The following is a 41,526-nucleotide window of genomic DNA, read 5'->3' on the forward strand; positions in this document are numbered from 1 at the left end:
GGGCGGGAGAAGGCCCATTGCTGGCAGCGGCTGCGTATCGTCGGCAGCAGCCGGCGCGGCGCCGAGGACACCAACAGGAAGACACAGCCGGCCGGCGGCTCCTCCAGCAGCTTGAGCAACGCATTGGCGGTGAAGATGTTCATCGCCTCCGCCGGATCCAGGATCACCACCCGCCGGGCGCTGTGGTGGCCGGTGACCATCAGCGCGGCCTGCAGGTCGCGTATCTGCTCGATGACGATCTGCGCCGACTTGGCCTTTTCCTTGCCGCCCTCCTTGGCGCCCTCGCCCTCCCCGCCTTCGCCGGCCGGCGTCTCGGCATCGGCGGCGGGAATCACGCGGAAGAAGTCGGGATGGTTGCCGGAGAGCCGCCACTGGCAGGCCGCACAATGACCGCAGGCGTGGCCGTCAGCGGCCGGCGCCTCGCACAACAGGCGGGCGGCCAGCGTCTCCGCCAGCTCGCGCTTGCCCAGCCCGCCGGGGCCGACGAAGAGCAAGGCGTGCGGCAGGCGCTCGCCGAGATCGACGATGCGCTTCCAGGTCGGCTGCAGCCAGGGATGCATCACGCGTAACGCTCCTGCAGCAGCGCCAGCAGTTCCTCGCGGATCACCGCCGGCGGGCGGTCCGCATCGATCACGCGGATGCGGCCATTGGACGCCTCCGCCCGCTCCAGGTAGGCGGCGCGCACCCGCTCGAAGAAGTCGCGGCGCTCGCGCTCGAAGCGGTCCGGCGCCTCGCCGGTGCCGGCGACACGGGCGGCGGCCACCGCCGGCGGCAGGTCGAACAGCAGGGTGAGGTCGGGCTGCAGGCCGGGATGCACCCAGGCTTCCAGCGCCTCGAACTTGGTCTTGTCCAGGCCGCGCCCGCCGACCTGGTAGGCATAGGTGGCGTCGGAGAAACGGTCGCATACCACCCAGCGCCCTGCCGCCAGCGCGGGCAGGATGCGGGCGGCCAGGTGCTCGCGCCGGGCGGCGAACATCAGCATGGCCTCGGTTTCCAGGTCCATCGCCTCATGCAGCACCAACTCGCGCAGGCGCTCGCCCAGCGGCGTGCCACCCGGCTCCCGGCTCTGCTCCACCGCCAGCCCGCGGCCCTGCAGCCATTCCACCGCGGCGGCGATCTGGCTGCTCTTGCCGGCGCCGTCTATGCCTTCGAAAGTGATGAAGCGCCCCTGCGCTACTGCCATGTTGTTCTTCCCGATGTGCCGCCCGGCGTCGATTTCAATTGCCGCGGCCGCCGCGTTGGTAGCGGTTGACCGCCCGGTTGTGGTCGTCAAGGTTGCGCGAGAACTCGCTGCTGCCGTCCCCGCGCGAGACGAAATAGTACAGATCGGTCTGCGGCGGTCTCACCGCCGCCAGCAGGGAGTCCCGCCCCGGCATGGCGATCGGCGTCGGCGGCAGGCCGATCCGGGTGTAGGTGTTCCAGGGGTGATCCGTCTCCAGCTGGCGCTTGCGCAGGCGGCCGTCGAAGTCGCTGCCCAGGCCGTAGATCACGGTCGGGTCGGTCTGCAGCCGCATGCCCACCTTCAGCCGATTGACGAACACCGAAGCAACCAGCCCGCGGTCTTCAGGCCGGCCGGTTTCCTTCTCGATGATGGAGGCCAGGATCAGCGCCTGGTAAGGGCTGGCCAGCGGCAGCGTGGGATCGCGCTCCGCCCATACCTTCTGCAGATGCTCCTGCATGGCGCCGTAGGCGCGCTTGAACAGGGCGATGGCGCTGGACTGCTTGTCGAACAGATAGGTATCCGGGAAGAACAGGCCTTCGGGATGGGCATCCGCCACGCCGATGCGCTGCAGCAGCTCGGCGTCCGTCAAGCCTGCACTGTCCGGCTTCAGGTTGGGATTGGACTCCACCGCGTCGCGCATCTGGCGGAAGGTCCAGCCCTCCACCACCAGCAGTTCGCCCTGGGAAACGTCGCCGGCGGAGAGCTTGAGGATGAGTTCCCACGGCGTGACGCCGGTATGCACTTCGTAGCTGCCGGCCTTGATGGACTGCGCCTTGCCACTGAGCCGCGCCATCCAGTACAGCGCCGCCGGCTCTATCGGCACACCGGCGCGGGCGATGGCATTGGCCGCCTGGCGCATGTTGTAACCGCGCTCCACGGTGAAATCCAGCGGCTCGGTCGGCAGCGGCAGCGCGCGATGGGCGTACCACCAGGCGCCGCCGGCGGCCAGCGCGGCCAGCAGGCAGGCGAGGAGCAAGAGTCGGAACAGGAAACGCTTCATGCAGAACGAAAGGACCAAGGCCGCGGCAGCAGGCGCGCGCGCCGGAGGCGCGGACAGGCTGCCGCCCTGCGGCGGGGCCCTATAATACTTCATCGCTCAGCAGGCCCAACCTACAGCCTTCTCTGCGACCGACTATGCCGATCTACGTATCGCCTGCCGGGTTCTGGCCCTCATCGAACCCGCTTCCGCAACCCTTATCGAGAACCGAAAAATGACCAGCTGGACTGACTACCTCGCCCAACAGGGCGCCTCCGTCGACACCGACGCCCGCCCCACCCTGCGCTTCGGCGCCGCCGCCGACGAAGCCCGCGTCGCGGGTGAACAGACGGTTGCCGTTCCCCTGCTCCACCTTGGGCTGATACGCAGCGTCGGCCCGGAATCCGCGCCCTTCCTGCACAACCTGTTTTCCAACGATGTGAACAAGCTGGCCGCGGGCCAGGCGCAGTGGAACAGCTTCAACACCCCCAAGGGCCGTATGCTCGCCAGCCTGCTGCTGTGGCCTGAAGGCGAAGGCCATGCGCTGGTCGCCAGCGCCGACATCGTGCCGGCGCTGGCGAAGAAGCTGTCGATGTATATCCTGCGCAGCAAGGTGAAGCTGGCCGACGCTAGTGCGGAGACCGCGCTGATCGGCCTCTCCGGCGCCAACGCCGCCACCCTCCTCGGCCGTGCCGGCCTGCCGCTGCCCGAGGGCGGCATGCAGCAGGCGGAAGCGAACGGCGTGCGCGTCGTGCGCCTGCAGGACGATCTCTACCTGCTCGCCGTCGCCACCGATGCCGCCGCGGCCACCTTCGGCGCCCTGCTCGAAGCCGGCGCCGCCAAGGCCGGCACCGCCGCCTGGGAACTGGCGACGATACGCGCCGGCCTGCCGCTGGTCACGGCGGCCACCCAGGAGGAATTCGTCGCCCAGATGCTCAACTACGAGGTCATCGGCGGCGTCAATTTCAAGAAGGGCTGCTACCCCGGCCAGGAAATCGTCGCCCGCACCCAGTACCTGGGCAAGCTGAAGAAGCGGATGTACCGGGTGGCCGGCGATGCTGGCGCCCTGCCCGCGGCCGGCAGCGATCTCTACGCACCGGATTTCGGCGACCAATCCGCCGGCAAGCTGGTGAACGTCGCGCCCTCGCCTGCCGGCGGCTTCGAGGCCCTGGCGGTGCTGCAGAGCAGCAGCGCCGAAGCCGGCGAAATCCACCTCGGCAACCCCAGCGGCCCGCTGCTGAAGCTGCTGGAACTTCCCTACGCCCTGCCCTGAACCAGACAGAGACGCTCATGAACGCCACCCCGGTCCCGCTGCGCTACTACATCTATTACCGCGTTCGGGCGGACATCGATCCGGTCGATGCCCGCGCCACCATACGGGCGATGCAAGCGGTGATCGCCCGCCGCAGCGGCATCGCCGGCAGGCTGCTGGAACGGGTGAACGACGAGCACACCTGGATGGAAGTGTACGAAGGCGACGGCGTCGCCGAAGCCTTCGAGACCGCGCTGAAGGAAGAAGCAGAGGCACACCAGGTGGTGGTCTTGGTGGAAGAAGGCACCGTGCGCCACCTGGAGCGCTTCCGCGAATGTGTCTGATCCTGCTGGCCTGGCAGGCTCACCCCGACTACCCGCTGATCGTCGCCGGCAACCGGGACGAATTCCTTGCCCGCCCAGCCTCGCCGGCGCACTGGTGGACCGATGCGCCGGCGCTGCTCGCCGGCCGCGACCTGGAGGCCGGCGGCACCTGGATGGGCCTCTCCCGCGGCGGCCGCTTCGCCGCGCTGACCAACTACCGCGATCCCAGCCAGCACCGCCCCGGCCTGCCCTCGCGCGGGCAACTGGTGCGCAATGCGCTGGAGAGCGACACCGGCACGCTGGCGACGCTGGAGGCGATCGCCACCGACAGTGCCCGCTACGCCGGTTTCAGCCTGCTGGTATGCGATGGCCGCGAACTCGGCATCCATGAAAGCGTGGGCGGCGCGGTCCGCCTGCTGGCGCCGGGCATCTACGGCCTCTCCAACCATCTGCTGGACACCCCGTGGCCGAAGGTGAAGCGCAGCCGCGAGCGCTTCATCGCCGCCCTGCAGGGCGAGCCGGACGCGGATGCCATCCTTGCCGCGCTGCGCGACCCCACGCCGGCCGCGGACAGCCACCTGCCCGCAACCGGCGTCAGCCTGGAATGGGAGCGCCACCTGTCGCCCGCCTTCATCCGCGCGCCGGGCTACGGCACCCGCTGCACCAGCCTGATCATGTTCCATCGTGAGGGCGAAGTGCGCTTCCGCGAGTGGACCTGGCGCGACGACGGCGGATTGGCTAGCGAGGTGGAACATCGCTACCGCCTGGCCACCACCGCCGACGAGGGCTGAGCCAAGGCGCACGCCCGCAGCACCGGGGCGTCGTCACCGCAACGCGACAACTCCGCCAACGCCGGCTCACCCGCTCAGCCGGCGCCGCATCGTCCGGTGGGGAATCCCCGCATCCATGAAGACCTCGCCTTCGGCGGCAAAGCCGTGAGCAGCATAGAAAGGCTCCGCCTGCACCTGGGCGTTGAGCACCGCCGCCTCGAAACCCTGCCGCCGCGCCTCTGCCACCAGCGCTTCCAGCACCCTGCCGCCCAGACCGCGGCAGCGCCACTTTGCCGCCACCGCCATCCGCCCGATGTGGCCATCCGGCAGCAGGCGGCCGGTGGCGACTACCCGGCCATCCGCCAGGCGCAGTAACGCGTGCCGGCATACCGGGTCGAACTCGTCCCGTTCCAGCTCGAGCGGTACGCCCTGCTCGACGACGAAGACCTGCTCGCGCAGCGGCAGGGCCAGCGCCTCGGCCTCACGCCAGTCCAGCAGGCTCAGTTCCAGCCCATCGCTCATTCGACGCTCATTCCACAATCTCCACCGGAGTCCCCGGCCGCACCAGCGCGAACAGCTCCAGCACGTCGCGGTTGCGCATGCGCACACAGCCGTGGGAATGCGGCTCGCCCATGGGCTGGTCCTCGCCGGTACCGTGGATATAGATATAGCGCCGCATGCTGTCCACCGGGCCCAGGCGATTGCGCCCCGGCTCCTCACCGCACAGCCACAGGATGCGCGACAGGATCCAGTCGCGCTCCGGATGCGCCGCGGCCAGCTCGGGCGACCAGCACTCCCCCGTCGGCCGGCGGCCCCGGAAAACCGCGCCCGCCGGTTGGCCCGCGCCTATCAGCGCCCGGATGCGATGCCGTCCGCGTGGTGTCTGCAGGCTGCCGCTCTGCTCGCCCGCGCCCTTCGCCGAGGTGGACACCAAGTAGCGCCGTATGCAGGCGCCGTCATGGCCGAACAGGGAAAGCCGCTGCTTGCCGAGGTCGATGCGGATCCGCATGTCAAACGCTCACGCTGCGCTTGCGGCGGGCCGCGAAGAAGGCGGACAGCAGGCCGCCGCACTCCTCCGCCAGCACGCCGCCGACCACGCTCGCGTGGTGGTTCAGCCGCGCCTCTCCGTACAGATCGATGACGCTGCCGGCCACGCCAGTCTTGGGATCGCGGGCACCGAAGACGACGCGGGCAATACGCGCATGCATGATGGCGCCGGAGCACATCGCGCAGGGCTCCAGGGTAACGAAGAGCTCGCAGCCGGGCAGCCGGTAGTTGCCCAGGCGGGCGGCGGCATCGCGCAGCGCCATCACTTCGGCATGGGCGGTGGGGTCATGCCGGCCTATGGGCTGGTTGAAGCCGCGGCCGACGATCTCGCCGTTCAGCACCACGACGGCCCCCACCGGCACCTCTCCGCATGTGCCAGCCTCCCTGGCCTGACTCAGCGCCTCGCGCATGAAATCCTCGTCGTCCATCGTCCCGCCGCCGGCGCCCCTGCTCAATCGAAGGCCGCAGTTTACCGGAGCGGAGCCGGATTGCTCCGGCTGTGACGCGCTTCACAACCCGGGGCCGGCGCCCGCTTGCCGGCCCGGGCGACCACCGTAAGATGCGCTCAACATGGGGCCCGATATGCCAACAACAGCACCCACCCCCTCAGAGACCGTCAAACTCAGACACCTCGGCCGCTGGCAGAGCGTGGCGCTTTATTTCGCCGCTGCGCTGGCATGGCTGGCGATATGCAGCCGGCTGCCCGAAGCCCATGCCGACGCCTGGCGCACCGCCGGCCTGCTGGCGATAGGCGCGCTGGCGCTCTCCTGTTCCTGGCGCCGCCCCCTGCCAGCACAATCGGTGCCGCCCGCCGCGGCCACCCTCAAGCTGGCGCAGCGGCTGGACGAGGAGGCCGAGCGCTACCGCGTGTTGGTGGAGAGTTCGCCGGTCGGCATCCTGCACTACGACAAACAGCTGAAGATCACTCAGCACAACAGCCGCCTGAGCAAGCTGCTGCAAGTGCCCGGCGACGCTCTGCTCGGCCTGGAGATGGGCCGCTTGCAGGACCAGCGCGTGCTGCCCGCACTGCGGGCCGCGCTGGCGGGAGAGTCCGGCCGCTACGACGGCGCCTACCACGTCACCCAGTCCAGCCGCCGCCTGCGGGTGCGGCTGCGCACCGCGCCGGTCTACGGGCCGGACCGCCGCATCACGGGCGGGGTCGCCATCGTCGAGGACATTACCGCCCAGTACGAAGCCGAAGCCATGCTGCACGACAGCGAGGCCCGCTACGCCCTGGCGATGCGCGGCACCAACGAAGGGCTGTGGGACTGGAGCCCGGCGAGCGACGACCTCTTCCTCTCCAGCCGCCTGGTGGAAATGCTGGGCATGCAGGGCGAGCACCTGCGCACCAATGGCCAGGACTGGCTGGCCCGCCTGCATCCTGAGGACGCCGGCCGTTTCAGCCTCACCCTGATAGAACACCTGAAGGGTCAAACCCCCCACTTCGAATGCGAATACCGCGTGCGTGACGCCGCTGGCGAATGGCGCTGGGTGTTGGCGCGCGGCCTGGCGCAGATAGACGACAACGGCCAGGCCTACCGCATGGTGGGCTCGGTGGGCGACATCACCCCACGCAAGGCCGCCGAGGCTGAGTTGCAGGCGCTCAACCGCGAGCTGGAATCCCGCGTCACCGAACGCACGGCGCAGATGACCACCGCCCTCGCCGAGCTGGAGTCCTTCAGCTACTCGGTTTCCCACGATCTGCGGGCACCGCTGCGCGCCATCGACGGCTACGGCGCCATCCTCTCCTCCGACCATTCTGACGTGTTGGGCGAAGACGCCCGACACCTGCTGCAGCGCATGCGGGCCGCCGCCCAGCGCATGGGCGGCCTGATCGACGATCTGCTCAACCTCGCCCATGTTTCCCGCCAGGCCATAAAGCGTGAGCCGGTGAACATCAGCGAACTGGCGATCGAGGTGATCGCCGAACTGCGCATGACCGATCCCTTGCGTTCGCTGGAAATCAGCATCCAGCCCGGCCTCACCGCCGACGCCGACCCCGGCCTCAGCCGCATCCTGTTGCGCAACCTGCTGGGCAATGCCTGGAAATTCACCGCACGCAATCCGGCGGCGCGAATCGACGTGCACAGCGAGGGAGCTGGCGATGGAGCAGGCGCATTGCGCATCTGCGTGGAGGACAACGGCGCCGGCTTCGACATGCGTTACGCCGACAAGCTCTTCGTGCCTTTCCAGCGCCTGCACCACGAGCGCGATTTCGAAGGCTCCGGCATCGGCCTGGCGACGGTAGCGCGCATCGTTCATCGCCACGGCGGCGAGATAGGCGCCGTCGGCGAGCCCGGCAAAGGCGCCCGCTTCTATTTCAGCCTTGGCCCGGGCTGAGCGCATGAGAGCATGAAGAAAAGCCGCTGGGTCATCCCCCCCAGCGGCCCTCCCTGGCAGCCCTCTCGCCATCCTGCCGGCCCAGGAGCGGGGCGCAGCAGGCCAGGCCCCTGCTTCGCTTCCCCGCTGCCTCGCCTGCTCCGGCCGTCTCGCTACAGCGTCAGCACCACGCGGCCGTCGATGCGCCCTTCCTTCATGCGGGCGAAGATGGTGTTGATGTTCTCCAGCCTGTCGGTGCTGAAGTGGGAGGCCACCTTGCCCTCGCCCGCAAAGGCCAGCGCCTCTTCCAGGTCCTTGCGGGTGCCCACGATGGAGCCGCGCACCGTCTTGGCGTTCAGCACCACGTCGAAGATCGGCAGGCCGAAGTCCCCGGGCGGCAGGCCGACCAGCGACATCGTCCCGCGCTTGTGCAGCATGCCGACCGCCTGGGCGAAGGCGCTGCGCGATACTGCCGTCACCAGCACGCCGTGGGCGCCGCGGATCTGCGCCTGCACGGTTGCCACCGGGTCGCTGGTGGCGGCGTTGATGACTTCGTCCGCCCCCAGGCTGCGGGCCAGCGCCAGCTTGTCGTCGGCCACATCCACCGCGATCACATGGAAGCCCATGGCCTTGGCGTACTGCACCGCCATGTGGCCGAGGCCGCCGATGCCGGAGATCGCAACCCAGTCGCCCGGCTTGCAGTCCAGCACCTTCAGGCCCTTGTAGACGGTGACGCCGGCGCACAGCACTGGCGAAGCCGGTGCAAACGCCAGCCCATCCGGCAGGCGGCCCACGTAGTTGGGATCGGCCAACACGTATTCGGCGTAGCCGCCGTTCACGGTGTAGCCGGTCATCTGCTGTTCGTCGCACAGGGTTTCCCAACCGGTGAGGCAGTGCTCGCAATGCCCGCAGGCGGTGTGCAGCCAGGGCACGCCGACGCGGTCGCCCTCGCGCACATGGCTCACGCCTTCGCCAACGGCGGCAACGTAACCGACGCCCTCATGCCCCGGGATGAAGGGAAGGCTGGGCTTCACCGGCCAGTCGCCGTCGGCGGCATGCAGGTCGGTATGGCAGACGCCGGAGGCAACGACCTTGACCAGCACCTGGCCACTCCCGACTTCGGGTACTGGCACCTCCTCGATCTGCAGCGGTGCGCCGAAGGAATGGACGACGGCGGCTTTCATTTTCGTGGCCATGATGGACTCCTCGAAGATGACGGGAACGCTTGTTTTTGCCGGTTTCAGCATAGACCGCCCACATCGAGGCGCCATGATCACGGTCAAGAACCGGCCAAGGGTGTGGTGCTAAAACGAAACTGCGATCCGCTCAACAGCGTCGCGGCAGCGCTCACGAGGCGCTGCTTCCCAACGCATCGGAGGTAGAAAAATGAACACCACATCCTCCCCCGGCAAGCCGCTGCCGCATGGCCCGCTCGCCGCCGCGACGGCCACGCCGGCCCCCGCCACTCCCACCGTGCCTCCCGCCACGACGACGACCGCAAACCAGCCGCCGCCGCGGTGGAAGCGCCTGCCACCCGGCCTGCTCGCCGGCATCCTGGCGGCGCTGGTGATCCTGCTGCTGCCCCAACCCGAAGGGCTGACGCCTGGCGGCCAGCGCATCCTCGCGGTGCTGGCCTTCGCCGTCATCGTCTGGCTCACCGAAGCCATCGACTACGCGGTGTCGTCGGTGCTCATCGTGGCGATGATCGCCTTCCTGCTCGGCACCGCGCCCTCGGCGGCGAATCCGGAAGTAGCGGTGGGAACCGGCAGCGCGCTCACCACCGCGATGTCCGGCTTCTCCAACTCCGGTCTCACCCTGGTCGGCGCCGGCCTCTTCATCTCGGTGGCGATGACCGCCAGCGGGCTGGACAAGCGCATCGCCCTGCGCACCCTGGCGGTGGTCGGCACCGGCGCCCGCCGCATCCTCATCGGCGCCATCGTCGTCACCATCCTGCTGTCCTTCATCGTGCCCTCGGCCACCGCTCGCACCGCCTGCGTGGTGCCCATCATGGCGGGCATCATCGCCGCCTTCGGGGTGGACAAGCGCTCGGTGTTCGCCGCCTCCATCATGATGATGGTGGCGCAGGCGACCAGCGTATGGAACGTCGGCATCCAGACCTCGGCGGCGCAGAACCTGCTCACCGTCGGCTTCATGCGGCAGATGCTGGGCGACTCGCCGAGCTGGATCGAGTGGCTGGTGGCCGGCGCGCCCTGGGCGATTGTGATGTCGGTAGCGCTCTACTTCCTCGCCCGCTGGCTGTTCCCGCCGGAAACCGAACGCATCGCCGGCGGCCGTGAGGCGATGAAGAAGGCGCTGTCGGAACTCGGCCCCATGAGCGGCAAGGAATGGCGGCTGCTGATCGTCACCCTGTGCCTGCTCGGCTTCTGGAGCACCGAGAAGACGCTGCACAGCTTCGACACCGCCTCCACCACCCTGGTCGGCCTCTCCATCCTGCTGCTGCCGGGCATCGGCGTGATGAGCTGGAAGGATGTGCAGAGCAAGGCCCCGTGGGGCACGCTGGTGGTGTTCGGCGTCGGCATCGGCCTGGGCACCGCGCTGCTGCAGACCAAGGCGGCGGTGTGGCTGGCCGACCTGGCGGTCTCCAACCTGCACCTGGAAACGCTGACGCCGTTCTGGATCTTCGCCGCGCTGTCCGCCTTCCTGATCGTGATCCACCTCGGCTTCGCCAGCGCCACCGCGCTGACCTCGGCGATGATTCCCATCATGATCGCGGTGCTGCAGCGCCTGGGCGGCGACATCAACGTCATGGGCATGACCATGCTGCTGGGCTTCGTCGTCAGCTTCGGCTTCATCCTGCCGGTGAATGCGCCGCAGAACATGTTCTGCTTCGGCACCGAGACCTTCACCAGCAAGCAATTCACCCGCTTCGGCCTGTGGATCACGGCGGTCGGCTACTTGATGCTGCTGCTCTTCGCCGCGACCTGGTGGAACTACCTCGGGCTACTGACGAAGAGCTAGGAGTGAGGGCACTCAGGCCGTGTGCCAGTCTCAGCAGGTTCTGCGGTTCCCCCTCTCCCCTCGCGGCCGGGAAGAGGGGGCGCCCCGCCAAGGGGCGGTTGCGTTCAGCCCCACGCGGGTCCCACCTACTCTCCCGCAGAGGAAAAACGCCGCAGCGCGCCCCATTCGAGCGCATCGAGCCTGACCATGTCCCCAGCGCAATCACGCTCGGAAAAGACTACAGCTTCCACCGCCAGCGTTCCTTCTCAGCCACCCTCAGCGCCCCTGCGCATGCTCCCCGCGCAAGCTCATCACCACGCTTGAGATGCTCGCCACCAGCTTGCCGTCGTCGCGCTGGATGTCGCAGCGGTAGTGGTTGATCGTCCTGCCGCGATGCTCCGCCCAGGCGTGGGCGCGCAGGCGGGTCTGCCAGACCGGGCGCAGGAAGCTCGCCTTCAGGTCGATGCTGGTAAAGCTCTCGCCTTCGTCGGCCAGCGTGGATTGGGCGGTGCCGATGGCGGCATCCGCCAGTTCGCACAACAGCCCGCCATGCACCGTACCCTGCTGGTTGCCGTGGCGCAGCGGGTCAGCGTCCAGTTCCAGCACCGCCATCGCCTCGCCGATATCGACGATGCGAAAGCCCAGCAGGGTGGAGATGGCCGTGGGGTAGCGCATGTGGGTGGTATCGCCGGCGGCCAGCGTGCCTGCCAGCTGGCGCTGCAGGTATTCCAGGATGGGGATCTTGCGGATGGCTGGGTTCATGGTCCTTGCTTTCCTCTGTCGGGAGTCGAGGGCCGCCGTCTCGCCCGCAATTCCCAAGGAAGGGCAGATCGCGGGCACGCAACGACGGCTTCCGAAGCGCAGCCTAGGCACTTAGACTAGGACAATCAAAGAATTGTCCTAGATACACTTCATGCCCGCCCCCTCCCCTGTCTCCGCCGCGGTCGCCGCCCTGGCCGCCGACATCCGCAGCGGCAAGCTGCCACCCGGCAGCCTGCTGCCCACCCATCGCCAGCTTGCCGCCCGCCACGGCGTGGCGCTGGCCTCGGCCAGCAAGGTCTATGCGCAGCTCAAGGCAATGGGGCTGGTGATAGGCGAGACCGGCCGCGGCACCTTCGTGCGCGACCAGCCGCAACAGCGCGACTGGGACAGCGGCGACGAGGCGCGGCTCAGCGCCACCGCCATCGACCTCTCCTTCAACCACCCCCGGCCGCCCGGCCAGGCGGAGCTGCTTCGCACCATGTTGCGCGAACTGGCTGCCAGCGGCGACCTGGCTGCGCTGATGCACCAGCAACCGCCCGGCGGCCGGATGCGGGAGCGGCAGACCGTCGCCGACTTCCTCGCCGGAACCCGGGGCATGGCGGCGACGGCGGATCGTCTCTTCCTGGTCAACGGCGCCCAGCAGGGGCTGGACGTTGCCGTGCGCGCCCTGCTCAAGCGGCATGAGGCGGTGGCGGTGGACGCGCTGAGCTACCCCGGCTTCAGAATGCTGGCGGAGCTGCAGGAGCTGAGGCTGAAGCCGGTTCCCGCGCTCGCCGGCGGCCCCGACCTGGAGGCGCTGGAATCTCTCTGCCGCAAGCACCGCATCCACGCGCTCTACACCATGCCCACCCTGCACAACCCGCTGGGCTGGATACTGGACCTGGAGCAGCGGCAACGCCTGGTGGAGATCGCCCGCCGCCACGACTGCCTGCTCATCGAGGATGCCTCCTACGCCTACCTGGCCGAGGATGCGCCGCCTGCGCTGGCAACGCTGGCGCCCGAGCGCACCGTGCATGTCGCCAGCCTCTCCAAGAGCCTGGCCAGCGGCCTGCGCTTCGGCTACCTGCTGGCGCCGGCACACTGTGCAACCCGGATCAAGGCCGCGATACGCGCCAGCTACTGGAGCCTGCCCAGCCTGATCACCGCGATGGCCAGCCGCTGGATGGCGGACGGCACGGTGGCGCGGCAGGAAGCGGTGTTGCGGCAGCAGGCGCGGGAGCGGCAGGCGATTGCGCGGCGGGTGTTCGCCGGCATGGAGATGGTCGCCAATCCGGCCGCCCTGTTCGTATGGCTGCCCTTGCCGGAGGAACTGCGGATGGACCGTATCGCGACCGCACTGGCCGAACGCGATATCGCGGTCTCCAAAGCGGAGGCCTACGCCACGACCCGGCACGCACCGCATGCGCTGCGGCTGGGGCTGAGCTCGGTGCCGCTGGAGCAACTTGAGGCGGTACTGCTGCGGCTGCGGGAAACCCTGGAACGCTTCCCGCCCTGAGCGCGCCGGCCAGGCGGCGGGCATCGCCTGCCTCCACATGGCAAGGGGCCATGACATTCGGACGAACAGCCCGGCAGACGAACGGAAGCGCTGGCAGCCGCGGAGATGGCCGGCAAAAGATGGACAGCGAAACTCAGGCGGGCAGCAGGCGCTCCGCGTGCGCATAGGCGACCAGCCGGTCGCCGCGGGCAAAGCCCATCAGCGTCACCCCGCTTTCCTCCGCCAGCCGCACCGCCATCGCGGTCGGCGCGGAGACGGCGACCAGCGCCGGGATGCCGGCGCGGGCGGTCTTCTGCACCATCTCGTAGCTGGCCCGGCTGGACACCAGCGCGAAACCCTCGTGCGCGCCTTCGGCGGCCCGGCCGCCGGCGAGGCTGGCCGCCCGCCAGCCCACCAGCTTGTCCAGCGCGTTGTGGCGGCCCACATCTTCACGCACGGCGGCGATGCGGCCAGCCGGCGTCACCCAGGCGGCGGCATGCACCGCGCCAGTGGCTTCGCGCAGCGGCTGGCAGTCGGCCAGCGCGCCCAGGGCGCTGAAGATCGCCGCCGGGTCCAGGCGCGGCCCGCTGGCGACACTGCCCTGCGGCCGCTCGAACTCGCTCAGGCTGTCCACCCCGCACAGGCCGCAGCCGGTACGCCCGACCAGCGAGCGACGGCGCTCCTTCAACGCCAGGAAACGCTGGGCGGCAATCTCCACCCGCACCTCCAGGCCCTGGGGCGCAGCGAACACCTCGCGGTCGAAGACCTCGGCCACCGAGGCGACGATGCCCTCGCTCAGCGCGAAGCCAAGGGCAAAGTCTTCCAGGTCGGCGGGCGAGGCCAGCATCACCGCATGGGAAATCCCGTTGAACACCAGCGCCACCGGCACCTCCTCGACAATCTCGTCCTCGCCCTCGCGCACCTCTGCTCCGGCACGAATGCGGCTCACCGGCAGTGTGCGGGCGGTGGGCCAATCGGCGGGATCGAACTCGACAGGGCCTGAGGCGGAAGGAAACTGGCAGGAAGTGCTCATGCGGATCTGACTGTGGAAAAAGAAAAACGGCAGCAGCGGAAGTGTATCCGCTGCTGCCGCGTACTGCGCGCGACTCGCCCGCAGGCGGGGCGGCAGCCGCCCCGGCCTTGCCGCTCAGCGCCTCATTCGCCGCTGTTCTTGCCGGTCATCTCCCGGTACCAGCGCGGATGGTGCTTCTTCGCCCAGCCGTGGGTGACCACCCCTTCCACCATCGCCCGTATCGTGCCCTTGACCCACAGCGCCGCATACACGTGCACGATGATGCCGGCGATCAGCGCGATGGCACTGGCCGCATGCAGCAGCAGCGCGATGCGGATCACCGGGATGGGGAAGTAGATGGCGAAGTACTGGCGCCAGATGACGAGGCCGGTGACCAGCAGCGTCGCCATGCAGGCGCACATCAGCCAGAACATGCCCTTCTGGCCGCCGTTGTAGCGGCCGATGTCGCCGACCTCGTTGCCCTTCATGACTTCGCCGACCGCCTTCATCCACTTCACGTCTTCCTTGTCGATGAAGTTGTGGTGCCAGTAACGGAAGAACTGGCGGGCGAAGGCAAGGAACATCACCACGCCGATGAAGGGATGCAGCAGGCGCGCCAGCTGCGGCGTGCCGAACACGCCAGTGAGCCAGAAGAAGGCCGGGTAGAAGAAGGCCAGGCCGGAGATCGCCAGCAGCACGAAGCAGCCGGCGACGATCCAGTGGTTGATCCGCTCTGCCGCGGAATAGCGCTGAATCAGTTTTTCCTTCATTTGCTCACCTCGGTTTCCTTCGCGGCGTGCTCGCCGTGGCCTTTCTCCCCTTCGCCTTCCTCTTCCTCGTCGGCCCGGTTGGGGCCGACCGCGGTGTAGTGCAGGAAGCCGAACAGGCCGGCAGCGGCGATGCCTATGGTCGCCAGCGGCTTCAGCATGCCCTTCCACAGGCTAACGGTGGAGCTGATCTGCGGATCCTTGGGCAGGTTGCTGTAGAGCTGAGGGCGGTCGGCGTGGTGCAGCACGTACATCACATGGGTGCCGCCTACGCCCTGCGGGTCATACAGGCCAGCGTTGGCGAAACCGCGGGACTTCAGGTCTTCCACGCGGCCTTCGGCCGCCACCTTCATGTCCTCCTTGGTGCCGAACTGGATGGCGCCGGTCGGGCAGGTCTTCACGCAGGACGGCTCCTGGCCGACGCCGACGCGGTCGGAACACAGGGTGCACTTGTAGGCCTTGTTGTCGTCCTTGTTGATGCGGGGAACGTTGAACGGGCAGCCGGCGATGCAGTAGCCGCAGCCGATGCAGTGCTCGGACTGGAAGTCCACGATGCCGTTGGCGTACTGGATGATGGCACCCGGCGCCGGGCAGGCCTTGAGGCAGCCGGGATCGGCGCAGTGCATGCAGCCGTCCTTGCGGATGAGCCACTGCAGGCGGCCACCTTCGTCCTGGTGCTCGGCGAAGCGCATCACCGTCCAGCTCTTGGCCGTCATGTCGACCGGGTTGTCGTAGACGCCGTGGTTGAAGCCGACTTCGTCGCGGATGTCGTTCCACTCGGAACAGGCCACCTGGCAGGCCTTGCAACCTATGCAGGTGGTGACGTCGATGAGCTTGGCGACTTCCTGCTTGTGGTCCCGTACCTGGGGCGGAGGCGTCAGCGTGGAGGTCGCCGAGCGCCGGATGATGTCTTGGGATTGCATGGACATGGTTTCTTTCCTCAGGCCTTCTCGACGCTGACCAGGAAGGCCTTGTATTCCGGGGTATGCGTGTTGGCGTCACCCACGCGCGGACTCAGCACGTTGGCCAGGAAGCCCTTGCGGGTGGTGCCTTCGAAGCCCCAGTGCACCGGGATGCCGACCTGCTCCACTTCCTGCCCGGCCACCTTCAGCGTCATGACGCGCTTGGTGACCACCGCCTTGCCGCGGATGTAGCCGCGCTTGCTGGCCACCTTGACCATGTCGCCGGCCACGATGCCCTTGCTCGCCGCCAGCTTCTCGCTGATCTCGACGAACTGCTCCGGCTGCACGATGGCGTTCAGGCGGGAGTGCTTGGTCCAGTGGCGGAACATCTCTGTGATCGAATAGGACGTGGCCACGCAGGGGAAGTCCTCGCGGCTGCCGAAGCTGGGCAGGTCGTCCTTGAAGATGCGCACCACAGGGCTCTTGCCGCTGCCCGAATGCAGCGGGTTGGCGGGGATGGGGCTTTCCTCCGGCTCGTAGTGCTCCGGGAAGGGTCCATCAACCAGCGCGCCCATGGAGAACAGGTGGCCGACACCGTCCTGCAGCATGATGAAGGGGCTCACGCCGCTGTTCGGCGGCGAGCCGACCGGGTAGTCCGGCACGTCCGCGCCGGTCCATTTCGCGCCATCCCAGTGCAGGAAGGCGCGCTTCGGATCCCAGGGCTTGCCGGCGGGGTCCAGCGAGGCGCGGTTGTAGAGCAGGCGGCGGTTGGCCGGCCAGGCGAAGGCCCAACCCGGGGTGTTGCCGAAGCCGGTGTCGGTGTTGTCGCGGCGGGCCATCATGTTGCCGGCCTGCGTCCACTGGCCGGTGTAGATCCAGCACAGGCTGGTGGTGGTGCCGTCGTCGCGCAGGTGGGCGAAGCTGGACAGCAGGTCGCCCTTCTTCGCGATCTGGTTGCCCTTGTCGTCGAACAGGTCGGCCAGCGCGTAGCCGTTGGCCTGCTTGGCCACCTCTTCCGGATGCGGGTCCTTCGGATCGTGGTAGTTCCAGTCCAGGCTCATCAGCGGTTCGGGGCAGGTGCCGCCTTCTTTCTCGTACAACTCGCGGATCTTCATCAGCAAGGTGCCGAGGATCTTGCCGTCGTGACGGGCCTCGAACGGCGGCACCTGGCCCGCCCAGTGCCACTGCAGCCAGCGGCCGGAGTTGGCGATGGAGCCATCTTCTTCGGCGAAGCAGGATGAGGGCAGGCGGAACACGGTGGTCTGGATCTCGGCCGGGTTCACATCGTTGAACTCGCCGTGGTTCTCCCAGAAGGACGCGGTTTCGGTCTGCAGCGGGTCGATCACCACCAGGAACTTGAGCTTGGCCAGCCCCTCGCGCACCTTGCCCGAGGAAGCGGCCGCGGCGATCACGTTGAAGCCCTGGATGACGTAGCCATTGGCCTTGCCCTTGTGCATCTGCTCGACGAAGGCCATCACGTCGTAGCTGCGGTCCCACTTCGGCAGCCAGTGGTAGCCGAAGTCGTTGCCTGCGGTGGCCTTGTCGCCGTACATGCCCTTGAGGAAGCTCACCATGAATTTGGGCGTGTTGCGCCAGAAGTTCACCTGGTTGGCCACCAGGGTCTTGGGCGTGCGCTCGTCCAGGTAGGCCTTGAGCGACTGCTGGTTCTCGTGCGGCAGCGTCAGGTAGCCGGGCAGCATAGTGGTGAGCACGCCCAGGTCGGTGAAGCCCTGCACGTTGGAGTGCCCCCGCAGCGCATTGATGCCGCCACCGGGCATGCCGATGTTGCCCAGCAACAGCTGCACGATGGCGGAGGCGCGGATGATCTGCGAGCCGCCGACGTGGTGAGTCCAGCCCAGCGCGTAAAGAATGCTGGTGGTGCGGTCCGGCACACAGGTGGCGGCCAGCTTCTCGCAGATGTGCAGGAAATCTTCCTTGGGCGTGCCGCAGATGCTGCTGACCATCTCCGGCGTGTAGCGGGCGACGTGCTTCTTCAGCAGCTGGAAGACGCTGCGCGGGTGCTGCAGGCTGTCGTCGCGCAGGGCGTAGCCGTCGGCGCCCAGCTCATAGGCCCAGGAGGAGCGGTCGTAGGCGCGCTTGTCGGCGTCGTAGCCGCTGAACAGGCCGTCGTCGAAGCTGTAGTCCTCGCGCACGATCAGCGGCGCGTTGGTGTAGGCCTTGACGTACTCGTGCTGGATCTTGTCGTTGTCCAGCAGGTAGTTGGCGACGCCGAGCAGGAAGGCCGAGTCGGCGCCGGCGCGGATGGGCGAGTAGAAGTCGGCCACCGCGGCGGTGCGGTTGAAGCGCGGGTCCACCACCATCATGTAGGCCTTGTTCTTGGTCTTGGCCTCGACCGCCCACTTGAAGCCCACCGGGTGGGCTTCGGCAGGGTTGCCGCCCATCACCAGGATGACGTCCGCGTTCTTGATGTCCACCCAGTTGTTGGTCATCGCGCCGCGCCCGAAGGACGGCGCCAGGCCAGCCACCGAGGGGCCGTGGCACAGGCGGGCCTGGTTCTCCAGGTGCACCATGCCGAGACCGCGGGCGAACTTGACGTCGAGAATGCCGGTTTCGTTGCTGGCCGCGGAGGAGCCGAGGAAGCCAGTGGTCGCCCAGCGGTTCACCAGCTGGCCCTTCTCGTTCTTCTCGATGAAGTTGGCGTCGCGGTCGTCCTTCATCAGGCGGGCGATGCGGTCGATCGCCTCATCCCAGCTGATGCGCTTCCACTCCTTGCTGCCGGCTTCACGCACTTCGGGGTACTTCAGACGCTGCGGGCTGTTGATGTAGTCGATCAGCCCGGAACCCTTGGGACAGAGCGAACCACGGCTGACCGGATGGTCGGGGTCGCCCTCGATGTGGAAGATCTTCGCCTTGGCGTTCTTGGCACCGTCGCCGAGGCTGTACATCAGCACGCCGCAGCCCACGGAACAGTACGTACAGTTGTTGCGGGTTTCCTTCGCCCGCAACAGCTTGTACTGGCGCACCTCCGCCTGGGCCAGCGCCGGTGCCATGCCGAGCGCGGCAAGGCTGGACGTACCCAGGCCCGCGCTCGATATCTTGAAGAACTGACGTCTTGAAATCTGCATGAAGCCTCCTGGTTTACACACCCGGAAGGCGCACGGCCGCAAGACGTCCACGGCCGTCAGGCCGTTTCAGCTGGGCTCAGAGGCGGCACGCGCCATCCGGAATGAGAAAGCTGACAGCAGTATCCGTGCCAGCTTCGGAAAGCCGATGGAACGGTCGTTTGCGGGGTACTACGGAAGGCATAAGGGACAATTTGTCCCGGCGGGGCGCGACAAATTATCCCCATCGTCAGCAGGGCAATGAGCGCAAGCCCCGGCCAGTGGGTGTTTGCGCCAAGGCGGAGCCCGCGCACGCTTCTTGCACTACCCTCCCCTTTTCGGCAGCGAGAGAACCCCAGCCTCATGAGCCTCAGCCCGCAAACCATCGTCCCCGGCCCGGAACCGCGCAACTTCATCCCGCCGGAGCCGGCCGCCCTGTTCGCCGCCCGTCAGGCGCGCCTCACCGAACTCGCCGCCACCTCGCCGATGGCGGACTGGCTGGGCTTCGTCGGCCTGATCGCCGGCGCCCAGCTACACACCCTGCCCCGCCTCGACGGCTTCACCCATGAGCGCCGCGCTCCGCTGGACATCGCGCTGCTGCCGCAGCTGCCCGCCTGGCAAGGCGCACTGGAAGGGCTGCTGGAAACGCTGGCGTCAGCGGTGGAGGGGCAGGCACTGGCCGCGCTGCGCAAACTCGCTGCCCTGTCCGCGGACGATCGCAGCGCGCTGGCCGGCCGGGTGATCAACGGCGAGCTCGGCGACGGCGACATGGACCAGGCCCCGCTCGCCACCGCGGCGCTGGAGCTGGTGGCCACCGCGATCGCCAGCCGCAGCTCCGCCGACGGCTTCTCCAGCCTCAGCGCGGCCTGCCCCGCCTGTGGCGGAGCCGCCGTCGCCAGCGTGCTGGAAACCCACAAGCTCAACGGCCTGCGCTATCTCTATTGCGGCAGCTGCAACAGCGGCTGGCACCATGTGCGCGCCCAGTGCAGCCACTGCAACCAGTCCGGCCGCGTGGCCTACCAGGCGCTGGAGGAAGGCAGGCTATGGCAGGCGGAGACCTGCGACGACTGCCACAGCTACCTGAAGCTCTTCAACCGCAGCAAGGCCCTGGGCCTGGACCCGGTTGCGGACGACCTGGCCAGCGTGGCGCTGGACCTCGCGCTGGGCGAGGCCGGCTACCAGCGCTTGGGCGCCAATCCCTACCTGCTGCTGGCCGCGCAGACGGCCTGAGGCCAGGCGCCCGCCTCTTGTCGGGGCCGGCGTGCGCCGCGCCCAGGGCGTTCAAGCCCCATCGCGGCGGAAGAAGCGGTTGGCGAAACCCGGCGCGCTCGGCTCGTCGCTGAACGCCGGGTGGCTGCGCAGGTGCACCGCGAAGCAGGTGCCGGAGCCGGGCGTGCTCTCCACCGCGATGTGGCCGCCGTAGCGGGTGACGATGGCGTAGCTGATGGACAGGCCCAGGCCGGTGCCTTCCTGCTTCTTGGTGGTGAAGAAGGGGTCGAAGATGCGGTCCAGCACCTCGGCGGCGATGCCCTGGCCGGTGTCCTCCACCTCGATGCGCACGCCCTCGACACCATCCACCTCGCCATCCTCGGTGCGAAGCTGCAGCGCGCCGCCTTCCGGCATCGCCTGCATGGCATTCACGATCAGGTTGATCAGCACCTGCTGCAACTCGCCGCGGTTGATCTCCACCTTGCGGCTGGCGTTCAGCATCACCTCCACCCGCACATTGCCGCGGCTGAGGTTGTGGCGGGTGAGCACCAGGCAATCGTTCACCAGCGCGCTCACGTCCACCGCGTCGGTATAGCCGGCGAAATCGCCCGGGCGGGCGAACTGCAGCAGCTTGGCGACGATGCCGTGGATGCGGCCGGCCTGCTCGTCGATCATGCGGATCTCTTCCCGCACCGGCTCGGCACCCTGGCCCAGCACCTCGCGCAGCAGCTCCAGGTTGCCCTGTATCACCGCCACCGGGTTGTTGATCTCGTGGGCCACGCCGGCGGTGAGCTCGCCGATGGCGGTCAGCTTCTCGTTCATCACCAGCTGCTGATGGGCGCGCCGCAAGGTGGCGTTGGCCATCTCCAGCTCGGCGGTGCGGGCGGCGACCATGATGTCCAGCTCGTCGGCCCAGCGCTGCAGCTCGGTACGGCGGGCATCCAGCATGTCCAGCAGGTTGTCGAAGGTGCGGGCGAGCTGGCCCAGCTCGTCGTCGCGCACCACCGTACCCACCCGCGCCTTCTCTTCGCCGGCCTCGATGCGCTTCATCACCGCCGCCATGCGCTCTATCGGCTGGAAGATGGAGCGCGCCCAGCGCACCGCCGCCAGGGTACCCAGCGCCGACACCAGCAGGAAGAGCAGGAAGAGGCCGCTCAAGGCCCAGTACAGCGCCCGCTGCAGCGGCTCCTGCAGGAAGCCGACATAGAGCATGCCGATGCGTTCGCCGTTGTCGTCGAACAGCGGTGAATAGCCGGAAATGTAGGGCTCATTGACGACGAAGGCCGAGCCCAGCCAGGTTTCGCCGTGGCCCAGCACCTTCTCCTTCACCGCCGCCGACACCCGGGTGCCCAACGCCCGGCCGCCATCGCGGAACAGGCGCACGTTGGTCGCCACCCGGGTGTCGCCGAGGAAGAGCGTGGCGGTGCCCTGGCTGTCCAGCGGCAAGGAGGTGTCCTGGTACACCACCGCGTTGATGCGGTCGACGATGCCCAGGTTGCGGTTCAGCATCACCCCGCCTTCCAGCACCGCGCGCAGTTGGCCGGCGGCGTTGAACACCGGCACCGCGATCTGGATCATCAGCCCGCGCTCCTCGCGCTTGCGCCAGTCCGGCGGCGCGTTCGGGGTGGCGATCAGGGTCAGCGCGGCACGCTCGCGCAGCGCCGGCGAGAGGGCGCCCAGGTGGGCCGGCGAGAACACCGCCAGCGCGTGGTGGGCCCGCCCCGCCAGCGCCTCGCGCACCACCGGCCACACGGTGCGCTGCTGGAACTCCTGCGGCAGCGGCCGCTGCACCGACAGGGGCTGCCCATGTTCGTCCAGCAGCATCAGGTAATCCAGGCCCTGGATGGAGGCGGCGGAAGCCAGCAGCTCACTGACGTCGCCGGCGTTCGCGCCGTTCACACCCCGGTCCAGCGCCAGCGCCAGCCGGTGGGAGCCGGCGAAGCCGACCAGCCCGCTGGCCACGCCCTCCTGCACCCGCTCGAAATACTGCCGGGCGGTGAGCAGGTCGGAACTCACCTTGTTCACCAGCAGCTGGTTGTAGCCCTGGGTGCCCCACACCCAGACGATGCCGAGCAGGATGGGCACGCCCAGCAGCAGCGGCGCCAGCACCAGTGCGAGCATGCGTGCCCGCACCGAGCCCAGGCCAGGGAAAAACCGCCATTTGCGCCTCTCGGCGGCGCCGGCATGGGCGGATGGCGCCACCGCCTTCAGCCTCGGCCGCGCACGCCGCGCCGGTGCGGCCGGCTCACACCGCCCACTCGGCGCACTTGCGCTCCAGCGTCTTGCGCGAAACCCCCAGCAGCTCCGCCGCGCGGGTCTTGTTGCCGCCGCACTGTTCCAGCACCGCGAGGATGTGGCGCTTCTCCACCTCGTCCAGCAGCAGCGAGCTGGCCGCCGGATCCGGCGTGGGAGCGCCGGCATCGCTCCGCCCCGCCACGCTGCCGCCCAGGCTGTCCAGCGGGAATTCGCCGAACAGCAGCGAGCGTTCGACGAAGTTGCGCAGCTCGCGCACATTGCCGGGCCAGGGATAGGCCATCAGCCGCGCCGACACCTCAGGTTCCACTGGCAGCGGCGGCACGCCCAGCTGCATGGAGAGCTGACGCATGAAGGCGGCGCCCAGCTCCGGGATGTCCTCGGCACGTTCACGCAGCGGCGGCACCGTCAGCGTGATCACTTCCAGGCGGTAGAACAGGTCTTCGCGGAAGCGGCCGGCCTCCACCTCCGCCCGCAGGTTGCGGTTGGTGGCGGCCAGCACCCGCACGTCCACCGGCACTTCCGTTTCGGCGCCCACCGGCCGTACCCGCCGCTCTTCCAGCACCCGCAGCAGGCGGGATTGCAGCGCCAGCGGCAATTCGCCGATCTCGTCCAGGAACAGGGTGCCGCCGTGGGCGTAGTGGAACAGCCCGTTGCGCGCTTCGCGGGCGCCGGTGAAGGCGCCCTTCACATGGCCGAACAGCTCGGACTCGATCAGCTCCGCCGAGATCGCCGCGCAGTTCACCGCCACGAAGGGTTTCTCCGCCCGCGGTGACCACTGGTGCAGCGCCCGCGCCACCACCTCCTTGCCCACCCCGGATTCGCCCTGGATCAGCACGGTGGAAGGCGTGGGCGCGATGCGGTGCAGGATCTGCCGCAGCCGGGCGATGGCGGGCGACGCGCCCACCATACCGTCGTCGCCGCGCGCGCTCTCGGCCACCTGGCGGCGCAGCAGGAAATTCTCCCGCGACAGCCGGGTGCGCTCGGTGCAGCGCTTGATGGCGTTGGCGATCTGGTCGACGCGGAAGGGCTTGAGGATGAAGTCGGACGCGCCGGCGCGCAGTGCGTCGATGGCGGTTTCCATGTCGGCGAAGGCGGTGATCAGGATCACGTCGCCGGCGAAGCCTTCCGCCTTCAGGTCCTGCAACCACTCGATGCCGGCCTTGCCGGGCAGCGCGATGTCCAGGATGACGAGGTCGAAATGGGTGTGCTCGAACTTCTTCGCCCCCTCCTCCGCCGAGCCGGCCAGCTCCACCGCGTAGCCCCGCATCGCCAGCGCGCGGGCGAGGAAGCTGCGCATGCCCTGCTCGTCATCGACGACCAGGATGCTGCCCTCATGACCGGTTGCGGCCGGCGCTTCCTTGTTTTCGCCCTGCGCGCTCATCGGTCCGCTCCAGAGTGACGGGTACGCGCGGACAGCCTGGCGCGCACGTCGGCCAACAGGGGAAACGACCAAGGGGAAGGAATACCGGAAAACCGCATGCTTGCCGAAGCGCCAGGCGCCGCCATCTGAACTGGAAACCCATCGTCCCGGCAGGACGAAGGCCAGGGGAAACCACCGCGCACGCTCGGAAGGGGACAGGGAAGGAAGCGGGCGAGTTTACCAGTTCAACCGGCCCCAAGGGCAGCATGGGCATGAGGTCTCTGGACCAGCGAGCGCGGTTACGGAGGGGCTTTCATGCCATTCGGGAGAGGCCAGAGAACGAATGATCTGCCTTGTTTCAAAGTTCAATTCAGCAGTGGAAAGCCGGCCCCCGCAGCGCTTCCCGATTCCGTATCTCAATCCAATTCCAGCGCGGCAGAAATCCCGATTCAACTCGCCGCAATTGACCATTATCCATTAATGGGAATAAGGCTTTATAAACTTGATAGGGAAAAGGCCATTTCGGCGGATTTCCTTAATCTATCTTTAAGAAATGAAACGGTGCAGCATTTTTTGTTTTAATGATCGCATCAATTTTATTTATATCAGAAAATGCCATATTGGTTGATCACCTCCCCACATCCCCATCTAAATGCCTTGTTTCCTCAACAGGAAAAATATATTTACCTTTGTTTTTCAAATTGTTGAAAACTGTGAACACATGAATTTAATCTCCTTTCAAATTAAAAGGCTTTAAAAAAATACGGGTTTATTTACCCGGTTTTCGGGCGTTTCAATTCATCCCGCACTGCCGCATTGACCCGTTACTGAGGCCCTGTTTCGTAATGTAGTATCCGCGCTTTCCTCCCCCCGACCTGCTGGCGTGGTCCGTCTTAATTCTTCTTCCGGACGTTGCGAAGCTGATTCCGCAACGTGGTTGCAATACCGGAATTGCAGCGAATTTCCTGTGGGCGATTCACGCCCCGACCATTCGCGGCGCAACGCTTTTCCGGCGCTGGACTCCCTCTCTCCCGCACGCCCGGCACAGGTCTTTTCCATCCGTAGTGTCAGCACCCGCCACGCAGGCTCCCGCCCGCGCCCCGGCCGGCTTCGCCTGCCGATTCCGCGCGTGGCCTCCCCGCCGCGCGACAGCCCGCGGCGCGCGGGCCATGCCACGCATTCCTTTCATCCATGAGGCAAAAAATGAGAACGAGGAAGTACCCCAACATACTGCGATGGCTGTCGCCGGCCCTCGCAGTAGCCGCCTTGAGCGGCTGCAGCGGCGGCATCCTGGACCCCAAGGGCCAGGTCGCGGCAGACGAGAAGTCGCTGATCATCACCGCCACCCTGCTGATGCTGATCGTGGTGGTGCCGGTCATCGTGATGACCCTGGTGTTCGCCTGGAAGTACCGCGCCACCAACACCGAAGCGGTCTACGAGCCGAAGTGGTCGCACTCGACCAAGATCGAGCTGGTGGTGTGGCTGGTGCCCATCATCATCGTCGCCATCCTGGGCGTGATCACCTGGAAGAGCACCCATGCGCTCGACCCCTATCGCCCGATCGAATCGGACAAGAAGCCGATCAATGTCGAGGTGGTGTCGCTGAACTGGAAGTGGCTGTTCATCTACCCGGACCTGGGCATCGCCACGGTGAACGAGCTGTCCTTCCCGAAAGACGTGCCGGTGGCCTTCAAGATCACCTCCGACGCGGCGATGAACTCCTTCTTCATCCCGCAGCTGGGTGGCCAGATCTACTCCATGGCCGGCATGCAGACCAAGCTGCACCTGATCGCCAACGAAGCCGGCACCTATAACGGCTTCTCCGCCAACTACAGCGGCGGCGGTTTCTCCGGCATGAAGTTCGAAGCCATCGCCCAGCCCAGTGAAGAGGCCTTCCAGGCCTGGGTGGAGAAGGTGCGCACCTCCGGCAGCACGCTGGACGCCACCGCCTACGACGACCTGGCCAAGCCCAGCGAGAAGCACGCGGTGACCTATTACGCCTCGGTCGCGCCCAATCTCTTCGGCGCCATCATCGGCAAATACATGAACTCCCACGACGTCGGCACCGTCGGCGAAATCCTGGGCTTCAACACCTGGCCCGGCGCGCAGATCTGCCTGGCGCCCGCCAACACGGAGCTTTGATCAGATGTTCGGCAAACTGACACTGGAGGCGGTGCCCTATCACGAGCCCATCGTGATGGTGACACTGGCCATGGTCGCCCTCGGCGGCCTCGCCCTGATCGCGGCGATCACCTACTTCCGCAAGTGGAACTACCTGTGGACCGAGTGGCTCACCTCGGTGGACCACAAGCGCATCGGCGTGATGTACATCATCGTCGCCCTCGTCATGCTGCTGCGCGGCTTCGCCGACGCCATGATGATGCGCTCCCAGCTGGCGCTCGCCACCAACGGCGCGCTCGGCTATCTGCCACCGGACCATTACGACCAGATCTTCACCGCCCACGGCGTGATCATGATCATTTTCATGGCCATGCCCTTCATGTTTGGCCTGATGAACATCATCCTGCCGCTGCAGATCGGTGCGCGCGACGTCGCCTTCCCCTTCCTGAACTCGCTGAGCTTCTGGCTGCTGGTGGCGGCGGTGGTGTTGATGAACCTGTCGCTGGGCGTGGGCGAATTCGCCCGTACCGGCTGGGTGGCCTATCCACCCCTATCCGGACTTGAGTTCAGCCCCGGGGTGGGGGTGGATTACTACATATGGGCGCTGCAGATATCCGGCATAGGAACGACGCTGACGGCGGTGAACTTCCTCGTCACCGTGCTGAAGATGCGCGCGCCGACGATGAAGCTGATGGAAATGCCGATCTTCACCTGGACCTGCACCTGGGCCAACGTGCTGGTGGTCGCTTCCTTCCCCATCCTGACCGCCGCCCTCGGCATGCTGACGCTGGACCGTTACCTCGACTTCCACTTCTTCACGAGTGATGGCGGTGGTAACGCGATGATGTACATCAACCTGTTCTGGGCCTGGGGTCACCCCGAGGTGTACATCCTCGTTCTGCCGGCCTTCGGCATCTTCTCCGAAGTCATCTCCACCTTCACCGGCAAGCGCCTGTTCGGCTACAAGTCCATGATCTACGCCAGCGGCGTGATCGCGATCCTGGGCTTCGTCGTCTGGCTGCACCACTTCTTCACCATGGGGTCGGGCGCCAATGTAAACGCCTTCTTCGGCATCGCCACCATGGTCATCGCGATTCCGACCGGGGTGAAGCTGTTCAACTGGCTGTTCACCATCTACCGCGGCCGCCTGCGCTTCACCTCGCCGGTGCTGTGGACGCTGGGCTTCATGGTCACCTTCACCATCGGCGGCATGACCGGCGTGCTGATGGCGGTGCCGGGCGCGGACTTCGTGCTGCACAACAGCCTGTTCCTCATCGCCCACTTCCACAACACCATCATCGGTGGCGCGGTGTTCGGCTACCTGGCCGGCTTCACCTTCTGGTTCCCCAAGGTGTTCGGCTTCAAGCTCAACGAAAAGTGGGGCAAGGCCTCGTTCTGGTTCTGGCAGATCGGCTTCTACTTCGCCTTCGTGCCGCTGTACATCCTCGGCTTCCTGGGCATGACGCGCCGCCTGAACCACACCGACAACCCGGACTGGACGCCCTGGCTGTACGTGGCCTGCATTGGCGCGGTGCTGATCCTGTTCGGCATCCTGTGCCAGTTCATCCAGGTGTTCGTGAGCGTGCGCGACCGCAAGAAGCTGGTGGACGAGAGCGGCGACCCGTGGAACGCCCACACGCTGGAATGGGCCACCTCCTCGCCGCCGCCGTTCTACAACTTCGCCACCACGCCGGTCGTGCATGACATCGACGCCTTCACCGACATGAAGGAAAAGGGCATCGCCTACGACCGCCCGGCCAGGTACGCGCCCATCCACATGCCGCGCAACACCTCGGCCGGCCTGATCATCGGCGCCTTCGCCACCGTCGGCGGTTTCGCCGCCATCTGGCACATCTGGTGGCTCGCCATCGTCAGCCTGGTGGGCATCGTCGCTGCCTTCCTTGTGCGCGCCTACGACAACGATGTGGACTACTACGTCCAGCCCGCCGAGATCGAGCGCCTCGAAAACGCCCATCTCGCCAAACTCGCCAAGGCCTGATTTCCCATGACGTCCCACGTTATCCAATCCCACGCCGCCCATGCCGCCGGGCATGGGCACGACCACGAACACCACGACAGCGGTGGCAGCACCGTCTTCGGCTTCTGGCTGTACCTGATGACGGACTGCATCCTGTTCGCCTCGGTGTTCGCCACCTACGCGGTGCTGTTCATGAACACCGCCGGCGGCGTCTCCGGCAAGGACATCTTCGAGCTCGACTTCGTGCTCGTGGAAACCTTCGCCCTGCTGCTGTCCAGCATCACCTACGGCTTCGCGATGATCGCCGCCCACAAGGGCAACAAGGGCGGCACCATCCGCTGGCTGCTGGCCACCTTCCTGCTCGGAGCGGTGTTCATCAGCATGGAAGTCTACGAGTTCCACCACCTCATCGCGGCCGGCCACGGCCCCAGCAGCAGCGCCTTCCTGTCGGCTTTCTTCGCCCTGGTGGGCATGCACGGCCTGCACGTGGCCGCCGGCATGCTGTGGATGATCGTGATGATCCTCGAGGTGAATCGCCGCGGCCTGGCGCCGCGCACGATGACGCGCCTGACCTGCCTCAGCCTGTTCTGGCACTTCCTCGACATCGTGTGGATCTGCGTGTTCACCATCGTCTACCTGATGGGAGCCCTGTAATGAGCCAACATCCCAAAGCCGGCCACGCCGCCCATGCGGACGAGGGCAAGCACGGCAGCGTGCAGAGCTACATCGTCGGCTTCATCCTGGCGGTGATCCTCACCGTGATCCCGTTCTGGATGGTCATGGACAGCAACGTGTCGCGCAAAGCCACGCTGATCGCGATCTCGCTGTTCGCCATCGTCCAGATCGTGGTGCACCTGAAGTACTTCCTGCACCTGGACTTCTCCACCGAAGGCAAGCCCAACACCTTCTCCTTCCTGTTCACCGCGCTGGTGATCGTGATGCTGGTGGGCCTGTCGGTGTGGATCATCTTCAGCGCCAACGCGTTGATGATGTAAGCGGAGCGGTAAGGTGACTCTCTCCCGTTACCTGTCGCGGTACCTGTCGGTCACCAAGCCCGGCATCATCTTCGGCAACCTGATCTCGGTCATCGGCGGCTTCCTGCTCGCCAGCCAGGGCAACATCGACCCGGTGTTGTTCCTGGCGACCGTGACCGGCCTGTCGCTGGTGGTGGCCTCCGGCTGCGCGCTCAACAACTGCATCGACCGTGACATCGACGGCAAGATGCAGCGCACACGCAACCGGGTGACGGTGACCGGCGCGATCTCGCCGCGGGCCGCCGCCGCCCACGGCGTGGTGCTCGGGCTGGCCGGCTTCGGCCTGCTGGCCTGGTACACCAACGCCGTGGCCGTGACCTTCGCCGCCGCCGGCTTCGTCATCTACGTCGGCGTGTACAGCCTGTACATGAAGCGCAACTCGGTCTACGGCACGCTGGTCGGCAGTCTCTCCGGCGCGGTGCCGCCGGTGGTGGGCTACTGTGCCGTCAGCAACGAGTTCGACGCCGGCGCCGCCATCCTGCTGACCATGTTCAGCCTGTGGCAGATGCCCCACTCCTACGCCATCGCGATCTTCCGCTACGCCGACTACAAGGCGGCGAACATCCCGGTGCTGCCGGTGGCCAAGGGCATCTCCGCGGCCAAGCGCCAGATCGTGCTGTACATCGTCGCCTTCGCGGTCGCCACCGCGATGCTGGGCCTGCAGGGCTACGCCGGCTACGACTACCTGGCGGTGGCCGGTGCCACCACCCTGTGGTGGCTGGGCATGGCGCTGTCGGGCTACAAGCGCGCCACCGACGACCGCGTGTGGGCACGCAAGGTGTTCCTGTTCTCCATCGTCACCATCACCGCGCTGAGCGTGATGATGGCGGTGGATTTCCAGGTACCGCCGAGCGCGTTCGCAGGCTGAGGCTTCCGCTCCACGGAAGCACCAACGGCCGGCCTTCGGGACGGCCGTTTTCTTTTGCGCCGTGCTCGCGCCATGCCGCGGACCGGCGCCTAACCCGGCCGGCCATTGTGGCTGGGCGGCTTCTCCGCCGGCTTTTTGTCCGGCGACACCGCCGGCGGGTCGCTGGCGGGGAAGCTCTCCTCGCCGGATTCGTCTATGAGGTCTTCCACATGCGAATCCTGCGGCTTGCGCTTGGCCGGATCGGTCACCGGCGGCTTTTCGTTCATCGGCTTGTTCATGCTCCTCTCCTTTTCCAGCGCGGCGGTGGGAGCGGTGCGCTCCACATCGTCGCCGCGTCCTTCCATGCGGTGCAGCAGCGAGAGCACGCACCAGGTGAGCGCGGTGGCTGCCAGCGCGGTGCCGAAGCGGCCCAGGCCGGCGGTTATGCCTATGGCGGAGGTCATCCAGATGCCAGCGGCGGTGGTGAGGCCACGAATGTCATGCTGGTGATGGCGCTTGAGGATGGCGCCGGCGCCGAGGAAACCGATGCCGGTGACCAGGCCCTGTATGACCCGGGATACCCCGTCCTGCCCGATCTCCACCTCTTCCGCCGCGATCACCGCCAGGCCGGAGCCTGCGGCCACCAGGATGTGGGTGCGCAGGCCGGCGGACTTGCCCATGCGCTCCCGCTCGTAGCCGATCACCGCGCCGCAGGCGATGGCGAAGGCCAGCCGCAGCAGGGAGCGCAGTACCTCATGGCCGTCGCCGAAACCGGCGAGCAGTTCCGCGACCAGGAAGTCCATCGCCTCTCCCTCCCCTCCGCCGCCGTGCTTCAGGAGCGCGACGCTTCGCCCAGGCTCGCCCCGGCGGTTTCCGCCTCCCGCGCGCGCCGCGCCAGCGCTCGCAGGCACAGCGCCACCGTGCCGGCGAAAGCCTCGTCGAACACCGGGAAGGCGCCGCTGGCGGCCACCACGATGCCATCCAGGCAGACGCCGCCGGCCAGCACCGTGTCGCCGGTGCGCAGCAACTGCGGCAGACATTCCTGCACCGTCCGGCCATCATGGCCGGTACGCCAGCTCAGCTTCGCCTTGGCGCGGGCGAAGGCGGCGTAGTCGGCGTCCCAGCGGCTGCGGTCGCCGAAGGCCTGCTCGTGGAGCACCGCCTCCTCGAAACTGCACTCGCCCGGCCGGCGGCCGGGGTCCATCACCACGATGTAGAGAAAGCCGCTGCCCACCACCTCGCGGTCGGCAAGCGCATGCTCCATCATCGGCGCGGCCAGGGAAACCGCCTGCCGGGCCAGGTCGGGGCCAAGATAGTGGCTGCCGCCCCGGCTTCCATCCGCTGCTCGCATGGCCGTCCTCCTGTCGCGCTCCGGCGGCCGGGCCAGCCACAGGCCGCGCCCTTCCTCCAGAGCCGTCATAGGGAGGGGCCGCGCCTCGCGGCACGGCCCCCGGGGGCGCCCCGGCGCGCAGGTGCTCCGGGGGGCCGATGGCGCTTACATGCGGTCCGGCTGCCAGTAGGCGCGCTGGCCGTAGTAGGCGTGCACCTCGTTGGCCCAGGTGGTGTCGGCCATGCTCGGCCAATGGTCCTTGTCGAAGCCGGGCGCGTTCTTCAGCCGGTCGGCATCCACATCCAGCACGAAGCACTTGCGGTTCACGTCCAGGGTCAGCGCCGACCACGGGATGGCGAACAGCTTGTCGCCCAGGCCGAGAAAGCCGCCTGAGGACAGCACCGCGTACGCCACCCGACCGCTGGGCACGTCGATCATGATTTCCTTGATCTTGCCCAGATCCTCGCCCAGCCGATTGACCACGTCGTCGCCTTCCAGCGTGCTGGCGGCCATCACTTCCGGGCCGGGGCCGTTGGGGATGTCGGTTTCAGCGCCCACGATGGCGGGGTTGCCGCCGCTCTGGGTCATGCTGCCAGTCTGAGGGGGGTATGCACTAGCCATTTTCCGGTTCCTCCATTAGTCAATCGGGTGATGGCCATCCACCGGCGGCGCCGGCGGCGGACTCATCCCTTGCGCTGCCCGCGGGCCACTTCGGCGGCGAGCCGGTGACCGGCCCCTGCCATGCCCGCGCCCTGCCCGCCGGCCACCAGCGGGCCGGCGCGGGGCACGACGCGGATGTGGTTGATCACATCGCTCACGCCCCGGCAGTCGTTGGCGGCGCCCGCGATCGCATCCTTCATGCTGCGCTCGGGCACCTTTCCTTCCAGGGTGACGCAGGCGTCGCTCACCGCCACGCTCACCTCGCTGACATCCAGTTCCTGCATCCGCATCAGGCGCTCGCAGACGCGTTCGCGCAGGCGCTCGTCCGAGGGGCTGAAGTTCCGTGGTCCGCGCGGCCAGCGGCCAATGTCCGCGTGCGGGAATGCGGGCTGCCGGTTCGAGCCGCCGGAGAGCCGGGCGCGCTGGCGCATGCCGCTTTCGGGGCCGCCCTCCGGGCCATCGAAGGCGATGTCGCGGTTGGTGAAGCCGCCGTAGCCCTCGCCGTCCAGGCCAGCACCGGCGAAGCAGCCTTCGGCCTCCAGCGCACTCGTCCGCCCGGCGCCATGCTCTTGGCCGGCGGGCGCCTCGAGCGCGGCCGTCGCTCTGGCGGATCCCGGCGCTCGCCGGCGCTGCGGAAATGACTGCGGATAGCGTGATCCCATCGTCACCACTCCTGTTCCATCGCGCGGGGCCCGCGCCGTCCTGCCCCTTGGGTCGCAATCCCCGTGCCCAGCGCCCTCCCGCTTCGGGGGTGGAGCGGCGGGCCTCGCCCCGCGCAAGAATTACAGCGGCGTGTAGTTCCGCGCCTCTTCCCGGCGCCGTGCCGCGTTCGCCGCCGCCTGCGCGCCGATCAGGAAGACCGCGGCGGAGAAGAACAGCCACATCATCAACACCGCCAGCGAACCGGCGGCCCCGAAGGCGTTGGCGGTGCCGACATAGGCGAGGTAGCGGGCGAAAAGCTGCTTGCCGACGCTGAACAACAGCGCGGTAACCACCCCGCCGATGGCCGCCGCGCGCCAGCTCACCGGCAGGTCCGGCAAGACCTTGTGCAGCATCGAGAAGGCGAGGCAGAGGAAGCCGAAGGAGATCGCCATCTCCAGCCCGTGCAGCAGCGCGACCAGCCCCAGCCCGCCGAACACCACCCGGCTGCCATAGGCCAGCGCCGCGTCGGCGATGAGGAAGACGACCACCAGGAAGCCGATGCCGACGACCAGGCCGAAGGAGATCAGCCGCACCTTGAGCAGGCTGGTGATCACATGCGGGTTGTCTGGCACCCGCCAGATGAGGTTGAGCGAGCGGTTCAGTTCGGCAAAGGTGGCGGTGGCGCCCACCGCGGTGCCTGCCAGCGACAACCAGCCGGCCCAGCCGCCGCCACCGGACTTCCAGGCGCTGGCGACCATCGCCTGCACCGCCACCGCGCCATCGCCGCCGACCACGGTTTCTATGCCGGAAAACAGGCGCCCCTGCACCGCCTCGGTGCCGAAGAACAGGCTGGCGACGGCGATGGCCACCACCAGCACCGGCGCGAGCGAGAACGCGGTGTAGAAGGCGACCGAGGCCGCCATCGACAGCCCGCCGCCCGACATCCAGTCGCCCACCACCCCGGCGACGAAGCGCGCTGCGCCTGAAGCGCGGGCCCAGGGCGAACGGGGTGCCGCCCCGCCGGCCGCGTGCGCCGGCGGCGGCATGGGCCCATCTCCGGCGCGCACTTCGGCGGGGTGGGCGCCGGGATCGGCGCGGACCACCGGCGGCCGGCCAGCCGGTGCCACGCGGGCGGCGGGCGGCGGCTTGGTATGGAGTGGGGAGTCGGGATGAGCGCGGGCCATGCCGGCTCGCCAGCAAACCGGATACCCGCGCGGATGCCTGCGGCGCCGGAGCGCATCCAGCGCAACAACGGGGAGCGAGGAGCCGGCCCCGGGGAAAACCCAGGGAGGCGGGCCGGCAGGGCGAAGACCCGGCCGCGCTGGCCGCCGCGGGCCGCGTGCCGCTAACCGGCGGCGGCGTAGAGAAGGCGACGAGCCCGTGACCGAGGCCGCGCGGCGGCGGCTTCGACAAAGGCTGGCGAGCACAGCGGCGCGCCCGGCGAGCGCGCTGCGGGCCCAGGCGGAAGCCTCAACACCCGCCAAGCCCCCACCCGCGCGCCGCCGGGTGGCGCCTCCAGTGGCCCTCAGGCCTCGCGCGCCAGCGGCTGGGACGAGGAAGGCACGGCCGGAGCGTCAGCGGTTTCCCGCCGGCCCAGCACGTCGAGCACGCTGTCTATCAGCCTGTCTTCCTCCACCGGCTTGCCCAGCCGCGACTGGAAGCCGGCTTCGACGAAGCAATCCTCGCCGAGGTGGGTGAAGGCGGTGCAGGCGATTGCCGGCACCTGCGGCAGATGCGCCATCTTGCGGATCTCGCGCAGCACCTCGAAGCCGCTGGCGCCCGGCATGGCGATGTCCAGCACCAGCACCGCGGGGATCGGCAGCAGCGTGGTGTCCTCCCAGATCTCCAGCAGGGCTTCGCCGGATTCGAAGGTGCGCACCTGGGCGCCGGCGTTGGTCAGCATCAGGCGCACGACTTCGCGGGCGTCGTCCTCGTCGTCCACCACATAGGCGACCACGCCGTCCAGCACCCGCGCCTCCGCCGCCGGCCCTTCCGGGCTTGCGCCCTTCACCGTAGCGCCGCTGCGCGCCCGCGGCAGCACCACGGTGAACACCGCGCCCTGCTTCGCCCCGGCGCTGGCCGCGCGCACGCTGCCGCCGTGCAGCTCGGCCAGGTTGCGCACCAGCGCGAGGCCGATGCCCAGGCCGAGGTAGCGCCGCGTCATCGAGGTATCCGCCTGGCTGAAGCGATCGAACACATGTGGCAGGAAGTCAGGCTCGATGCCGATGCCGTTGTCCGCCACCGCCAGTTCGATGTGCTCCTCCAACTGCGTGAGGGTGACTTCGATCAAGCCTCCGTCCGGCGTAAACTTGATCGCGTTGGAGAGCAGGTTGCTCACGATCTGCTGCAGGCGGTCGAAGTCGCCCTCCACTGGCACCACCGCATAGTCGCAGTCGAAGCGCAGCGCTATCTGCTTGGTCGCCGCCGGCTCGCGCGACAGGTCCAGCGCCACGCCCACCACATCAACCAGGTTCACCCTGTAGAGGTTGAGATCCAGCTTGCCGCTGATGATGCGGGAGGTGTCCAGCAGGTCGTCGATCAGGCGGGTCTGGTGGTCGATGTTGCGCTTGATGGCGTCCGCCGCCCGCCCGACCAGGCCGCTGTCCAGCGTTTTCGCGCCGGAGAGGATCTGGCTCCAGCCCTTGAGCGCATTCAGCGGCGACCGCAGTTCATGGGAGACGATGGCGAGGAACTCGTCCTTCGCCCGGTTGGCGCGCTCGGCCTCGCCGCGCAGCTTGTGCTCGGCCACCAGCAGTTGCTCCAGCTCCACCTGGGCGCGCTTGCGCTCGGTGATGTCCTTGGCCACGCCGACCAGGCCGAACACCACGCCGTCCTCGTCGCGCAGCGGCGACTTGGTGATGAGGAAGGTACGGGTGATGCCGCCCAGGGTGCGATGTTCCTCAACCACCACCGGCCGGCCGGTTTCTATCACCCGGCGGTCATTGGCGGTGGAGATGGCCGTCTCGCCGTCGTCGCCGAAGATGTCCGCCTCGCTGCGGCCTATCACCTGCGCCTGGCTCAGCCCCATCAGCTGCAGCGCCGCCGGGTTCACCATCATGATGTGGCCGTCGCGGCCCTTGGCCACGATCAGCTCCGGCGTGCTGGCGGCGATGGTGCGCAGCAGGGTGGTGCTTTCGCGCAGCACGATCATGGTGCGGTCCAGCGCGCGGGTGCGCTCCGCCACCCGGCGGTCCAGCGCCGCATAGGCGGCACGCTCCGCATGGGCACGGGCGCGGTTGGTGCTCACATCGCGCAGCACCATCACCCCGCCCATCAGCCGGTCGCGGTGGTCGCGTATCGGGGTGGAGGTCACCTCCACCGCCTGCAGGCTGCCGTCGCGCCGGCGCACCGCCGGCTCGCCCTCCAGCGACAAGGACACCCCGCGCGAGAAGGCAGTGCGCAGCGGCCCGCCCAGCGGCTCGCCGGTGGCTTCGTCCACCAGCGTCAGCAACTCGCCCACGTCCCGCCCCACCGCCGCCGCGGCCTTCACCTCGAGCAGCGCTTCGGCGGCCGGATTGAGGAAGCTCACCCGGCATTCGTCGTTCACCGTCAGCACTGCCTCGCCGATGTTGGCCAGCGTGGCATCCAGCCATTGGCGCTGAGTGGCCTCGCGGCGCTCGGCCAGGGAGCGCGACTGGTTCATCTCGTCCAGCCGGGTGGAGGTCCACAGGATGAGGGTGAGGCAGGCCACAATCACCCCCACCGTCAGCGCGCCCTCGCTCTCGATGTTCTCGAACCAGCCCACACGCTCGCCCAAAGCCTGCAGCCAGCCGGCGAGCAGCGGCAGGCAGATCGCCAGCGGCACCAGGCGGCGGACGATAACCGCCCCCGGCGAGTCGTGCTCCAGCAGCTGCACCAGGCGGGAGGATGGCCGCGTCGCCATCAGCCCGAAGCTGCCCGCCGCCAGTCCCAGCGCCACCGGCAGGGCCATGCCCAGCGAGGGCACCGCCACGTCCAGCCGGACCAGCCGGAAGGTGAGCCCCACCAGCGCGACCAGCGTCACCCCGGCCACCGCCACCGCGAGGAACTGCGACCATTCCCAGGCGCGCTGCCCCTTGAGCGTTGCCAGCGCCATGCCAACGGCAAGCAAGGCGTAGCAGCAGGCGGTGCCGACCGAGGTGGGGGTGGATTCGAGCTCGGTCACCAGTGCCAGCAGGCCGGCGCCGGATTCCGGCAGCCAGCCCATCTCCCGGCCCACGCCCAGCAGCGCCAGCAGGAAGGCCAGCGCGGCGACACCGCGCACCGGCCAGCGCAACTCCCCTGCCCTTTCGCTGCTCAGCATGCGCAGGCCGAAGGCGAACAGCGCCAGCATGAGTACACCGCTGGGCATCATCGGCCGGGAGTCCGCTCCGAGGGCGGCCAGTCCGGGAACGCCGGCCACCCAGCCGATCAGCCCCAGAAGCGCCAAAAGCGCGATGAGGGCACTCGCCCCCACCGCGCCGCTGCGCAGTCTTGCAACCCACAGCCCGCTATCGCTCATCGCCGGGCGTCTGCAGATGTGAGGTATGCGGATGGTCCTGCTGCGCGGCCCTCGCAGACCGGCGGCGGGCCAACCCACCCGGGCCGGCTGCATTCAAAGATCGTTTAGACATCTGCCCCATTCACTTCCGTTCTTCCACTCGCCCCAGGGCGGCCCCGACGCTGGCCAGCCGTGTCGCCCTGCCCCTCGCTCATCCGTCCCTGCTCCGCCCGCCAGGCGCACGCGGCGACGGCACCCCGGCCGGCGGCGCACGGCGGCGCCGCTTCAGCAGCAGGCTGCCGGCCGCCGTCAGCGGATCGCCGTAACGCATGCGCAGCAGCGTCATCGCCAGCCCGGCCACCATCCCCAGCACGCCTCCGCCGGCGGCCGCGGCGCCACCGGCCGCTGCCACTGGCGGCGCCCGCCGGGGCGCGGACTTGCGCCCCCGCAGCACGCCACCGACGACGAAGCCGGCGGCCACCGCCGCCAGCAAGCCCTTGCCGGACACCGCGGCGTCCCGCTTGTCCCGCAACCAGACCGCCGCCGCCTGTTCCAGTTCGCGGCGGCTGTCCTGCACCCGGATTTCCGCCTCGCGCACATCTCCGCCATCGGTCACAGCGTCTCTCCTTCCGCCGCTTCGCCCCGCAACTGGCGCAGCGTGGCGGCGAAGGGCAGCTCGCCCACACGGCGGCGCAACCAGGCTGCCGCCGCCAGCGCCGCCACCACGTTCAGCCCGGCGGCCACCAGCAGCACCGCCGGCCAGGACACACCGGCGCCCACCAGCCAGCCGCTGGCAGCCACCACCAGTGCCAGCCAGGCCGTAACCAGCAGCACCGAGGTGACCACGACCACGCAGACGATCTCTATCGCTCTGCGGGCCGAGTAGCGGGCATCCAGCACGGCCAGCAGGAGCAGATCCCCCGCCAGCCGGCGGGCCCGGCCGAACAGGGTGACGATGCTCTCGCCGGCTGCGGTCCTTTTCTGCCCCGCCGCCATTCTCTCGCCCGCCATGCCGGGGCCGCTCAACGCGACAGCAGGCGGCTGAGCAGCAGGCCGACACCGACCGCCGCGGCCACCGCGGCGAGGGGATGGTCGCGCACGCAGCCGCGGGCGTTCTCCATCCATACTTCCTGCTTGTCCATCAGCTGGTGGCCCAGCTCTTCTCCCCGCGCGCCGACGTCACGCATGGCGGAAGCCGCGGCCTCGGTTACCCGGCCCACCGCTTCCTGGGCGCTGCCGGACAGACGCTCGAGGCGGGCGGCGCCCTGTTCGCTTGCTCCGGCGATGGTGGAACCCGTAGTGGTCGTCATGTTCATCCTCCGTCCTTGGTTCGCCCGGCTTGCTGCGCCACCGCCGGCAGGGGCGGGAAAGAAGCCGGCGGCGTGTCGGTGGAGGCAATCCGCGTTCCCGCGCCCGCCTTCCGCTGCCGGTTCCCGGGCGAGGCCGCCGGGCAGGTCCGCCCTCTCCTGCCCCCGAGTGCCGCCCACCGGCTCTCCTTCCCCTGCCTCCGCTCAGAGAGCTCTTCCTTCAGCCTTTCCCTCTCTTCCGCGCCCGCTCCCCCGTCCTGGAGTGGCCGGCGACGTCCACTCCCTCCTCCGGCACCTCGGCGCCCGGGCTGTGTTCCGGCGCTGCGCCGGGGCCGGGCACATCCGAGGGCAGGCCGCGGCGGTCGGTATCCACCAGGCCATGCTCGATGTCGCTGGCGGCCTGCTCTATCACCTGGCGCGGCCGCTTCTCGCCCGGCTTGGGCGGCGCAGCCGGCGCTTCGTCGCGCTCGTAGGGCAAGGGCAGCTCGTCCTCGCGGGGCTGGCGGGCGATGTTGCTGTCCTCCGCGTCCGCCACCGGAAAACGGCCGTGCGCCTTCAGCGGGTCCTTCTTCGGGTCCTTGGCGGGATCCCTCTTCGGCCGCGTTCCGTCCTCGTTCTGCGTCGCTTTCATCGGCTTGCCTCCTTGTGGGTCGGATCGCCATGCCTGCAGGCATCCGCCGTTCCCGGCAGCGCCGGGTGTAAGCGCAACCGCCTCGCTGTAGCGCTTACATGCGGGCCGCCAGCGCGCTAGCGCCGGGCCCGGCGCGCCTCCTCCGGCGCTTCGTCCTCGTCCTCGTAGTCCTCCAGTCCGTCCGCGCCTTCATCGCCCTCGTCCTTGCCCGAGTTGTAGGCGGCCAGGCGGTTGTAGAGGGTCTTGAGGCTGATGCCCAGCATCTCCGCCGCCTTGCGCTTGACGTTGCCGCACTCCAGCAGCGTGGCCTCCATGACGCGGCGGTTCACCTCTTCCAGCGGGGTGCCGATGCGGATGGTGAGCACCGGACTGTGGGCCGGCTGCAGGAAAGCCTCCGGCGCCAGCTCGGCCTCGATCACCTCGTCGGCAAGAATGAAGGCGCGATGCACGTAGTTCTTCAGCTCGCGTACGTTGCCCGGCCACGAGTGGGCGTAGAGCGCGGCGATAGCCTCTTGCGAAAAACGCTTGTTGGCCTGTTCCTGCTCGTTCAGCTCGGCGAGGAAGTGCTCGGCCAGCAGCTCGATGTCGGTGCCGCGCTCGCGCAGCGGCGGCAGCTGGATGGGGAAGACGTTGAGGCGGTGGTACAGATCCTCGCGCATGCGGCCTTCGGCCACCGCCTTCTCTGGCGAGCGGTTGGTCGCGGCGATGAGGCGCACGTCGGTGGCGATGGCTTCATTGGTGCCGACCCGCATGAAGCTCTTGGTCTCCAGCACCCGCAGCAGCTTGACCTGCAGGTCCGGCCGCATTTCGGTGACTTCGTCCAGGAACAGGGTGCCGCGGTTGGCGCGCTCGAAGAAACCCTGGTGTTGGCGGTCGGCGCCGGTGAAGCTGCCCTTTTCGTGGCCGAACAGTTCGCTCTCCACCAGTTGCGGCGACACCGCGCCACAGTTCAGCGGCAGGAAGGGCTGGCGCTTGCGGCGGCTGAGTTCGTGGATGGTCTGCGCCGCCACCTCCTTGCCGGTGCCGCTCTCGCCCACCAGCAACACCGAGGCCGAGGTGGGCGCTACCCGCGCCATCTGGTCGTACACCTTGCGCATGGCCGGCGAGTTGCCAAGGATGTGGCCGAAGCGGCCCAGGCGCAGCAGTTCGTTGCGCAGCTCGCCGATTTCCTCGCGCAGGTGCTCGGTCTTGGGCACGCGCTGCAGGATGCCGCGCAGGCGTTCGATATCCACCGGCTTCACCAGGTAGTCGGTGGCGCCGGCCCGCAGCGCCTCGATGGCGCTCTCCACGCTGGCATGGCCGGTAATCACCACCAGCTCGGGCAGTTCGCCCGCTTGAAATTCGTTGACCAGTTCGATGCCCTGTCCATCGGGCAGCATCAGATCGGTCAGGATCAACTCCGGCTTGGAGCGCGTAAGGTGGATGCGCGCTGCCCTCAGGGAATCCACCGACCCCACGGTAAAACCTTCCGAACGGATGAACTCGCTCATCCAGCCGATGGTATCCGGGTCGTCGTCCACCAACAGTACCTGCGGCATTTTGCCTCCATGTTGAATATGTGCCTGCCCCCGCGGGGCGGGATGTTAACTTCGTACGGCTTCTCTCCGCGGAGCCTGGTTATCCTTCTGTCCGGGCGCATTCCCATGCGCGACCCGGGCAAGCTGTTTGCACCGGCTACAGCGCCTGCCGGTGACCGGCCCGCACTTGCCTCGGGCGTTTTGCCCTGGAGTTGCTCTCCCCGGTGCTACATCCGTTCCGCGCCGCGCTTCTTCATTCAACGCGGCATCGGCAGGCTGACCTCGCTGGTCCTCCACTTCCCGTCCTCAATGCCAGGTGGCGCAAACGCCTTGGCGGGCGACCACTGCATGGTCGGCGATGGTGTGGTACTGCACTTCACCATCCTAGGATGGAACCTCCTGTTCGACTATCTCGCCTTCCGCTCGCCCAAATGCGCCGCATCCTACCGCCGCCGGCGCTCAAGCTGGTGCACCGCGGGCGCCTCTCCAGGCGCGCGGCGGCAATTCGTCCTTCTGCCCGGTCAGCGGGGCGCAGCTGCGCGGATAAGGTCCTTCCCGCTCTCCCAGGAGCGCTGCCTTCATCCGTCAGCGTGAGGGCGAGAACGGCGGCGGCCGCCGGAATGCAGCATGGCCCCGGCCGCGCAGAGGCGGTCGGGGCCGGAGGAGAGGGAGGGCCGCTCGGGCGGCGCCAGCGGGCGACGAGCCTTCCCCTAGGGATGCCGCCCCGGCCTCTTGGACGGTGGAATCGCTCCACCGTCCGGCGCGGCCGCCGAAGCACTCCACAGGAGCAAGCCGATCAGGCTGCCCAGACATAAACCGCCCACCGCCGCGTAGAACGCAAAGGTGAGCGAGAAACACGAGGCCATCAGGAAGGCAGCCACACCGCCCACCACAGCGCCATGCAGCATCTCGGTATAGAGGCTGGCTTGCTCGTCGGCGGCCGGATGCAGCTGCCGGCAGACGGCGAGGAAGCTGGCGCGGAGGTGGTCTAGCGTTTTCATGCAGGAAGCTTAAGCAGACTCCATGCCACCCCGCGCCCGCCGGCCCAGCCCGCGCCCGCTCTGGGTTTTCGTAGCGGGCGGCCCGCGCTGGAGCCGGCGCGAGGCAGTAATTTTTTCCTGGAGAGGACGAAGTTACACGGTCGCCGGCCTTGTCCGGCGGAGGATGGGGCGCTGGCCGGGGAAAGCGGCACCGCCTCGCGGGGCATACCCCTTGCCCAGATGAACAGGCCCCCCGCGAGCCCCCACGGCAGGAAGCGGCAGCCGCGCCGCAGGAAGGCTGGGCAGCAGGCCCTTTGCGGAGACTTCCATACCTTTCACCCCACTGCCC

Annotated in this window: 38 protein-coding genes; 12 read left to right on the forward strand and 26 right to left on the reverse strand. The window is 68.2% G+C overall.

Annotated features, from left to right (window positions below):
• The 3 genes from holB to mltG form a co-directional block, all read right to left on the reverse strand.
• Positions 1–563 (reverse strand): DNA polymerase III subunit delta' (gene holB / locus GRF61_RS11805; RefSeq protein ID WP_169150856.1); only part of this gene is annotated, 563 nt, incomplete at its 3' end.
• Positions 560–1,183 carry a dTMP kinase gene (tmk, locus tag GRF61_RS11810; protein WP_169150857.1) on the reverse strand — a complete coding sequence of 208 codons (624 nt, stop codon included), beginning with the start codon at positions 1,181–1,183 and terminating at the stop codon, positions 560–562. The genes tmk and holB, both read right to left, overlap by 4 nt.
• A 34-nt stretch (positions 1,184–1,217) precedes the next feature.
• The gene (gene mltG / locus GRF61_RS11815) at positions 1,218–2,222 is read right to left on the reverse strand and encodes an endolytic transglycosylase MltG (protein ID WP_169150858.1); all 1,005 of its coding nucleotides are present in this window, start codon (positions 2,220–2,222) and stop codon (positions 1,218–1,220) included.
• Between the two features lie 211 nt (positions 2,223–2,433).
• Between mltG and GRF61_RS11820 the strand changes: the two genes are divergently transcribed.
• The 3 genes from GRF61_RS11820 to GRF61_RS11830 are packed head-to-tail and all read left to right on the forward strand — an operon-like array spanning position 2,434 to position 4,564.
• Positions 2,434–3,471, forward strand: coding sequence for a folate-binding protein YgfZ (locus GRF61_RS11820; protein WP_169150859.1), 1,038 nt, complete (start codon positions 2,434–2,436; stop codon positions 3,469–3,471).
• Between the two features lie 17 nt (positions 3,472–3,488).
• Positions 3,489–3,794 carry a DUF4936 family protein gene (locus tag GRF61_RS11825; RefSeq protein ID WP_169150860.1) on the forward strand — a complete coding sequence of 102 codons (306 nt, stop codon included), beginning with the start codon at positions 3,489–3,491 and terminating at the stop codon, positions 3,792–3,794.
• A complete protein-coding gene (locus tag GRF61_RS11830; protein ID WP_169150861.1) occupies positions 3,785–4,564 on the forward strand; it encodes an NRDE family protein in 780 nt (259 codons plus the stop codon). Before GRF61_RS11825 ends, GRF61_RS11830 begins: the two co-directional genes overlap by 10 nt.
• Positions 4,565–4,630: 66 nt before the next feature.
• Here GRF61_RS11830 and GRF61_RS11835 read toward each other — a convergent pair whose 3' ends face one another.
• From GRF61_RS11835 to tadA, 3 genes are read right to left on the reverse strand one after another with little or no spacing between them, the layout of a single operon-like run.
• Positions 4,631–5,065, reverse strand: a complete 435-nt coding sequence (locus GRF61_RS11835; protein WP_169150862.1) for a GNAT family N-acetyltransferase — start codon at positions 5,063–5,065, stop codon at positions 4,631–4,633.
• 7 nt (positions 5,066–5,072) lie between these two features.
• Positions 5,073–5,552 (reverse strand): L,D-transpeptidase, encoded by a 480-nt coding sequence (locus tag GRF61_RS11840; RefSeq protein WP_169150863.1) that lies wholly within the window; start codon positions 5,550–5,552, stop codon positions 5,073–5,075.
• Between the two features lies 1 nt (position 5,553).
• Positions 5,554–6,018, reverse strand: coding sequence for a tRNA adenosine(34) deaminase TadA (gene tadA / locus GRF61_RS11845; RefSeq protein ID WP_169150864.1), 465 nt, complete (start codon positions 6,016–6,018; stop codon positions 5,554–5,556).
• Positions 6,019–6,238: 220 nt separating this feature from the next.
• On the opposite strand from tadA, the gene GRF61_RS11850 reads away from it, so the two are divergent.
• Positions 6,239–7,930, forward strand: a complete 1,692-nt coding sequence (locus tag GRF61_RS11850) for a PAS domain-containing protein (RefSeq protein WP_169150865.1) — start codon at positions 6,239–6,241, stop codon at positions 7,928–7,930.
• A gap of 152 nt (positions 7,931–8,082) precedes the next feature.
• Here the strand turns inward: GRF61_RS11850 and adhP are convergent, their stop codons facing one another.
• Complete coding sequence (gene adhP / locus GRF61_RS11855; RefSeq protein WP_169150866.1) at positions 8,083–9,105, reverse strand: alcohol dehydrogenase AdhP; 1,023 nt, start codon at positions 9,103–9,105, stop codon at positions 8,083–8,085.
• A gap of 190 nt (positions 9,106–9,295) precedes the next feature.
• On the opposite strand from adhP, the gene GRF61_RS11860 reads away from it, so the two are divergent.
• The gene (locus GRF61_RS11860; protein ID WP_169150867.1) at positions 9,296–10,888 is read left to right on the forward strand and encodes a DASS family sodium-coupled anion symporter; all 1,593 of its coding nucleotides are present in this window, start codon (positions 9,296–9,298) and stop codon (positions 10,886–10,888) included.
• A 255-nt stretch (positions 10,889–11,143) separates the two neighbouring features.
• On the opposite strand, the gene GRF61_RS11865 is transcribed toward GRF61_RS11860, so the two are convergent.
• A complete protein-coding gene (locus GRF61_RS11865; RefSeq protein ID WP_169150868.1) occupies positions 11,144–11,629 on the reverse strand; it encodes a PaaI family thioesterase in 486 nt (161 codons plus the stop codon).
• A gap of 151 nt (positions 11,630–11,780) precedes the next feature.
• Between GRF61_RS11865 and GRF61_RS11870 the strand changes: the two genes are divergently transcribed.
• The gene (locus GRF61_RS11870) at positions 11,781–13,124 is read left to right on the forward strand and encodes a PLP-dependent aminotransferase family protein (protein ID WP_169150869.1); all 1,344 of its coding nucleotides are present in this window, start codon (positions 11,781–11,783) and stop codon (positions 13,122–13,124) included.
• A 133-nt stretch (positions 13,125–13,257) separates the two neighbouring features.
• On the opposite strand, the gene fdhD is transcribed toward GRF61_RS11870, so the two are convergent.
• The 4 genes from fdhD to fdnG form a co-directional block, all read right to left on the reverse strand.
• The gene (gene fdhD / locus GRF61_RS11875) at positions 13,258–14,136 is read right to left on the reverse strand and encodes a formate dehydrogenase accessory sulfurtransferase FdhD (RefSeq protein ID WP_169150870.1); all 879 of its coding nucleotides are present in this window, start codon (positions 14,134–14,136) and stop codon (positions 13,258–13,260) included.
• A gap of 122 nt (positions 14,137–14,258) precedes the next feature.
• Entirely contained in the window at positions 14,259–14,885 is a 627-nt protein-coding gene (locus GRF61_RS11880) for a formate dehydrogenase subunit gamma (protein WP_169150871.1), read from the reverse strand.
• Positions 14,882–15,811, reverse strand: coding sequence for a formate dehydrogenase subunit beta (gene fdxH / locus GRF61_RS11885; protein WP_169150872.1), 930 nt, complete (start codon positions 15,809–15,811; stop codon positions 14,882–14,884). Before fdxH ends, GRF61_RS11880 begins: the two co-directional genes overlap by 4 nt.
• An 11-nt stretch (positions 15,812–15,822) precedes the next feature.
• A complete protein-coding gene (gene fdnG, locus GRF61_RS11890) occupies positions 15,823–18,870 on the reverse strand; it encodes a formate dehydrogenase-N subunit alpha (RefSeq protein WP_169150873.1) in 3,048 nt (1,015 codons plus the stop codon).
• A 339-nt stretch (positions 18,871–19,209) separates the two neighbouring features.
• Between fdnG and fdhE the strand changes: the two genes are divergently transcribed.
• Positions 19,210–20,076, forward strand: coding sequence for a formate dehydrogenase accessory protein FdhE (gene fdhE / locus GRF61_RS11895; RefSeq protein WP_169150874.1), 867 nt, complete (start codon positions 19,210–19,212; stop codon positions 20,074–20,076).
• A 51-nt stretch (positions 20,077–20,127) separates the two neighbouring features.
• Here fdhE and GRF61_RS11900 read toward each other — a convergent pair whose 3' ends face one another.
• Together GRF61_RS11900 and GRF61_RS11905 are read right to left on the reverse strand one after the other, a co-directional pair.
• Entirely contained in the window at positions 20,128–22,176 is a 2,049-nt protein-coding gene (locus GRF61_RS11900; RefSeq protein ID WP_169150875.1) for a cache domain-containing protein, read from the reverse strand.
• Between the two features lie 124 nt (positions 22,177–22,300).
• Positions 22,301–23,692 carry a sigma-54 dependent transcriptional regulator gene (locus tag GRF61_RS11905; protein WP_169150876.1) on the reverse strand — a complete coding sequence of 464 codons (1,392 nt, stop codon included), beginning with the start codon at positions 23,690–23,692 and terminating at the stop codon, positions 22,301–22,303.
• Between the two features lie 1,182 nt (positions 23,693–24,874).
• Here GRF61_RS11905 and cyoA point away from each other — a divergent pair.
• The 5 genes from cyoA to cyoE are packed head-to-tail and all read left to right on the forward strand — an operon-like array spanning position 24,875 to position 29,672.
• Positions 24,875–25,813, forward strand: a complete 939-nt coding sequence (cyoA, locus tag GRF61_RS11910) for a ubiquinol oxidase subunit II (protein ID WP_169150877.1) — start codon at positions 24,875–24,877, stop codon at positions 25,811–25,813.
• A gap of 4 nt (positions 25,814–25,817) precedes the next feature.
• Positions 25,818–27,791, forward strand: coding sequence for a cytochrome o ubiquinol oxidase subunit I (gene cyoB / locus GRF61_RS11915; protein WP_169150878.1), 1,974 nt, complete (start codon positions 25,818–25,820; stop codon positions 27,789–27,791).
• 6 nt (positions 27,792–27,797) lie between these two features.
• Positions 27,798–28,424 (forward strand): cytochrome o ubiquinol oxidase subunit III, encoded by a 627-nt coding sequence (gene cyoC / locus GRF61_RS11920; protein ID WP_169150879.1) that lies wholly within the window; start codon positions 27,798–27,800, stop codon positions 28,422–28,424.
• Positions 28,424–28,765 carry a cytochrome o ubiquinol oxidase subunit IV gene (cyoD, locus tag GRF61_RS11925; protein WP_169150880.1) on the forward strand — a complete coding sequence of 114 codons (342 nt, stop codon included), beginning with the start codon at positions 28,424–28,426 and terminating at the stop codon, positions 28,763–28,765. The genes cyoC and cyoD overlap by 1 nt, the downstream gene beginning before the upstream one ends.
• A 13-nt stretch (positions 28,766–28,778) precedes the next feature.
• Entirely contained in the window at positions 28,779–29,672 is an 894-nt protein-coding gene (cyoE, locus tag GRF61_RS11930; protein ID WP_211165914.1) for a heme o synthase, read from the forward strand.
• 89 nt (positions 29,673–29,761) lie between these two features.
• Here the strand turns inward: cyoE and GRF61_RS24570 are convergent, their stop codons facing one another.
• From GRF61_RS24570 to GRF61_RS11990, 12 genes are all read right to left on the reverse strand, one after another.
• Entirely contained in the window at positions 29,762–30,454 is a 693-nt protein-coding gene (locus GRF61_RS24570; RefSeq protein WP_211165915.1) for an MgtC/SapB family protein, read from the reverse strand.
• A 29-nt stretch (positions 30,455–30,483) separates the two neighbouring features.
• Positions 30,484–31,002, reverse strand: coding sequence for a hypothetical protein (locus GRF61_RS11940; RefSeq protein WP_169150881.1), 519 nt, complete (start codon positions 31,000–31,002; stop codon positions 30,484–30,486).
• 144 nt (positions 31,003–31,146) lie between these two features.
• Positions 31,147–31,602, reverse strand: coding sequence for a PRC-barrel domain-containing protein (locus GRF61_RS11945; protein ID WP_169150882.1), 456 nt, complete (start codon positions 31,600–31,602; stop codon positions 31,147–31,149).
• 62 nt (positions 31,603–31,664) lie between these two features.
• On the reverse strand, positions 31,665–32,303 hold the full coding sequence (locus tag GRF61_RS11950; protein ID WP_169150883.1) for a BON domain-containing protein: 639 nt from the start codon (positions 32,301–32,303) through the stop codon (positions 31,665–31,667).
• A gap of 120 nt (positions 32,304–32,423) precedes the next feature.
• Entirely contained in the window at positions 32,424–33,467 is a 1,044-nt protein-coding gene (locus tag GRF61_RS11955; protein ID WP_169150884.1) for a YihY/virulence factor BrkB family protein, read from the reverse strand.
• 341 nt (positions 33,468–33,808) lie between these two features.
• Positions 33,809–36,763, reverse strand: coding sequence for a PAS domain-containing protein (locus GRF61_RS11960; protein ID WP_248281212.1), 2,955 nt, complete (start codon positions 36,761–36,763; stop codon positions 33,809–33,811).
• 190 nt (positions 36,764–36,953) lie between these two features.
• Positions 36,954–37,358 carry a hypothetical protein gene (locus GRF61_RS11965; RefSeq protein WP_169150886.1) on the reverse strand — a complete coding sequence of 135 codons (405 nt, stop codon included), beginning with the start codon at positions 37,356–37,358 and terminating at the stop codon, positions 36,954–36,956.
• On the reverse strand, positions 37,355–37,753 hold the full coding sequence (locus tag GRF61_RS11970) for a phage holin family protein (RefSeq protein WP_248281213.1): 399 nt from the start codon (positions 37,751–37,753) through the stop codon (positions 37,355–37,357). The genes GRF61_RS11965 and GRF61_RS11970 overlap by 4 nt, the downstream gene beginning before the upstream one ends.
• An 11-nt stretch (positions 37,754–37,764) precedes the next feature.
• Positions 37,765–38,052 (reverse strand): DUF883 family protein, encoded by a 288-nt coding sequence (locus tag GRF61_RS11975; RefSeq protein ID WP_169150887.1) that lies wholly within the window; start codon positions 38,050–38,052, stop codon positions 37,765–37,767.
• 217 nt (positions 38,053–38,269) lie between these two features.
• The gene (locus tag GRF61_RS11980; RefSeq protein WP_169150888.1) at positions 38,270–38,680 is read right to left on the reverse strand and encodes a hypothetical protein; all 411 of its coding nucleotides are present in this window, start codon (positions 38,678–38,680) and stop codon (positions 38,270–38,272) included.
• Between the two features lie 116 nt (positions 38,681–38,796).
• Positions 38,797–40,218 (reverse strand): sigma-54 dependent transcriptional regulator, encoded by a 1,422-nt coding sequence (locus GRF61_RS11985; RefSeq protein ID WP_169150889.1) that lies wholly within the window; start codon positions 40,216–40,218, stop codon positions 38,797–38,799.
• Between the two features lie 689 nt (positions 40,219–40,907).
• The gene (locus GRF61_RS11990) at positions 40,908–41,198 is read right to left on the reverse strand and encodes a hypothetical protein (protein ID WP_169150890.1); all 291 of its coding nucleotides are present in this window, start codon (positions 41,196–41,198) and stop codon (positions 40,908–40,910) included.
• Positions 41,199–41,526: the final 328 nt, after the last annotated feature.

It is taken from the genome of Azoarcus sp. TTM-91 (assembly GCF_012911025.1).
Lineage (GTDB): Bacteria > Pseudomonadota > Gammaproteobacteria > Burkholderiales > Rhodocyclaceae > Azoarcus.

Coding starts and splice junctions, on each gene's coding strand:
- tmk (WP_169150857.1), bottom strand. CDS start 1,183: ATGGCAGTAGCGCAGGGGCGCTTCATCACTTTCGAAGGCATAGACGGC.
- mltG (WP_169150858.1), bottom strand. CDS start 2,222: ATGAAGCGTTTCCTGTTCCGACTCTTGCTCCTCGCCTGCCTGCTGGCC.
- GRF61_RS11820 (WP_169150859.1), top strand. CDS start 2,434: ATGACCAGCTGGACTGACTACCTCGCCCAACAGGGCGCCTCCGTCGAC.
- GRF61_RS11825 (WP_169150860.1), top strand. CDS start 3,489: ATGAACGCCACCCCGGTCCCGCTGCGCTACTACATCTATTACCGCGTT.
- GRF61_RS11830 (WP_169150861.1), top strand. CDS start 3,785: ATGTGTCTGATCCTGCTGGCCTGGCAGGCTCACCCCGACTACCCGCTG.
- GRF61_RS11835 (WP_169150862.1), bottom strand. CDS start 5,065: ATGAGCGATGGGCTGGAACTGAGCCTGCTGGACTGGCGTGAGGCCGAG.
- GRF61_RS11840 (WP_169150863.1), bottom strand. CDS start 5,552: ATGCGGATCCGCATCGACCTCGGCAAGCAGCGGCTTTCCCTGTTCGGC.
- tadA (WP_169150864.1), bottom strand. CDS start 6,018: ATGGACGACGAGGATTTCATGCGCGAGGCGCTGAGTCAGGCCAGGGAG.
- adhP (WP_169150866.1), bottom strand. CDS start 9,105: ATGGCCACGAAAATGAAAGCCGCCGTCGTCCATTCCTTCGGCGCACCG.
- GRF61_RS11860 (WP_169150867.1), top strand. CDS start 9,296: ATGAACACCACATCCTCCCCCGGCAAGCCGCTGCCGCATGGCCCGCTC.
- GRF61_RS11865 (WP_169150868.1), bottom strand. CDS start 11,629: ATGAACCCAGCCATCCGCAAGATCCCCATCCTGGAATACCTGCAGCGC.
- GRF61_RS11870 (WP_169150869.1), top strand. CDS start 11,781: ATGCCCGCCCCCTCCCCTGTCTCCGCCGCGGTCGCCGCCCTGGCCGCC.
- fdhD (WP_169150870.1), bottom strand. CDS start 14,136: ATGAGCACTTCCTGCCAGTTTCCTTCCGCCTCAGGCCCTGTCGAGTTC.
- GRF61_RS11880 (WP_169150871.1), bottom strand. CDS start 14,885: ATGAAGGAAAAACTGATTCAGCGCTATTCCGCGGCAGAGCGGATCAAC.
- fdxH (WP_169150872.1), bottom strand. CDS start 15,811: ATGTCCATGCAATCCCAAGACATCATCCGGCGCTCGGCGACCTCCACG.
- fdnG (WP_169150873.1), bottom strand. CDS start 18,870: ATGCAGATTTCAAGACGTCAGTTCTTCAAGATATCGAGCGCGGGCCTG.
- fdhE (WP_169150874.1), top strand. CDS start 19,210: ATGAGCCTCAGCCCGCAAACCATCGTCCCCGGCCCGGAACCGCGCAAC.
- GRF61_RS11900 (WP_169150875.1), bottom strand. CDS start 22,176: ATGCTCGCACTGGTGCTGGCGCCGCTGCTGCTGGGCGTGCCCATCCTG.
- GRF61_RS11905 (WP_169150876.1), bottom strand. CDS start 23,692: ATGAGCGCGCAGGGCGAAAACAAGGAAGCGCCGGCCGCAACCGGTCAT.
- cyoA (WP_169150877.1), top strand. CDS start 24,875: ATGAGAACGAGGAAGTACCCCAACATACTGCGATGGCTGTCGCCGGCC.
- cyoB (WP_169150878.1), top strand. CDS start 25,818: ATGTTCGGCAAACTGACACTGGAGGCGGTGCCCTATCACGAGCCCATC.
- cyoC (WP_169150879.1), top strand. CDS start 27,798: ATGACGTCCCACGTTATCCAATCCCACGCCGCCCATGCCGCCGGGCAT.
- cyoD (WP_169150880.1), top strand. CDS start 28,424: ATGAGCCAACATCCCAAAGCCGGCCACGCCGCCCATGCGGACGAGGGC.
- GRF61_RS24570 (WP_211165915.1), bottom strand. CDS start 30,454: ATGGACTTCCTGGTCGCGGAACTGCTCGCCGGTTTCGGCGACGGCCAT.
- GRF61_RS11940 (WP_169150881.1), bottom strand. CDS start 31,002: ATGCGAGCAGCGGATGGAAGCCGGGGCGGCAGCCACTATCTTGGCCCC.
- GRF61_RS11945 (WP_169150882.1), bottom strand. CDS start 31,602: ATGGCTAGTGCATACCCCCCTCAGACTGGCAGCATGACCCAGAGCGGC.
- GRF61_RS11950 (WP_169150883.1), bottom strand. CDS start 32,303: ATGGGATCACGCTATCCGCAGTCATTTCCGCAGCGCCGGCGAGCGCCG.
- GRF61_RS11955 (WP_169150884.1), bottom strand. CDS start 33,467: ATGGCCCGCGCTCATCCCGACTCCCCACTCCATACCAAGCCGCCGCCC.
- GRF61_RS11960 (WP_248281212.1), bottom strand. CDS start 36,763: ATGAGCGATAGCGGGCTGTGGGTTGCAAGACTGCGCAGCGGCGCGGTG.
- GRF61_RS11970 (WP_248281213.1), bottom strand. CDS start 37,753: ATGGCGGGCGAGAGAATGGCGGCGGGGCAGAAAAGGACCGCAGCCGGC.
- GRF61_RS11975 (WP_169150887.1), bottom strand. CDS start 38,052: ATGACGACCACTACGGGTTCCACCATCGCCGGAGCAAGCGAACAGGGC.
- GRF61_RS11980 (WP_169150888.1), bottom strand. CDS start 38,680: ATGAAAGCGACGCAGAACGAGGACGGAACGCGGCCGAAGAGGGATCCC.
- GRF61_RS11985 (WP_169150889.1), bottom strand. CDS start 40,218: ATGCCGCAGGTACTGTTGGTGGACGACGACCCGGATACCATCGGCTGG.
- GRF61_RS11990 (WP_169150890.1), bottom strand. CDS start 41,198: ATGAAAACGCTAGACCACCTCCGCGCCAGCTTCCTCGCCGTCTGCCGG.